A 55,728-nucleotide genomic window follows, 5' to 3' on the forward strand; every position below is an offset into this window, starting at 1 on the left:
GCGATGTCTCGCTGCAGACGAAAAGCCTTGGCGGCTATGTCGCCCAAGCCGATCTCTGGGGAGCCTATCCGCACGAGCGGGTGGAGTAACGTCTCTCGAAATGCCGCAGCCCATGAGACGATCGGCGACGGCATCCGGCGTTCAATGCACGTATTGACCATCCGAGTTGGAGATTTGCAAAGCGCGTTTCGGCGGCTATAGAAATCTCTCAATCGAATGGGGTAAGTTCTTTTGTTTTCTCAATTTTTGAGTTCTTCCAAACTATCGATACTGACGCTCGCGCTCTCTATTTCGGCCGCACCTTTCAATCACTCCCGGGCGCAGGATGCCGCTCCCGCAGCCGAGGCCGGCAAGACCTCGGACAGGCAAAGCCTCGCTGAGGTTCAAAAGATCATCCTGGGATCCATCGCGCGCCGCTGGAAAAGACCTGACCAATCTCCGTTGATCGGCCCCCGGATGCGTTTCGACCTCGACCGAGACGGTGCGCTGATCGGCGAGCCGAAGGTCGACAATCCCTCCGACGATCCGCTGTTCAAGGCCTATGTCGCGAGCGCGCGGGAGGCGATCGTGAGGGCAAGCCCGTTCAAGCTGTCGCAGCACGGCGCCACGTACGAAGCCTGGAAGACAGTGCGCATGCCGTTCATGAGCGAGGCGGAGACCCTGGAAGCGCAAAAAGCAAAGGCAGAGACAGCCAGATCCGACGCGAAGGCGGAAGCCGACTGGACGAAGCAAGGCGGCGAGACGTCTGCCAACATCATGCCGAACTACAAGGCCAACGGCAACGAGATCCACGGCCTCACCCTCTACAGGGAGCTCAAGGACGGGACACCGACGCTCGCCATGGCTTTTTGCGGCGTGGGCAGCACCGAGGGCAGTTTTGCCTTCGGCGTCGACTTCGGCAAGGGCATGACATGGAAGGGGCCGGAAGAGGTCGAAGTCCGCTTCGGCGACTACCGCCAGGTCCATACCATGCAGGTGATGCGGGAATATCTCGGCTTCGAAGGGCCCACGGCCAAGGCCGCGATCGAGCAGCTCGTGGCGTCAAAGGGACGGCTTGCCTTCTTCGGTCCGCGCAACATCTCGGTCTCGTTTGACCTCGACGGCGCCGGCGAGGTCATGTCCGAGCTGAAACGGCTCTGCAAGATATAGGCGACTAGCGCACGACGAAGCAGTCGATCGAGCGCGCCTTCAGCACGGAGCAGGCGCGCGTCGCCTCCTCCCGGCCGGCAAAGCCGACGAGGCGGGCGCGAAACACTTCCTGGCGGCCCGAATAGGACCCTTCGACGCTCGGCGCGAGCTGGCCGAAATCCGTCAGCAGCGGCATTGCCTTCTCGAGCACGGCCGAAGCACTGGAGCGGCTGCCGGCCGCAGAAATCTGGATCCGCCAGAGATCTGCACCCCCGGCCTGCGTGTTCGCGCTGGCGATTTCCGCCAGCGGCGAGACCGGAGTGCTGGCATAGGGCGTGACGGTTGCCGCAGCCTTTGCCGGCACGCCGACCGTGATTTCCCGGCGCTCGCTCGGGATAGGCATTTCTGTCGCCAGCGCTACCGCGCCCTCGGCCGAACGCTTCTGGGCGCGCGAGGCGACGGCGACACCCGGCAGACCGCCACCACCCGGCACGGTCTGGTCGAGCAGCTCCGCCATGCGATTGTCGCGCTGGCGCGCGGTCTTGCCGCCGAGCACGACGCCGATCAACCGCCGGCCGTTGACGGTTACGGCACTGGCAAGGTTATAGCCGGACGCATTGACGAAGCCGGTCTTGATCCCGTCCATGCCGGGATAGCGGTACATGAGATTGTTGTGACCCTTGATCGTGCGCCCGCGGAAGGTGAAGGAGCGCTGCGAGAAGATCTGGTATTCCTTCGGGTAGTCGCGGATCAGCGCAATCGCCAGCACCGCCATGTCCCGCGCCGTGGTGACCTGCGCCTCGTCCGGCAGGCCGGATGCGTTTCGGAACACCGTGCTGCGCATGCCGAGCTGGCGGGCTTTCGCCGTCATGATCGCGCCGAAGCGCTCTTCCGAGCCTCCGAGATGATCGCCCATGGCCGCGGCTGCATCGTTGGCCGAGCGGATCGCCATGCCGTAGACCGCCTCGCGGACGGTGATCGTCTGGCCGGCCTTCACGCCGAGCTTGAAGGGGATCTTGGACGCCGCATTGGGCGTCATGACGATCTCGTCGTCCCAGCGGATCTTCCTCGCCTTCAACGCCTCGAACGTGATGTAAAGCGTCATCATCTTGGTGAGCGAAGCGGGATGATTGAGGGTCTCGGCATTCTCCGACGCGAGCACCTTGCCGCTCGAAGCATCGTAGATGTAATGCGCATAGCCCGCCTCGGCCGCGCGGCTCGTCAACAGCAAGGCGAACGCAAGCGACGCGAGCGCCATGAACCGCTGGATTGAAAGCATAAGCTCCCCTTTCGAAACCGCCGACGGGACCGCCCACCATCACCAAGTCACGACGGGCATATCCCGCAATAAACCAACCCTGCCCCCAAGGTCAAATTGCGTATTTCGATCGGGAAACCAAGTTGTGGACTGGCGGGCGAAAGAACCTCAGGCGAGCGTCCGCTTTACGGCATCCTTCCAGCCCGCGATCTTCTGCTTGCGCAGCTTGGGTTTCATCTCGGGTTCGAAGCGCCTTTCACGGGCCCAGGCCTTGGCGAATTCTTCCCGGCCGGGCCATACGCCCGCCTTAGAACCGGCAAGCCAGGCGGCCCCGAGGGCTGTCGTCTCGAGGATATGCGGCCGATCCACCGGTGCATCGAGTAGGTCGGCGAGCCGCTGCATCGTCCAGTCGGAAGCAACCATGCCGCCATCGACCCTCAGCACCCGGCGTCCATCATGGCCGCGCCAGTCCTTGGTCATGGCGTCGAGCAGGTCGCCGGTCTGGTAGCAGACCGATTCGAGCGTCGCGCGGGCAAATTCCGCAGGTCCGGTCGCCCGGGTCAGGCCGTAGATCGCGCCGCGCGCCTCCGCATCCCAATAAGGCGCGCCAAGGCCGGTAAAGGCCGGCACCAGATAGACGTCCTGGTTGGGATCGGCATTCGCTGCCAGCTCGCCGCTCTGCTTCGCGTTCTCGATGACGCCCAAGCCGTCGCGCAGCCATTGCACGGCGGCACCGGCGATGAAGATCGAGCCTTCCAGCGCATAGGTCGTCTTGCCGTTCAGACGATAGGCAATGGTCGAAAGCAGCCGGTTCTTCGACCGGACGAGATCCTTGCCGGTGTTGAGCACGGCAAAGCAGCCCGTGCCATAAGTGGATTTCACCATGCCCGGCTCGAAGCAGGCCTGGCCGATCGTCGCCGCCTGCTGGTCGCCCGCGACACCGAGGATCGGGATTTCCGCGCCGAGAATCGACTTGTCGGTGATGCCGAAATCGTCGGCGCAATCCTTGACCTCCGGAAGCATGGCTGCCGGAATGCCGAGGATGTCGAGCAGCTCTTCGTCCCAGCGGTTACGGGAGATGTCATAGATCAGCGTGCGGGACGCATTGGTGGCGTCGGTGACAAAGCTCCGGCCGCCGGTCAGCCGCCAGATGAGATAGGTATCGACCGTACCGAAGCAGAGGCGGCCGGCGTTGGCCTGCTTGCGGGCGCCCTTCACATTGGACAGGAGCCAGGAAACCTTCGTGCCGGAAAAATAGGGGTCGAGCAGCAGGCCGGTGCGGCGGGTGAAGAGTTTTTCGAGCCCTCGGCTTTTAAGCTTCTCGCATTGTTGCGCGGTGCGACGGTCCTGCCAGACGATGGCGTTGTAGATCGGCTTTCCGCTCTCCCGGTCCCAGACGATGGCGGTTTCGCGCTGGTTGGTGATGCCGATCGCGGCAATCGACTTTGCGGCGATCTTCGCCTCGGATAGCGCCCGCTTGATCGTCCACAACACGCTGTCCCAGATCTCTTCCGGATCGTGCTCCACCCAGCCCGATTTCGGAAAGATCTGGTTGAATTCCTTCTGCCCGACACCGGCGATCTGCATCTTGCCGTCGAACACGATCGCGCGCGTCGATGTCGTGCCCTGGTCGATCGCCAGAATATACCCCGCCATGCTGGCCTCCTCACCATTCAGCGTGTCACGCATGGTTTTGAGCAGATGCCGCAGGACGGGTCAACCGGCGCCTTTACGCCCCTTGCCCGCACCATCATGGCGCAATGCCGTTTGGCCTCGCCAACTGACATCTGATTGCGGCAGCGAATATTCAAAACAACTAACTTACCGGGAAATAAGCACAATCTCCGACCGATCCACAGAAGCGTGATTAGAACCGCAAGAATCTGCGGACGATGCATCATGGTTGATAACCTATGAACACACGATCCTCGACGCCCAATCTGTTGTGACAGTGCGAGATCTGGCACTCGCCAAATGCCTGTCCACCAGACCATAAAACTAACTGCTAATTTGCATCAAACTGATTGAACTCGACGAAAGCACACCAAGGACGCAACCGGGGGTATGGCTCGGCGTGTATTTCAGGCCTATAAAAGATCGCATTTGAATAACTTGATTAACGGCTTCTTCGGCGCCGACTTTCTAGCGTTAGCGCTGCATCATATGTTGATAGGAGAAAATTCGGAATGATTCCGATGACTTCGAGGCTCACCAAGGCGGTGCAGTCCTCACTGACCATCAAGGTCTTCACGATCTGCTTTCTGTCCGTGCACGTTCCGCTTCTGGTCTTCATCGTCTACCTGGCCAGCGGCTTTGCCACGCAACCTGAACCTGTGCTTGTGCTGCTGCTTGCCGCGACGCTGGCCGGCACGGCCATTTGCCTGATGACGCTGTGGTGGCTGATCCGCCCTCTTCGCCTGCTCGCCCAGGCCGTCAAGAGCTACCAGGAGAACGGCACGCCAGTCCGCATGCAGCTCGACAGCCGCGACGAGATCGGGCTTCTGGCCACGACCGTGACCTCCATGGTGGCGGAGACCGAAAACCTCATGGCAAAGCTTCGTCACCAGGCCATGACCGATCCACTGACCGGCCTCGGAAACCGCCGCTGGCTGGCCGAGCGCTTGGGCGAGGAGATGTCGCGCGCCGAACGCCAGTGCCAGCCGCTCTCCGTCGTCGTCTTCGACCTCGATCGCTTCAAGGCGATCAACGACAGCCACGGCCACGAGACCGGCGACCGCGTGCTGATTGCCGTGGCCGAGATCGTCAAGACCTCGCTGCGCCGCTACGACCTTGCAGCCCGCATCGGCGGCGAGGAATTCTGTATCATCCTGCCGCAGACCTCGATCGACGATGCGGAAGTGATCAGCGAGCGCCTGCGTGCCACGCTGGCCGCCACCGTCGTGCCGCCGCTGCGCCGCGGCCGCATGACCGCCAGCTTCGGCATCTGCGAGGCCGGTGCGGAGACGAGGCTCTCCATCCTCCTGCAGCGGGCGGATGCCGCGCTTTACGAAGCCAAGCATGATGGCCGCAACTGCATCCGCCGAGCAGCGCCGGAGACGACGAACGAGCTGGCTGCAGCCGCCGCCGGGCGCATCCCGGCGGAAGATGCTGCCGAGGAGCCATCCCCCGAGGCTTCGCAGCAGAAAACCCAGTCTGCGGCTCAGGAGCATTGATCCCTGCGCCGCGGCTCCACCGCAGCACCTGACCTCCCCGAAGAGACAGCTCCCGTCAAAGCCCCGATGATCTGGCCGTTGCCAGCATCGGGGCTTTGCGCATAACGTTCCGGAAAGCGGCGGGAGGAACGTGCCGCATCAAGGGAGAGAGCGCATGAAAAGATCCGTCGTCGTCACCGGCTCCACCAGCGGCATCGGGCTCGGCATCGCCAGGGCCTTCGCGGCCGACGGCGACAACGTCGTCATCAACGGCTTCGGCGATGCCCGCGAGATCGAGGCGATCCGCGCGTCTCTCGATGCAGCCGGCAGCGGCACTGTGCTCTACCATCCGGCCGACATGACGAAGCCTGCCGAGATCGAGGACCTGATCGCGATGGCGGCGAAGAATTTCGGGACCGTCGACGTACTGGTCAACAATGCCGGCATCCAGCATGTCGCCCGCATCGAGGAATTTCCGCCGGAAAAGTGGGACCAGCTGATCGCCATCCTTCTCTCCTCGGCCTTTCACACGATGCGCCATGCGATCCCGCTGATGAAGGCGGCCGGAAAGGGACGCATCATCAACGTCGCTTCCGCCCACGGCCTTATCGCATCTCCCTTCAAGTCGGCCTATGTCGCCGCCAAGCACGGCATCATGGGCCTGACCAAGACGGCGGCGCTGGAGCTGGCGCAGGACAACATCACCGTCAACGCCATCTGCCCCGGCTTCGTGCTGACGCCGCTCGTCGAGAAACAGATCCCCGACCAGGCGCGCGAAAAGGGCATCAGCGAGGCTGAGGTGAAGGACGAGGTCATGCTGCGCCTGCAGGCGACCAAGGAATTCGTCGGCATCGACGAAGTGGCATCCGCAGCGCTTTATCTGGCAAGCGACGCGGCAAGGAGCATGACCGGCACGCATATCTCCATCGACGGCGGCTGGACGGCGCAGTAACCTATCTTCCTCATTCCTGTGCCCCTAGGGCTTCGCCCACGGTATGTCACAGGAATCCAGCGGCGCCATGTCCATGGCGCAAAAGACCTCTTCCACGGCGCAGACGCGCCGTGACTGGATTCCTGTGACAAGCACAGGAATGAGGGTAGGATATGCAACCCGCGAACCGCCTGAAACTGCGGCCGGGTGATTCTAATATGGGAGCCGGCAACGGCAGACGAAGGAGACCGATGAGTTCAGCCATCCGCTTCATCCTCAATGGCGAAGACGTGACACTCGACGATTTTGCCCCGACGGACACGCTTCTGGATTATCTGCGCTTGAGGCGCCGGCTGACGGGGACGAAGGAAGGATGCGCGGAAGGCGATTGCGGCGCCTGTACCGTGCTGGTCGGGCGGCTGACCGAACAGGGCCTGCGCTACGAGAGCGTCAATGCCTGCATCCGCCTGATAGGTTCGATGCACGGCACCCATGTGGTGACCGTCGAGCATCTGGCCGGCAAGGACGGCGCGCTGCATCCCGTCCAGCAGGCGATGGTCGACTGTCATGGCTCCCAATGCGGCTTCTGCACGCCGGGCTTCGTCATGTCGCTCTACGGCCTGTGGCTGTCCAACGAGAACCCCAGCCGGGCCGAGATCGAAAGCGCGCTGCAGGGCAATCTCTGTCGCTGCACGGGCTATGAGCCGATCGTCAAGGCGGCCGAGAAGGTGGCGGAAAGCCGACCGAGCTCGCTCTTCGACCCTCTGGAGCGCGACCGCATGGAGATCACCGGCAAACTGCTCTCGATGAAGACGTTCACCGACACGATCATGGTCGAGAAGGCCGACGAAGCCGGGGTGACGCGTTCCATCGTGCCGGCTTCGATCCAGGCCTTTGCCGAGATCCTGTCTCAGGAGCCGACCGCCACAATCGTCGCCGGCGCCACCGATGTCGGCCTGTGGGTGACCAAACAGCTGCGCCGCCTCGACCCGGTAATCTTCATCAACCATCTGACCGAGCTGCAATCGATGGTCATCGAGGATGCCGGCGTCACCATCGGCGCCGGCGTCAGCTATGCCGAGGCGCATGGGGCGCTGGAAGCCGTCATTCCCGCCTTCGGCGGCCTGATCGACCGCATAGGTGGGCAGCAGGTGCGCAACATGGGGACGATCGGCGGCAACATCGCCAACGGTTCGCCGATCGGCGACATGCCGCCTCCCCTCATCGCATTGGGGGCGGAACTGACGCTGCGCTCCCATTCCGGCCGCCGCACCATGCCGCTCGAAGATTATTTCATCGCCTATGGCAAACAGGACCGCATTCCCGGCGAATTCGTCGAGAAGGTTTTCGTGCCGCGCCCGGCCGATGACAGCCATTTCGCCGTCTACAAGATCTCCAAGCGCCGCGACGAGGACATTTCCGCCCTCTGCGGTGCCTTCCACCTGGCACTCGACGATGACGGTCTGGTCGAGACGATCCGCATCGCCTTCGGCGGCATGGCGGCGACGCCGAAACGGGCGGCATCCGTGGAGGAAGCGCTGACCGGCCGCCCGTGGACCTGGAGCGTGATCTCCGCCGTACGCGACGCCTTCGACGACGACTACCAGCCGCTGACGGACTGGCGGGCGACCAGCGAGTATCGCAGACTGACGGCGAAGAACCTGCTGACGCGGTTCTTCCTGGAGACGGCGGGGGCACCAACGGAGCTGCGGCGGTTCGAAGAGATGGAGGAGGCGTGAGGATGGTTGCCACAAACTCCCTCATTCCTGTGCTTGTCACAGGAATCCAGCGCGCCCAAGTCCTTGGGCGCAGAGAACTCTCTCCACGACATGAATTCATTCACGGCGCAGACGCGCCGTGGCTGGATTCCTGTGACAAGCACAGGAATGAGGGGAGAAATACGGTCGGCCTCTGCGCTCCAGGCGATGGATGGAGAACCTGATTATGGACAAGGCCACCTTCGAGATGAAACCTTCGATCGACGCTCCCATGCACGCATCACTGAGGCATGATTCAGCGCATAAGCATGTCACCGGAAGCGCCGAATATATCGACGATATTCCAGAACCTGCAGGCACGTTGCATGGAGCGCTCGGCCTCTCCGATCGCGCCCATGCCGAGATCGTTTCCATCGATCTCGACGCGGTGCGCACCGCCCCCGGTGTCATCTGGGTGATGACCGCCGACGACATTCCCGGCGAAAACGATGTCGCGTCCACCGGCAAGCATGACGAGCCGCTGCTGGCGGCGACCAGGGTCGAGTTCCACGGCCAGCCGATCTTCGCCGTCTTCGCCGAGACCCGCGACCAGGCGCGCCGGGCGGCGAGGCTGGCGAAGATCGAATACCGCGACCTGCCCCACTGGACCGATATCGATGGCGCGCGGGAGAACGGCGCCCCTCTGGTCACCGAGCCGATGACGCTCAGGCGTGGCGAGCCGGAGACCGAGATCGAGAAGCCGCCGCTGCGCATCCAGGCATCGATGACGATCGGCGGCCAGGAGCATTTCTATCTCGAAGGTCATATCGCGATGGCCATTCCCGGCGAAGACGAGGATGTCGTCGTCTGGTCCTCCACCCAGCATCCGAGCGAGGTGCAGCACATGGTCGCCCATGTTCTCGGCTGCGCTAACCATGCGGTCGAAGTGAAGACGCGGCGCATGGGCGGCGGCTTCGGCGGCAAGGAAACCCAGGGCAACCAATTCGCAGCCCTCGCCGCCGTTGCGGCAAAGAAGCTGAAGCGGGCGGTGAAGTTCCGGCCGGATCGCGACGAGGATATGGTTGCCACCGGCAAGCGCCATGATTTTCGCGTCGACTACGACGTCGCTTTCGACGAGGACGGCCTGATCCACGCAGTCGATACGATCTACGCGGCGCGCTGCGGTTTTTCCGCAGACCTCTCCGGCCCGGTTACCGACCGCGCGCTGTTCCATGCGGATTCGAGCTATTACTACCCGCATGTGCGCCTCAAATCGCAGCCGCTTAAGACACACACCGTCTCCAACACCGCCTTTCGCGGTTTCGGCGGCCCTCAGGGGATGTTGGGCGCCGAACGAATGATCGAGGATATCGCCTATGCGGTCGGCAAGGACCCGCTCGAAATCCGCAAGCTGAACTTTTATGGCCAGCGCGGTTCGGACCGCACGGTGACGCCCTATCACCAGGACATCCACGACAACATCCTCGCCCGCATCGTCGACGAACTGGAAGCCTCGTCGGACTATCAGGCGCGGCGGCAGGCGATCATCGAATTCAACGAGAACAGTCCGGTGATCCGCAAGGGCATCGCTCTGACGCCGGTGAAATTCGGCATCTCCTTCACGCTCACCGCCTATAACCAGGCGGGGGCGCTGGTGCATGTCTACAACGACGGCTCGATCCACCTGAACCATGGTGGCACCGAAATGGGCCAGGGGCTCTACACCAAGGTGGCGCAGGTCGTGGCCGACGCCTTCCAGGTCGATATCGACCGGGTGAAGATCACCGCGACGACCACCGGCAAGGTGCCGAACACCTCGGCCACCGCCGCCTCCTCCGGCTCCGACCTCAACGGCATGGCGGCCTACGATGCCTGCCGCCAGATCAAGGAACGGCTGATCGATTTCGCCGTCCGGCAATGGAAGGTCACCCGCGACAAGGTCGAGTTCCTGCCCAACCGGGTGAAGATCGGCGGCGAGACGGTGCCCTTCGACACGTTCGTCAAGGCCGCCTATTTCGACCGCGTGCAACTATCCGCCGCCGGCTTCTACAAGACGCCGAAGATCCATTGGGACCGCGCTGCGGGCCGCGGCCATCCCTTCTATTACTTCGCCTATGGCGCGGCAGTCTCGGAAGTCTCGATCGACACGCTGACCGGCGAATACATGGTCGACCGCACCGATATCCTTCACGATGTCGGCCGCTCGCTGAACCCCGTGCTCGACATCGGCCAGATCGAGGGTGCCTTCGTACAGGGCATGGGCTGGCTGACGACCGAGGAACTGTGGTGGGACGACAAGGGGCGGCTTCGCACCCACGCACCCTCCACCTACAAGATCCCGCTCGCCTCCGACCGGCCAAAAATCTTCAACGTCAAGCTGGCGGAATGGTCGGAAAACGCCGAGCCGACCATCGGCCGCTCCAAGGCCGTCGGCGAACCGCCCTTCATGCTGGCGATCTCTGTTCTGGAGGCTATCTCCATGGCGGTAGCGAGCGTCGCAGACTATGCCATCTGCCCGAGGCTCGACGCGCCCGCTACACCTGAACGGGTGCTGATGGCGGTGGAGCGACTGAAGGCGATGTGAGGCCACGGTTCTCCTCCCTTCGCGGGGTCTCGCGCCAAAATTGGTCGCCTCGGTCGCAGCTCTGTCCTTTTGTCGGATGGATCGTCCGCTCGGGCGAGCGATACCTTGCCGTTGCCCCGGACTTGCTGCTACCGGGCGGGCGGGATAACCTAGCTGCAAGGTTCGCTTCGCAAGCCAAAACCTGCGCAAGCCTTCCTTGGGCTGGATGCCGCGTCCTGAGCCAGCGTCCAGGACATTTGTTCGTGGAGGGTTCATGGACGCGCCGCTGATCATCAACGAATATGCCGCGATCATCCAGACGTCGCTGGCACCCGTCTTCCTTCTTGCCGGCACGGCGGCTTTCGTCAGCATCTACAGCTTGCGGCTTGGCAGGGTGGCTGACCGCCTCAATGAGGTTGGCGAGAGGGAAGTGACCGGCGAAGACGGACGGAGATGGCTGCATTACCTGAGATGCCGGACCCTTATCCTGGAAGTTGCCGTTGTCCTGGGTGTCCTTGCAGGCTTGTCCACCTGCTCTGCGATCCTCAACCTTCTCGGCGGCTCCCTTGCGATCCGCCTCCGACCGGAGAACCTGCCGTGGTTCTTCGGCGGTGCCATCGTGTGCCTGATGCTTTCGCTGATCGCGTTCCTGATGGAGTTGATGATCGCCGGCAGAAGCATGCTTGTTCAGATGAAACGGCGACCTTAGCGTTTGGCAAGGGTCTTTCTCTCACACGCAATTCGCCTGCCCTGTGTGGGGAGAAGGTTAGGGAGAGAGGCCGAAACGGAGTATAATGGGTGTCGCGGCCAACGAGGAGGAGGTAGGCACATGAGCATCACCATCCGTCCGGAACGTCCCGGCGACGAGGGCGTCATCCACGACCTGACCCAGATGGCCTTTGCGCCGACGCCATATAGCCAAGGCAACGAGGGCGCGATCATCAAGGCGCTGAGGGCCGATGGCGACCTGACGCTTTCGCTAGTGGCGGAACAGGATGGCGAGATCGTCGGCCATGTCGCCTTCTCGCCGGTCGCGATCGATGGCCACCACTCCGACTGGTTCGGGCTCGGCCCGATTTCGGTGCGCAGCGACCGGCAGAAACAGGGCATCGGCCGCGCCATGATACGCGAGGGGCTTCACAGGCTGAAGGCCGAAGGCGCCATGGGCTGCGCCCTGATCGGCGATCCGGCCGTCTATGCCGGATCAGGCTTCGAGAACGATGGGCGGCTGTCCTATGAAGGCGTACCGGAAATCTATGTCCAGCGCGTCGTCTTTTCCGGGCCGCCCCCGCATGGCGTCGTGACCTTCTCGCCGGCCTTCGCCGCGACGGAATGAACCTCATCGGGTGCCTAGCGTTGTCGATGCGACATCGACATGCCGAAAGCTCGAAAATGCTGGAAACCAAGGGAGGAGACCATGGATTTCGCCAGCCTCAAGCCCGCAGCCGACCTTGCCCGGCTGCGGCACATGCCGTTTCCCGGCGAGAGCCCAGAATACAGCCGCGCCCGAGAACAGTTGCTGAAAGCCGAGATAGAGTTCCGCCGGCAGATGACCAAGCTGACCGAGCAGCGCATGGCGCTGCCGCCCGGCCCTGTCATCGAGAAGGACTACCGCTTCCAGGACGGCACCGGCCGTGATCTGGCACTGATCGACCTGTTCGGCGATCACGACACACTCGTCACCTATTTCTGGATGTACGGGCCGGAGCGAGAACGCCCCTGCCCGATGTGCACCAACTGGCTGGGCTCGGTGAACGGCAATGCGATGGATATCAGGCAGCGCGTGGCACTGAAGATCCTCGGCCGCAGTCCCGTCGAGCGGCAGAAGGCCTTTGCCGCAGAGCGCGGCTGGTCCCATCTCGATTTCCTGCAGACCGTCGACGACAGCTTCGCGCAGGATCTTGGTCTTCTGAACGACGACGGCTCGGAGAACCCGGCGCTCACCGTCTATCGGCGCGACGGCGACAAGGTGCGGCTGTTCTGGGCGGGTGAAATGCCGGCCGCGGCGGCCGATCCCGGCCAGGACCCGCGCACGGCTCCCGACATCGCCTCGCTCTGGTCTGTCCTCGATCTCACGCCGGAAGGTCGCGGCGACGACTGGTATCCGAAGCTGGATTATTGAGAGGCGATAGGTCTTCGCCCCGCATCAGGACGCAAGTGCCCGTTTCCGGCAGGTCTGCGCGGACCAGTCTGTTGCGCCCACCGCGTTTTGCCTCGTAAAGCGCCTTGTCCGTATGGGCGATCATCTCGTCGAAGGAAGCGGTGCCCGGTGCGGCGGCGGCAATACGAGAGAAGCGGCGGGCGGCTCGCGCAAAGGTCGACCATCGATCCCCAGTGCATGCCCGTTCCGGGGATGATATGATCTCGCAATGTCCGACATTTCGCTCGCTGCCTTCCTGGCCGTTCACTCACAGACCATCCTCGTCGAACTCGTCGAGGTCAGGGGCTCGACGCCGCGCGAGGCGGGCACGTTCATGCTGGTGGCAAAAAATGCGATCTGGGGAACGATCGGCGGAGGACAGTTCGAATACATGGCGATCGACAATGCCCGGGCCATGCTTGCCGGTGGCGGCGAAGCGGTGATGACGATCCCGCTCGGCCCTGAGATCGGCCAATGCTGCGGCGGTCGCACCAGGCTGTCGTTTGCCATTGTCACGCCTGCTGTCGCCGACACGCTGGAACGGCGCCTGCAGGATGACGACGACAGCCGGCCATCCGTCTTCCTGTTCGGTTCCGGCCATGTGGGTCTGGCGCTTGCACGAGCGCTTGCCCCCCTTCCCTTTGCGGTGACGGTGATCGAAACCCGTGCGGAAGCGCTTGAGGGCTTGCCATCAGAGGCGGCACGCCGGCTGACCGCCATGCCCGAAGCCTGCGTCGCCGACATTCCTCCCGGAGGGGCGGCAATCATTCTTACCCACGACCATGCGCTGGATTTCCTGATCGCGCAGCAGGCGCTGGCGAGATCCGATCTCGCCTATGTCGGCATGATCGGATCGGCCACCAAACGTGCAACTTTCGCCCACTGGCTGGATCGACAGCCTGGCGAAGACGCAGAGGAGATGATGGCAAGGCTGGTCCTGCCCGTCGGCGGCTCGGCCGTCAGGGACAAGCGCCCGGCGGTCATCGCGGCACTCATTGCCGCCGAGCTGCTGCACAAGCTGGCCGCGATGCCCCGCGAGCGCTTGTCAGAACGGCAGATATTGGCCGACTGAGTTACGCCGCGCCTCCCAGAACGCGTCTTCCCGCTCGTATAACGGCGCCTCGAAGCCGACATCGGCCCGCAAATCGTCCGGAAGCTCCGGCGCCTGCGGATATCCACCAAGCAGAAGCCGCTTGAGAAACCGGCCGAGCCCCTCGACCACCCGCCTTGCAAGGCCGCCCGGCCATTGGCGGGGCTTTGAACCTGCAGATGACAAAACCGGCATAGGAGAAGTGTCTTCGGAAAGCATGACCCGCTCCAAATTGAGTGTTGAGACCGTCGATAGCGTCGCTTGCAAGCCCAACCCGAGAGACAGACCTGGCGTGCACGAGACGCTGTCGGACCTCACTGTCGGCGAAGAAGACATCCCCCAGATTGCAGAGGAACTCCAATTCAATTACAACCGACACCGATAAAGAGAGGTTATGGTGAAACTGTCCCGCCGCTTCCCGCTCAATGCCCTGAGGGTCTTCGAGGCCGTGGCGCGGCTTGAAAACTTCACCCGCGCCGCCGAAGAACTCGGCATGACGCAGACCGCCGTCAGCTACCAGATCAAGCTGCTGGAGGAGTTTCTCGGCGATGCCGTGTTCATCCGCAAACCGCGGGCGCTGCGGCTGACGGAGACAGGCGCGCGGCTTCTGCCCAAAGTGTCGGACGCCTTCGCCCTTCTCTCGGATGCGGTGAGCGATGCCCGACAGGCCGTGGGCGAAACGCTGGAGATCAGGTCTCCGCCGACATTCGCCTCACACTGGCTGTCGCCGCGCCTCGGCACGTTCAGGGCCGCATATCCCGGCATCACCGTCCGTCTCGTCCGCCTCATCGATGCGGCGGACCAGTCAAACAGCACGCCGGACGTCGTCATCCGCATCTCGGCCGAGCCGCCGGAAGGGATGGTGAGCCATCCCCTCATGCGGCTTCGCTATTCGCCGATGATCTCGCCCGATCTGGCGGCCGGGATCGGCGGCGTGCGCGAACCTGCCGATCTGCTCAAGCTGCCGTGGATTTCGGAAATCGACGGGACCTGGCTGGATTGGTTCGAACAGGCCAGGATCGACCCTGCCTTGATCAGGCCGACCAACCTCAATGCACTGGGCGCGCAGGATCTGGAAGCAAGGGCGGCAATCTCGGGCCACGGCGTGGCGATGCTGAGCCCGTTCTTTTTCCGCGACGAGCTGGCATCGGGCCGCCTCGTCCAGCCTTTCGACCTCTCGATCGGCGACGGCAAGACCTATTGGCTGGCCTACCCGCCGGCCCGGCGCAATGCACGCAAGGTGATCGCGTTCAGGCGCTGGATCGAGGACGCCATCGCAACCGACCTTGCGGGTCAGGACATGGGCGCCGTCGTCCATGCCGATCTTGGCACGACGGCCTGAGACGACGATATCCTTCTCACAGCCAGCGCGGCGGGTGTTCGATGATATCCCAGGCATCCGGGCGCACGACGCGTTCGACGGTGCTCGGCGACACACGTCCGTCCAGCATCCCGAGGTCGCGCAGATCGTGCTCGTTCAGCTCCTCGGCATCAACGGCGTCCTGCCCGCGGCCGAAGCCGAACAGCATTGCGGAAAGATGTTCACTACCAACTTTCAGGCGCAGAAGGCCCGTGCGCATACCATGGGTCATGGCCGCATCTCCTCTTTTCATCGTCGGCCGCCACTCTGGCAGGCCTACATCGACTGAATTGATCTCTATGATTGGAGGATGCGCTCGTTTATGCTGCTTTTCCAACGAAACATCCGTCTGTATGGATCAAGAGAGCTTATCCATGAAGAGATCTAGACAGGTCCCGCTGAATGCCCTCAAGGCATTCGATGCGGCAGCACGGCACATGAGTTTCACCAAGGCCGGCGAAGAACTGGGCATGACCCAGACGGCGGTCAGCTATCAGATCAAGCTCCTGGAGGACGTGCTGGGCGAACCTCTGTTCCTGCGCCGTCCGAGGCAGGTGACGCTGACCGACGCGGGTGAGAAACTGGCGCCCAGAATTTCAGAAGCCTTCGGCATCATGGATGAGGCCCTTGCTGCTGTCGGCGTCGAGACGAGCGAGATGCTGACCATCCATTCGACAGCAACCTTCGCCCAGCAATGGCTGTCGCGCCATATCGGCGCCTTTCAGCTGAAGCATCCGAAGATTGCCGTCAGGATCGAGACGTCATCCAACGTCATCGACTTCACCAGAGAACAGGCCGACGTTGCGATCCGCTGGGGCAAGGGCGACTGGCCCGGCCTGGGCGCTCACAAGATCATGCGGATGGATTTCACTCCGATGTTGAGCCCGAAACTCGCCGAGCAGTTCGAGCCGCTCGAAGAGCCCGCCGACCTGCTCAAACTACCGATCGTCAGCGCCGGCGACACATGGTGGCGGCAATGGTTTTCGGCGGCGGGCATTGATGACCCGGGGCTGGAGCGCTTTCCGCGCAACAAATTCGGCACGCAGGCAATGGACGCGCAGATTGCCATCGCCGGCCAGGGCGTCGCAATTTTGAACCCGGGCCATTTTGCCGACGAGATCGCCGCCGGTCGCCTCTATCAGCCCTTCCCGCTCACCTTGAACGACGGGCGCGATTATTGGCTCGCCTATCCCGAAAACCGGCGCAACATTCCCAAGATAAGGGCCTTCCGAACCTGGCTAGTAGAGACACTACCGGACAAGGAAACCGGGACCGCTCAGTAGCTCATGTCGGGCGCGTAGAAACAGCGCAACGTGTCCTCGGTCGGATAGAGGCAGAGGTGATATTCCTCGTCCTTGGAGCGGCGCGCCTCGCTCTGCGGCATGGTGAAATGATGAGGCTTGGTAATCATCCGGTGGTCGCCGGGGCCGAGTGAAATCTCGTAGCCCTGGTTGGTAACCCGGACATTGCGCGTCGAGATCATCTGGCAGTCGCCGCTATGGGCGTCCCCGTTGCAGCAGTAGCCGTCATACTTCCATTTTATTCCGGTCGGGCTATGGGCTTCATGGGCATTTGCGGACATGTCCACTCCCAGTCCCCCTGGCATGCCGCTTAGCCCGGATACAAACGCAATCATCGCACCGGTCAGAATAGAACGCCTGTGTTTGGGCATCAGCCTGTTCTCCGTTGATGGATGCCATCCCCGGCAGCGTGCTGGACGCAATACTCCGGCACCGCCGGTTGAATTTGCAATGTCTACAATACGCGAGTCGCCTTAGCCGGCTAAGCCCGAAATATTGCGATGCACCAAAATATATTTTAGCAATTATTCATATTAAGACTGCGGCACGGTGAACTCCCCGGGGCGATTTCAGGTTCCATGCCGGGAACAATTTAATCGGAACGCAAGGCTTGAGCTGTCGCGGCCGGATCAACCCGCACTCTTCCATCTCCTGTGGGTAAGTACCGATTTCACAAAACCGACATGTCGCGGCAGCGGATCTGTGGCACTAGGCCCCGTCATTTCAATGCACGTCCTTCATCGGAGACCCATGATGAACAAGCTCCTTGCCTCGGCGATCTTCGCAGCCGGGCTCAGCGCCTTCGCCAGCGGCGCCCGGGCCGATTGCGGCTCTGTATCGATCGCGGAGATGAACTGGGCTTCCGCCGGCGTGGCGGCCAATGTCGACAAGATCATCCTCGAGGAGGGCTACGGCTGCTCGGTGGAGATGGTCAGCGGCGACACGCTGCCGACCTTCACCTCGATGAATGAAAAGGGACAGCCGGACATCGCACCGGAACTGTGGATCAACGCGGTGCGCACGCCGCTCGACAAGGCGGTCGGCGAAGGCCGGCTGGTGATCGCCGCCGAGATCCTGTCGGAAGGCGGCCAGGACGGCTGGTGGATCCCGAAATTCCTCGCCGACGCCCATACCGAGATCAAGACCGTGCAGCAGGCGCTGGAACGCCCGGACCTCTTCCCCTCCTCCGAAGACCCGTCCAAGGGCGCGATCTACAATTGCCCGCCCGGCTGGCAGTGCCAGGCGTCGCTCGGCAATCTCTTCCGCGCACTCGACGGCGAAGAGAAGGGCTTCGAGATCGTCGAGACCGGTTCCGGTGCGGCGCTAGACGGCACGATTGCCAGCGCCTTCGAGAAGAAGACCGGCTGGCTCGGCTATTACTGGTCGCCGACCGCGATCTTGGGCAAGTACGAGATGGTGCGCCTGTCCTTCGGCGTGCAGCATGACAAGGCCGAATGGGATGCCTGCACCTCCGTCATCGATTGCGCGGAACCGAAGGTCAATTCCTATCCGGTTTCGGAAGTCTACAGCGTCGTGACGAAGCGTTTTGCCGACGAGGCGGGCGTGGCAATGGAGTACCTGAAGAAACGCAAATGGGCCAATGCGACGGTCAACAGCGTCCTCGCCTGGCAGACGGACAACCAGGGCACCTACGAGGATGCCGCGCGGCATTTCCTCGAAACCATGCCCGAGACCTGGACCCAATGGGTAAGCCCCGAGGTCGCGGAGAAGGTCAAGGCCGCGCTCTGAGAAGGCTCCCGGGCGAAAGCCCTTGAACAAAGCTCTTGAACTTGGCGATACGCGCAACATCTCCTGCGCGTATCCCATCAACCACGGCAGCGCCGCATGTACCTGCTATCATCGCCCGAGGGACTGCGGCACCACATCAACGGGACGCTGCTGACCCGCAATGCCGCATCCGCATGGGGCAGCATCTCGGTGCAGATCCTGTCGCATGAGGCGTCGGAAAGCTCGCTGATGGTGCCGGCCGTCGCCGAGCCGTTGCTCGTCTGGATCGTGTCCGGCGCGGTGCGTATCGAGGAGCGGGAATTCGAAGGCGACTGGACCGCCAGCGACGTATCGGCCGGCAGTTTCTACCTCACCCACAGCCCGACACCCTACGAGATGCGCTGGCGGGCCATGCCCGGCGAGCGCTTCGTCGTTATGCATCTCTATCTCGGGCTGAGCATCTACCAGCGTGCCGTGGCCGAGGTCTGGGGCAGGCAGGCCGAGGATGGCTTTCATCTGCGGGACGTCTCGGGCGCGCGGGACGAGACGGTGTCACGCCTGATGGAAATGATCAGGACGGAGATTGAAAGGGCGGCCGACAAAAGCGAGATGTATCTCGACGGGCTGGCGCAGTCTCTCGCCATCCATATCGTCCGGCACTATGGCGATATCGGAAACACGCCCGCCCTCAAACGCGGCGCGTTACCGGCTTTCAAGCTGCAGCGGGTGACGCAGGTCATGGAGGCAAATCTTGACCGACCGTTCAGCCTGGAAGGCCTCGCCGAAGAGGCCGGCCTCAGCCCCTATCATTTTTCGCGTATGTTCAAGCAATCGACCGGCTCATCGCCATCGGAATATTTCATCCAGCTCAAGATCGCCAAGGCCCGCCGCCTGCTGCGGGAGACCGAGATGAACATCGTCTCGATCGCGCTCGACCTCGGTTATGCGAGCCCCAGCCATTTCGCCCGCGTGTTCAAGCGCCAGATCGGCGTAACCCCGCGCGAATACCGCAGCTGATCGCTGCCTCGATGCGGTTCACCGCAAGATCGCGATAGTATCCGCAAGCTGCCGCGCGAAGCCTCTCCTCAGATTTCGTAATCACCACTCACCTTCCAGACGGCGATCGCGCTGTCTGGGAGCAAGAGCACAATATTCATTGCTTTTCTAAAGGAGGCCATCATGGCTGACAATGAAATGGTGAACGAAATCAGGGGTAAGGTGGCAATCGTAACCGGTGCCGCCAGTGGCATTGGCCGTGGCATCGCCGAACTCTTCGTCGAGCGTGGTGCCAAGGTCATAGCAGTCGACAAGAACGATGCGGTCTACGGGATGGCATCCGACAATCTGGTGCCGCTGACGGCGGACGTGACTGACGACGGCAGCGCCGAGCAGGCCGTCACCACGGCACTCGACCGCTTCGGCACGCTCGACATCCTCGTCAACAATGCTGGTTACATCAACTACCGCAATGTCGTCGATACGACGCGCGAGGAATGGGAAAAGGTGATGGCGATCAACGCCACCGGTTATTTCCTCTTCTCCCGCGAGGCGGCAAAGGCGATGATCCCCAACGGCAAGGGCGCGATCGTCAATATAGCCTCCTATGCCTCGTTCTTCGCCTTTCCGGGCATTGCGCCCTATGCCGCCTCAAAGGGCGCGGTGGCGCAGTTAACCCGGGCGCTGGCACTGGAAGTCGCACCGCATGGCATCCGCGTCAACGCCGTCGGCTCCGGCGACGTCGTGACCAACCTGCTCGACACGTTCCGTGACGATGGCCGGGAATTCCTGACCGAGCACGGCAAGTCGGCGCCGATCGGCCGCTCGGCCGAGCCGCGCGAGATTGCCGAGGCTGTCGCTTTCCTGGCCTCGGACCGGGCAAGCTTCGTGATCGGCTCGATCTTCATGGTCGACGGCGGCTTCAGCGTCCAGATTGCCTGAGCCACCGGGAGGCCCGACCGATGGACGGCCGGACCTCCCTCCCCGTATGTAACTGGCGAAAGCACGCCGCAACGGCCGGTCAGGCCGCAAGATCATCGACAAAGCGGGACAGCAGCAGATTGAATTCGCCCGGCGTCTGCCAGAACGGCGCATGGGTCGCCTTGGCGATACGGTAGCATCGGCCGGACCACAGATTGCCGTAGGGCACGGATTCCTCATAGTCGAGGTTGACGATCGGGTCGTCGGCACCGTTGACGACGGCGATCGGCACCTGGGACACCATGACCGTGTCGCGCTGGTTCGCGTCGCCGCTTCGGGACGCCGGATCGAAAAGCGTCGGGCGAAACCGCTTGTCGGTGCGCTGGACCGCCTCGACCATGAAGGCTTCCGCATTTTCACCGAATATGCCCGTCACGAACCGCGCCGCCTGCTCGTGGGTCAGCGAAGCCTGGCTGGCGAGGCTGCCGGACGGGTTGCCGCGAAAACCTTCGCGCATGTCGTCGCCGATCGCCGGCGTGCCAACGATCATGACACCCGAAAATGCTTTCGAATGGGCAAGCATCTCGATCGCGACATGGCCGCCCAGCGACCAGCCGACAACAAGCGGCCGGTCGACACGGAGTGCCTCCAGCACTTCAAGACACGCAAGCGCCAGACCACGCTTGGTGTAGCCGGTCCATGGATTGGTGGCATCGTCCGATGCTCCGTGGCCGGGCAGATCGAGGGCGATGAAGCGATGGGAACGCGCGCTCAGATCGTCGAACTGTTTCTGGAAGACACGGCTGTCGCTCGAATTGCCGTGAATGAAGAGGACATCGGCACCGTCGCCGGAGCTTTCGGATACCGACACAAGTCCCTGGGATGTCTCGATTTTCCTGTTCAATGTTTGGCGCATTTGCCAGGTCCTTTCCGACAACCGACATGCTTCTGGGGTAACCGTTCGAAGGGTGCATGAGCTGTTATCCGGAGAAGTCGCAGCACCCCGCCCCGCCGCATGGTGCAGCGGCGCACAATGGCGAGCTGGTCGCAGATGAAAGCCTCCCGCCGCACCTCCGTCCGAGCGATGCGGGAAACTCTGCGCCGGAAATTGCCGGTTGATGTCAGGCCACGGACACGAGGATTGCAGATGAAACCATGGCGGAGCGGCGCAAGGCGGGCGCTGCGCAGGCGCATTTTTCCCCTGTCCTTGCGTCTCTCCCTTCCCACGTCCGGATTTTTTGCTCACATTAGCGAGTCGGCAGGGGAACTGGGGAAGACCGAATGTATGAATATGCCATCGCCTGGGAGTGGCTGAGCTTCGCGGCCCGCTGGTTCCATGTCATTACCGCGATCGCCTGGATCGGGTCATCCTTCTATTTCATCGCGCTCGATCTGGGGCTGGTGAAACGGCCGCATCTGCCCGTGGGCGCCCATGGCGAGGAATGGCAGGTCCATGGCGGCGGCTTCTACCACATCCAGAAATATCTGGTCGCACCGGCGCAGATGCCGGAGCACCTGACGTGGTTCAAATACGAGAGCTATTTTACCTGGCTCTCCGGCTTCCTGATGCTGTGCATCGTCTATTATGGCGGCGCCGATCTCTTCCTTATCGACCGCAGCGTGATGGATCTGGAACCCTGGCAGGCGATCTGTCTGTCGCTCGCCTCGCTGGCGGTCGGCTGGATCGTCTATGACCAGCTCTGCAAGTCGCCGCTCGGCAACAATACCTGGGGCCTGATGATCCTGCTCTATATCGTGCTTGTCGCGATGGCCTGGGGCTATACGCAGGTTTTCACCGGCCGCGCCGCTTTCCTGCATCTCGGTGCCTTCACTGCAACGATCATGTCGGCCAACGTTTTCATGATCATCATCCCGAACCAGAAGATCGTCGTTGCCGACCTGATCGCGGGGCGCACCCCGGACGCCAAATACGGCAAGATCGCCAAGCAGCGTTCGCTGCATAACAACTACCTGACGCTGCCCGTCATCTTCTTCATGCTGTCGAACCATTATCCGCTGGCCATTGCGACCCAGTTCAACTGGGTGATCGCCGCGCTCGTCTTCCTGATGGGCGTGACGATCCGGCACTGGTTCAACACGACCCATGCCAGGAAGGGCAAGCCGACCTGGACATGGCTGGTGACGGTGATCCTCTTCATCCTGATCATGTGGCTGTCCACCGTGCCGAAAGTGCTGACAGGCGAGATGGAAACATCGATGACGTCGGTGCAGCAGAAGTTCGCGGCCGACGCCCATTTCACCGCCGCCCGCGATGTCGTGCAGGCCCGCTGTTCGATGTGCCATGCCACCGAGCCGGTCTGGGAGGGTATTACCTTCACGCCGAAATCGGTAAAGCTGGAGACCGATGCGGAGATTGCCTCCCACGCCCGCGAGATCTACATCCAGGCCGGACGAAGCCACGCCATGCCACCGGGCAATGTCACCGACATCTCGCCCGAGGAGCGGCGACTGCTGACCGCGTGGTATGAAAGCGCAGTCGCGTCGAAATAGGCGCTTTGAAATAAACGCCCAGAAATACGATCTGCCGAAACAGGATTTGCAATGACCACACTCATCCGCGGACGCCTTCTCTCCTTCAAGCGCGCGCCGCAGTCGCTGACCGACAGCGAGAGCTATTCCTACGAGCATGACGGCGGCCTGCTGGTCGGTGACGACGGCCGCATCGCCGCGGTTGGCGACTACGCTGCCGTGAAGGCAGATGCGTCCGAGGATGTAACGGAGATCGATCATCGCCCGCACCTGATCTTGCCCGGCTTCATCGACACGCATGTGCATTTCCCGCAGATGCAGGTGATCGCCTCTTATGCCGCGAACCTGCTCGAATGGCTGAACACCTATACGTTCCCCGAGGAATGCCGCTTCGTCGAAAGCGACCATGCCGCCCGTATCGCCACGCATTTCTACGACGAGTTCCTGCGTCACGGCACGACGACCGCCGTCGCCTATTGCTCGGTCCACAAGACCTCCGCCGACGCCTTCTTTGCAGAAGCCATGAAGCGCAACATGTGCATGGTCGGTGGCAAGGTGATGATGGACCGCAACGCGCCGCAGGGCCTGCTCGACACCCCGGAAATGGGCTATGACGAGACCCGCGCCGTGATCGAACAATGGCACGGCAAGGGCCGCAACCACGTCGCCATCACGCCGCGCTTCGCCATCACCTCGACGCCGGGCCAGATGAAGGCCGCGCAGGCGCTGGTGGAGGAATTTCCGGACCTGTTCATCCAGACGCATCTGTCGGAAAACCACGACGAGATCCGCTATACCTGCGAACTCTACCCCGAAGCGACCGACTATACCGACATCTATGCCCGCCACGGGCTGCTCGGCAAGAAGACGCTGCTCGGCCACGCGATCCACCTGTCGGAGCGGGAGACGGATGCGCTGGCGGAAGCCGGCTCGATCGCGGTCCACTGCCCGACCTCCAATCTCTTCCTCGGCTCCGGTCTGTTTCCGCTGAAGGCGCTGATGCGGCGGGAAAAGCCTGTGCGCGTCTCTGTCGCCACCGATATCGGCGGCGGATCGAGCTATTCGATGCTGAAGACCATGGACGAGGCCTACAAGATCCAGCAATTGCTGGGCGAACGTTTGAACCCGCTGGAAAGCTTCTACCTGATGACCCGCGGCAATGCCGAGGCGTTGTCGATGGAGACCGAGATCGGCACGCTCGACGTGGGCACGATGGCCGATCTCGTTGTACTCGACGCAGCAACGACGCCCGCGATGAAGCTCAGGATGGAGACGGTGAAGACGCTGCCGGAAGAGCTCTTCCTCATGCAGACCATGGGAGACGATCGCGCGGTGGTCGAGACCTATGTCGCGGGCGTGGCGATGAAGCCCGTCGCCTAGCCGGGCTGTGACCGTTCTCTTCCGGACGCTATGGACCTAGGCTTCTACTGTTCCGCTTTCTGGCCGTAATAGGCGACGTAGAGCTTGGTATAGCCCTTTGTCTCGAACACGCCGACCCATCCCTTGGGAACGGTCATCCCTTCGCCGGCCCTAACCGTCGTCGTCGAGCCATCGGCAGATGTCAGGGTCGCCTCGCCGGAAATGAAGTACATGAACTCGTCGTTCCCATAGCCGCCCGGCGCAGAAGCCTCCGCACGCGTCGGCCCGGAAACGAAGATGCCGCTTTCGAACGCCTGGTCGGCCGATCTGTTTATGATGATGTCCTTGTAACCTTCGGCACTCTGATCGACTGTCTTGCGGGCATCGACCGCTGCGGCAATCTCTTCCTGTGAAAGCTTCTTCGGGAGCAGTGTCTCCCCATAGGCGAAGGCCGGCAGCACAATGAGACCGAAAGCCAGCAGCAATTTCCTGATCATGGTTCCTCTCCTTTGATCGCGCCAGATTACGGCCAGCGAGATGCTGCCGATCACCGACAGGCAGGATGTCTCCCAACCGAATTCTGCAACCGTGTTTTCGCGCGGCATCAAAAGGTTACAATTCAAATTGGTCGCCTTCGGCAAACCCATCGATTGCCATCAGCTGACCCGCCGGAACCGCTGCAGCGCGCCGGCGGACGCGTCGCATTTACCCAATATTCCTGAAAACAGGGCTTTCCAGCGCTGCCATATTGAGAAGGCGCGCGCGAATGGCTATCACGGGAACCCACAAACGGACCCGATCACCAACGAAGGCGGCCCTCGGCATGACCCCAGACTACCTCGTCACCCATTCCGGTGGCTTTCATGCCGACGAGCTTCTGTCGAGCGTCATCCTGACGAGGCTTTTCCCGAACGCGAAACTGGTGCGCAGCCGCGCGCCGGAATGGATCACGCCCGGCCCCGATCGCGTCATCTACGATGTCGGCGGCGCCTATGATGCCGAAGCCGGTGTGTTCGATCACCACCAGCGTGGCGCGCCTCTGCGTGACGACGCCCAGCCCTACAGTTCCTTCGGCTTGATCTGGAAACATTTCGGCCGTGACTATCTTGCAGCCTCGAATGTCCCCGAGGAGCATGTCGATCAGCTTCACGCGTCCTTCGACGCAGGCTTCGTCCTGCCGATCGACCTTACGGACAACGGCGCGCTCAGCCCCTCGGGGCCGCTCGCCGGCCTGACCCTTCCAGCCTTGCTGGAAACCCTGAAGCCGGTTTTCGACGAGACCGACCCGCAAGCGGAAACGCGTGGTTTTCATACCGCACTTGGCATCGCCCGCAGTTTCGTCGAGGCGAGGATCGCCGGTCAGGCAGCCAAGCTGCGCGCCGAGGCACTCGTGCTGAAGGCGATCGAGAAGGCCGGATCCGGTCATGTTCTGGAACTGCCGATGGGCATGCCCTTCCGACCCGCTGTCGTGAAGGCCGGCGCCGATCATCTCCTGTTCGTCGTGCACCCGCGCGGCGACAAGGACTGGTGCCTCACCACCATCCGCCGCGGCGACGAAGGCTTCGAGGCACGCGCCGATCTGCCGGCCGCATGGGCGGGGCTGACCAATGGCGACCTGGAGGCCGCAAGCGGCGTCAAGGGCGCCAGCTTCTGCCACAATGCCCGCTTCATCGCAGCCGCCAGGAGCCGCGAGGCCGCACTTGCCATGGCCGACATCGCCGTCGCCGAAGCGCTGGCCGCAACGACGCCAGCAGAAGCAGGCGCCTGACCGGCAGCCGGCACAACATTCCGCTGGCAGATACGCTCTGATGTGCTAGTCGTCTAACTTCATTTTTGGAGGAAGATGACCGCATGTCGAAGCCGCTTACCATTGCAGACCTCAAGACTCTTGCCCGTCGTCGCGTGCCGAAAATGTTCTTCGACTATGCCGACAGCGGCGCCTGGACCGAAGGCACCTACCGGGCAAACGAGGAGGACTTTGGCAAGGTGAAGCTGCGCCAGCGGGTGCTGGTCGACATGACGAACCGTTCGCTTGAGACCACCATGGTTGGAGAGAAGGCTGCCATGCCCGTGGCACTGGCGCCGACCGGGATGACGGGCATGCAGCATGCCGATGGCGAGATGCTGGCGGCTAAGGCAGCGGAAGAATTCGGCGTGCCCTTCACGCTGTCGACCATGAGCATCTGCTCCATCGAGGACGTGCGCTCGGTGACGTCAAAGCCCTTCTGGTTCCAGCTCTACGTGCTGAAGGACCGCGGCTTCATCGAGCGGCTGATCGACCGCGCAAAGGCTGCCAATTGCTCTGCGCTGGTTGTCACCGCCGACCTGCAGATCCTCGGCCAGCGCCACAAGGACCTGCGCAACGGCCTGTCCGCCCCGCCGAAATGGACGCTGAACACCGCCATGCAGCTTGCCACAAAGCCGCAATGGTGCCTTGAAATGCTGCAGACCAAACGTCGCGGCTTCGGCAATATCGTCGGCCACGCCACCAATGTCTCCGACCTCTCGTCGCTGTCGGCCTGGACAGCGGAACAGTTCGACCCGCAGCTTTCCTGGGACGACATCCGCTGGATCAAGGATCTGTGGGGCGGCAAGCTGATCATCAAGGGCATCCTGGACGAGGAAGACGCCCGCGCCGCGGCCGATACCGGCGCCGACGCGATCATCGTCTCCAACCACGGCGGCCGCCAGCTCGACGGCGCCCCCTCCTCGATCTCGATGCTGCCGAAGATCGTCGACGCCGTCGGCGAGCGGATCGAGGTCCATTTCGACGGCGGCATCCGCTCCGGCCAGGACGTGCTGAAAGCGGTGGCGCTTGGCGCCAAGGGTACCTATATCGGCCGCCCCTTCCTCTACGGCCTCGGCGCACTCGGCAAGCCGGGCGTGACGGCAGCACTAGAGATCATCCGCAAGGAGATGGACATCACCATGGCGCTCTGCGGCAAGCGCGATATCCGCGACTGCGGCCGCAACATCATCGCCAGCGCGCAGTTCTGACGGAAGGCGGTTGCCGGCGAATGCTGTTTCAAGCGGGAAAGCTGACGGTCGGGATCGTGCTGCCCATCCAGCCGCGGGACGGCGGGCGGGACATCGATTTCGGCCTGCAGCGGGAACTGGCAGCACGCGCCGACGAGCTTGGCTTTTCGGCGCTGTGGGTGCGTGACGTGCCGCTGAACAGCGCCTCCTATCCCGATCCCGTCGGTCATTCCGACCCATGGGTTCTGCTTGGTGCACTCGCGGCCTCCACCCGATCGATCACCCTGGCGACCGGCGCAATCGTCCTGCCGCTGCGCCATCCGCTGCATATCGCCAAGGCTGCGCTGTCGATGGACGCTCTCTCGTCAGGACGTTTCCTGCTCGGTCTCGGCTCGGGAGACCGCCCCTCGGAATTTTCCGCCTTCGGCCGCTACGTCGATGAACGGCGCGAGCTGTTTCGCGCCAATTGGGCGGAACTCGCCTCGGCACTGGACGGACAGGTGGATGGCGGGACCGAGTTCGAGCTGAGACCACGCAGCGGACGGCCCATGCCGCTTGTCGCCGTAGGGTCGTCCTCCCAATCGCTGGAATGGATCGCCAGGAACGCCTTCGCCTGGATGACCTATCACCGGCCGCTTGCCGCACAGAAGGATCGCATCGCCCTGTGGCACAATGCCGTTTCCCGGTCGACCCGGGAGTTTCGCGGGCTCGGCCAGGCCATGGCGCTCGATCTCGTAGACATGACCGGCGACAAAGCCGAAGAAATCAATCTCGGATATCGGACCGGTCCAGACGGGCTATACCGGGCGCTGACCGATCTGCGCGATCTCGGCGTGCATCATGTAGCGCTCAATCTTGCGGTCAACCGCGACAAGGCGCTGGCCGATCTGCGGATCATCGCCCGTGATGTACTGCCTCGGCTGTCCGTGGGCTAACGAACCTCAGCCGCACCAGCCGCCCTTGCCCTGACCGGGACGTTTTGCCAGCCCCTCGTTGACCAGAACATCCGCCAGCGAACGGCCGTTGCGGGTCACGTCGCGCAGCTTGTGGCCTTCGACCTCCGCGTCATTGCCCTGCCAGGAGACGAGATCGAACGGGCCGGAATCGAGGAAGGCGCGCACGCGCAGCTTCGCGTCGCTCGCCTTGATGCGCTCGGCCTCGCAATGGGGTTTCTTGATATCCGGCACCTCGACGCCGACGAGCCTGATCTTCTCGCCGTGGAAGACGAAACGATCGGCCGAGACGACGCAATCGTCCTGCTTGGCGGTGCCGCAGAGGAAGAATTTCGCATTGTAGGATCCGGCGAGCGTATCGCCGCTGCGCGCTGCCGGCTCGGAGCGGGCGACATCCAGACCGGGCTTGCCGACCGGCGCCGGCGGAATGATCGCCGCCGTCTGCGTGCGGTCGGGCGCGCCGACCGGGCGTGGCGGAACGGGACCGGAATTGCGCTGCGGAGTGACCGAATGCGGACGCGACGGCGCCAATTTTTCCCGCGTCTCTTCGCGTGTGGCGGTACGGACCGGCTTGTCCGCCGTCAGGCTGGCGACGAAGCGCCTCGCCGGCGCAAAGTTGTCATAGACCGCGATACCACCACCGATCACGACAAGCGCCGTCATCCAGGGCCAGAAGGACGATCCCGACCGGGCCGGCGAACGCTTTGTGCTCTTGCGTCTCGATCCTGATTTTGCGCGGGACTGGGCCATGGAATCATCTCCTGTCGAATCGGACTGGAGTATCGCGGCGAAGCCTTGCCGAATGGTTTCCGTGACAGACCGGCAACTTGCTATTGTGTATGAATGTGCATAATATTCAATCCATGAAAAGCGCCGAGATGATTGCGCTGCTGCGCAGGGAGGGCTGGATTGAAGTGGCTCAGAAGGGCAGCCATGTCCAATTCAAGCATCCGACCAAGCCCGGGCGCGTGACGGTCCCACATCCCAAGCGCGATATTCCGATCGGGACGTTGCGGAGCATCGAAAAGCAGGCGGGGCTGAAACTGAGGTGAGCATGACCAACTACATAGGCCTGATCCACAAGGAAGCCGACAGCGATTACGGTGTCTCCTTTCCTGATTTCCCCGGGGCCGTGACCGCCGGCAGGACGCTGGACGAAGCACGCGAGATGGCCGAGGAGGCGCTTGCCTTTCACGTCGATGGAATGACCGATGACGGAGAGGCCATCCCCGAACCGTCAAGCCTCGAAAGAGTCATGACCGACGAGAGCAACCGGGATGGCGTTGCGATACTTGTTAGCTTGAAGACACAGGCGACCAAGGCGGTTCGCGTGAACATCACGCTGCCCGAAGACGTGCTGCATACGATCGACGCTTTTGCGGAAGCCAATGGCCTCTCACGCTCCGGCTTTCTTGCACGTGCTGCTCGACATGAGATCGAGCGGAGCAGCGCGGCTTAATCAGGAGACCCGCCCTGTCGCTAGCGCGCTGGCCCATTCGGCGCGGCCGTTGTCGGCGGCGAGGCGTGACATGGCCATGTGGTCGTAGCGCACGGTCTGGAATGTCGGCGACCAGCCGGCCTCGGTCTTCTCGATGATTGCGTAAGACGCCATGGCGTGGCCGGTCTCGACCTTATGGTAGTAGGGCGCGTCGTCGTCATAGGCGGGCTGGCCGACGCTGCCGGGGTTGACGATCAGCCGTCCGTCGGCAAGCGCGACCATGCGCGGGATATGGCTATGGCCGCAGAGGATCAGCGGCTGGTCGATGCCTTCGGCGAGCGCCTCGATCTCGTCCTGCGGGCGAAGCGTGACATGGCCATCGGGCGATACGGTCTCGAGCCAGTAGAGATTGTCGTCCTTCGGCGTCGCGTGGCAGAGAAAGATCTCGTCGCGCCAGACCAGGCTGAAGGGCAGTTTGCGCAGCCAGTCGAAATGCCGGGATGCCATCTGGCGATGGGCATGCGCGTCCGACAAAGCGCCCAGCGACTGCAATTGGTCGGCGGTCTTTTCGAGGAGGTAGCGATCGTGGTTGCCGCGCACGGTCATCGTACCGGCCATGTCGAGCAGCAGCAGGAGGTCGCCGGTGCGATCAGCCTCCAACGGGCCGCTGAAACAGTCGCCGAGATTGACGATGTCGCGAATGCCGAGTGCTGCGACATCGTCCAGCACGGCCTGCAGCGCCGCGCAATTTCCGTGAATGTCGGCGATCGCGGCAAAACGCATCAGCTGCCCCGATAGGTCGAATAGCCATAGGGCGAGATGAGCAACGGCACGTGGTAATGCGCCGTCGTGTCGGAGATGCCGAAGCGGATCGGGATGACGTCGAGGAAGGCCGGATCGGTCAGCGGGACACCACGACCACGCAGGTAATCGCCCGCGTGAAAGACGAGCTCGTAGGTTCCGACGACGAAGCTGGCATCGATCAGGATCGGGCCGCCATCAACGCGACCGTCGGCATTGGTCGTTACCGACTTGAGCTTCTTCCGGCCCTCGCCTTCGATGCGGTAGAGATCGATCACCATCCCCTGGGCTGGCGCGCCGCTCGCCGTATCAAGCACATGGGTCGTGAGGCCGGTCATAGGGAAGGCTCCGCAATCAGATAGGGCGTATCGAAGACGAATTCCTGCAGGTTGGCGCCGGTATTGTCGCGGTCGACGACGAGGAAGTCGCTGACCTCACTCAGCACCATCAGCGGATGGTGCCAGGTATTGGCGAAATAGTTCACGCCCTGATCGGTCCGCGCCAGGAATATCTGCGGTTTTCCCGGGCGGCCGCCTTCATCCGCCGAGACGCCGACAAGAAACGGCCGGCCCGAAAGCGGCATGAAACTCTGGCTGCCATAGGGGTGGCGTTCCATCATGCCGAGCGAATAGGGAAACTGCCGCGGCTGGCCGCGGAAGATGTTGAAGATCAGCCTGTCCCCGACGCCGACCGGTGCGGCCACCGCATGATAGCGCTCGGTCGTGCCATTGTTGATCAGCCGCATCGTCGCCGGATCGGCTTCGATCACCTCGCCGTAGGGCGCGAAAGCTTGGCTGGTGAGGGGCAGGATTTCGAGGGATTCGGTCACGGTGGGCCCTTGGTTAATTAGATTATCATTCGCCTTGCGCATGCCAGTTGCGCAGGGAATCAAGATCGGAAATCAGACTGGGAAGAGATGTTTTCACGGTGTGCCAGACGACCGGAAGCTCGACCTCGTAATAATCGTGAGTCACCAGATTTCGCATGCCGCGGATCTTCGACCACGGAATGTCCGGATGCTCGACAGGAAAATTCGGATGATGGGTCATGATGCGGCCGGCGGCTTCGCCGATCAGCACAAGCGCCATGCCCACTGCCATCTGGGTACGCTCGTCGGCCAGGAACCGGTCTTCGGGCATATCCGCGAGAAAGGCGCAGGCCTTTTCGGCGGCCTCGTGCATGCGATCGAGATATTCACGAAGCCTATCCGTCGTCATATAGGCGCGGCCTCGGAGAGGATGCGATCACGCATCGACTTGCGGATGCCGCCCGACGTAACCAGATCGACCCTGACCTTGAGCAGGGTTTCAAGCGTATCCTGCAAGCCTCCAAGGTCGAAAAGCGTCGTACCCGGCAGCGCATCCACCAGAATGTCGATATCGCTATCGGCCCGATCCTCGCCACGCGCGACGGAGCCGAAGACACGCGGGTTTGCCGCATTGAAGCGCTTTGTCGCTTCGCGGATCGCCTCGCGGTTCTTCTCCAGCACTTCCGACGGTCTCATGGCAACATCACTCCCCGGAAAAACAATATAGGTGAATGATTGAGCTTGGAAAAGCGGCGGCTCTGCCGCTCTTCATCGCTCCGGTAAAAGCGTCAGCAGCCGCAGAAGCGCGATCCGCTCCACCTGGGTGCAGGCGGTGGCGAACTCGGCCTCGACGCCATTGGCAACGCGGGTCTCGAAGGCGGCAAGAATGTCGTCCTTGCCGAGACCCTTGACGGCGATGATGAAGGGAAACCCGAATTTTTCCGTATAGGCCGCGTTGAGTTCGGTGAAGCGTGCATGTTCGGCGGCGCTCAGCCGGTCGAGCCCGGCGCCGGCCTGTTCCAGCCTGCTGTCTTCCGTCAGCTCGCCGGCGATCGCGAGCTTGCCGGCGAGATCGGGATGGGCGCGCAGCACGCCGAGCCGCTCCTCTGCGCTTGCCTTGCGGAATTCGCCGACCATGGCCGAATGTACGCCCTTCGCCGTCAGCGGCACGAAGATCAGCCCGCCATCATAGGCCCGCTCGGCGATGAAGGGAGAATGTTCGAACACTCCACCGAAAGCGGAGACAAAATCCGCGCGCGCCGTCATGGCTTGCCCCGCAATCCGTTATGCGAAGCATGATGTTCATGCCAATGGCGCGCGATCTCGATGCGCTGCGGCACCCAGACCTTGTCGTGGGAGAGCACATATTCCATGAAGCGGCGCAGCGCCGCGATGCGGCCGGGGCGGCCGACGAGGCGGCAATGCAGGCCGACCGACATCATCTTCGGGCTGCCTTCCTGACCTTCCCGATAGAGCGTGTCGAAGGCGTCCTTCAGATAGGTGAAGAACTGATCGCCGGCATTGAAGCCCTGCGGGGTGGCGAACCGCATGTCGTTGGTTTCGAGCGTGTAGGGAATGATCAGGAAGGGCTTGCCGTCGAGACCCGGCACCCAGTAGGGCAGATCGTCGGCATAACTGTCGGAGGAATAGAGGAAACCGCCCTCCTCCATCACCAGCTTCAGCGTGTTGTCGGAAGGCTTTCCCTGGTACATCCCATAGGGCCGCTCGCCGACGAGTTCGGTGTGGAGACGGACAGCTTCGAGAATATGCTCGCGTTCCTTGGCTTCCGGGAAATCCTTGTATTCGAGCCAGCGATAGCCGTGGCTCGCGATCTCCCAGCCCGCTTCCTTCATCGCCGCGACGGCTTCCGGGTTGCGCGCCATGGCGAGCGTCACGCCATAGACGGTGCACTGCATCTTCAATTCGGTGAACAGCCGCCAGAGCCGCCAGAAGCCGGCGCGCGAGCCGTATTCGTAGATCGATTCCATGTTGAGGTTGCGCTGCCCCGGCCAGGGCGCGGCGCCGACGATTTCCGACAGGAGGTTTTCCGAGGCTGCATCGCCATCGAGGATAGAGCTTTCGCCGCCCTCCTCGTAATTGATGACGAACTGCACGGCGACATTGGCACCACCCGGCCATCTTGGATCGGGAATGTTGCGGCCGTAGCCGACGAGATCGCGCGGATAGTCCCTTATGGTTATCGGCATTCTTCCACCTCTGGCATCTGCGGCGACGGTAGCGCACCGCTTCCGCAGATGTCGAGATGCAAACTTGCGTGTGGCGATCAGTCGAAGCGATCGTCGCGGGGGCGGCGATAGACCCCGTCGCTCAGTCCTATGTCGCTCAACATGTAGTCGTCGAGTTCCCGGGCCGAGGAGAATGTCACCCATCCATTGGGCAGGATCGGCGCATGGTCTTCGGCGTGCCGATTTCGGTGCACGATCGCAAATACCGAAAGCGCTGCCGAGCGGGCGGATGAAAGCAGAAACATGGTCATGGCCTCCTCCCTATTCAGCCGCGGCGCGCGGCGCGCATGCCTCGCAGATGGCGGCGACATGGCGGTGGTCGGTGCCGCAGCAGCCACCGAGCACCCGCATTGAAGGATAGCGCGCCGTCAGCCTCGCATAGCGCCGTCCGAGGTCCTGCGGATCGCCGATATCGAGTTCGGTGGATTCGTCGAGCTCCGCATGGCTTTTCGCCGAAGCGTTGGCGCGGATGCCGCCGATGCGCCGCAGCCATTCGGCGTCGCCGCCGAGCACGTGATCGAAATGGCTCGGATGGGCGCAGTTGATCATGTAATAGGCAGCGGTCGAACCGGTCATGGCGTCCGTGGTTTCGATCGCCTCCTCAAGCGACATGCCGTTGGCGAGCCTGCCGTCCGTCTCGACCGTGAACGAGATCACGACGGGCAGACCCACCGCCTTTGCCGCGCGGATGATGCCTATAGCCTCTTCGGTCGTGTTGAGGGTCAGGGCCGTCACCATGTCGACCTCTGTCTCGGCGAAGGCACCGATTTGGTGGGCGTGATATTTCTCGGCCTCGGCAGTGCTCATCTGACCCTGCTGGTAGGCGTCGCCGCGCGGACCGATCGCGCCGTTCAACAGGATGCGCGTGCCGGGCTTCTGCCAGGCGCGACGCAGGTCAGCGATATACTCGACAGAGCGGATGTTGAGTGCCCGCAGGGCAGCAAGATCATAGCCGAGCTTTTCGGCCCAGTCCGGATTGGCACGCCAGGTCGGCGTGTCGAGAATGAAACCTCGGCCGTGGTCGCGCGCAATCGCGAGATAGGGCTCGTAATAGGCGGTCAGCTCGGCCCGACCCTTCGCGTCGTCCAGCAGCGGAAAGCAAGCAAAATGCGGCAATTCGAGGCCGTGGTGGAAGATCAGCGTGGTCTCCAGCCCGCCATCGGTCAGAAATATCTCCTCCCCGAGATGCGGCAGGCTCTGGCGATCGTTTTTCATCGTCATCTCCTGTGATATGATAGTGCAGGCGCAATGCGGGCACTTCCGCAGGCTGCGATCTGCCTCAGTGTTTTGCGCCTGGAAGCTGCTTCGATCTACGCGGCCTGCGGTACAGCCCGGATCGTTTCCGAAAAGGCGAAATCATTCAGGGGGATGGCATGTCCCAGAAGACAGACGTTCTGATCAGCGATGGCGCGGGCGACGACAAAATCGTACCGCCGGTACAGTTTTTCCATGCGCAGACTGAGGCCCGCGCATCGAGCAAGGGCGAAGCGACCCGCGAGCGGATCCTCGAAGTCGCGCAGATCTCCGTGCTTTCCAAGGGTTTCGGCGCCACCTCGATCGAAGAGGTGATTGCCGAGGCAGGCATCACCAAGAGCGGGTTCTTCTACCATTTCCGCGACAAGAACGAGCTCGCGCATGAAATGCTGCGCCGCTACGTCGCCGAGAACGACCGTATCTTCGACGACATTTTCGGCCGCGGACGTGAACTGGCGGACGATCCGCTGCAGGCCTTTCTCATCAGCCTGAAACTTTTGTCCGAACTGGCGCGTGACCTGCCGGGCATCCATCCCGGCTGCGTCATCGCCTCGATCTGCTATCAGGAGAGACTGTTCGACCGCGAGGTTCATGCGCTCAACGCCAGCTCGGTCTCGTCGTGGAACGAGCGCTTCCTCGGCTATCTGGAGGAAATCTCCGCCACTTACCCGCCGCAGGAGCCGGTCAACCTCCGGGATCTCGCCACCATGCTGTCATGCACATTCGACGGTGCCATCATCATGTCCAAGGTGCTGAACGACTCGACGCAACTGGAGCGGCAGGTCCTGACCTACCGCTCCTATATCAAGCTTCTCTTTGGTCAGCCGACACACGACCGCGCGGCATGAATGCTGCCTATTGGCACGAGCAGAAATCGCCCCGCTAAAGGCCGACGGCCCGGAGGAGTGCCACGCAGGTCACCCCGAGGCCGACGGCGGCCAGCATCGGCAGCCGGAAGGCGGCCAGCGCGGTAACGAGGCATGCGATCGTCTCGGCAATGCCGGTAGCCAATGCCGTGGGCGCGACGACCGCCATCAGCACGGCTGGCGGAATGGCCTCGATTGCCGCACGGAGCGGACCTTCAAGCGAGACGTGACGAAGCAGGAACAGCCCGCTCAGCCGGGTGAGCATGGTCGCGGCTGCCATTGCCAGGATGGCGAGAAAGCTTGAGAGTTCGACGGTCATTGTTCGACGCACCCCTCTTTGCGCCCGGCGGCAACGAGAGCGGTGACGAGCCCGGCAAGCGCTCCGGCGGCGATATACCAGACGCCCGGAACGAAATGCTGCACGAAGACCGCGGCCGCAGCACTAGCGATCAGGATTGCACCGGTATCAGCCCCTTTCCAGAATCCCATGACCAGCACGATGAAGACGGCCGGAAAGGCGAAGTCCAGGCCGATCACCGCCGGATCGCCAAGCAAGGCGCCGAGCATCGCCCCGGCCAGGCTGGACAGCACCCAGGCGAGATAGAACGGTGCCGCAAGCCCGAAGAACCAGAAGGGTGTCAGCCTTGCGACACGGGCCCGAAATTCGGCCATCGCCCAGATCTCGTCTGCCAGAAAGAGCATCGAGACGGCACGGGCGCGAGGCGAGAATGCCTGCATCCGTGCAGCCAGTGACGCACTCATCAGCACGTGACGTATATTGACCAGCAGCGCCGCCAGGCCGAGGCTCGCCCAGGCGGCGGGATGGGTCCAGATATCCATCGCCACGAATTGCGAGCCGCCGGCAAAGACCAGCGCGCTCATCAATCCGGCCTCAGTGGTCGAAAGTCCCTTGGTGGCCGCGACCGTCCCGAAGACGAGACCGATCGGGATGACGGCGGCGATAAGCGGCGCGATGGATCGCATGCCGCCAAGCATTTCCTGAAGACGATTGGTTTCGGTCACGTAGAACAAGGCTCCCATTGCGCCGGCCGTGATAGCTGCGCCGGCCAGCTAGGTCTTGAACGAAAGTGATCGGTAGCAGGAAAGAAGAAACGCGCCTAACGCCCGAGGGGGCCGTCAGCGGGCGCGGTATTGGCCCGGGGTCAGGCCGGTACGCGCCTTGAAATGGCGGGTGAAATGCGCCTGGTCGGCAAAGCCGCATTCGAATGCGATCGCCGCCGGCTGACCGCCCTCGCGCAGACTGCGACGCGCCTGGCGGATGCGCAGATCCGTCAGGAAGGAATGGGGCGTTATATGGAATTCACGTCGGAAGGCGCGGATGAGATGGGCTCGGCTGAGACCGGCAACCGCCGCCAGTTCTTCCAGCCCGATATCCGAGGCATAATGCTCGACCAGATAGTCGCGGGCGCGGGAAACGGCGCTCTTCTCGGCCGTATCCGTCGGCACGATGATCGCGCTGCCGTGGCGGTAGAACAGCGCACCGAGCACCTGGAACATCGCCTGGCTGGTTTCCAGGGCGCCTACACCGGCCTCCAGCGTCAGATGCGCCTGGTGAAAGGCCGCAGAAAGCGTTTCGTCGCGCAGCACCTGCCGACCGAAGGCAGGCGTGCCATGGACCGGCTTGCCGGTCGCATCCTCGAGGATTTCGCGAAGCAGTGACAGGTCCGGATAGATCATCCGGTAGCGGTATCCGCCATTGCGGGGTGCGCCATCGTGGATCACGCCGGGGTTCATCAGGTAGATGTCGCCGGGTCCGGCAGCTCCCCGCTCACCGCGGATCGTCACGAGTTGCGTGCCCTTCTCGATCGTCCCGATGCCGAACGTGTCGTGCGCGTGAGGCGCGAACTCGTGAGTTAGGAATGTTGCGGCAAGGCATTCCATTCCGCCGAAACGGCTATCGCGCCAGAAGCGGGTGTTTTCCGCTTCCGCCAGAGGCATGTACTCCGTCGCCCGTTCCTGCGAGATATTGTCCATCGCGATTGCCTAGCATTTTTCGCCGGGCGGTTCTTGAATAAAAGTGACGGCCTGTAGCGGGCCGGTCAGGCGATCCTGCGGGCTGCGACGCGTCCCATCGGATGCAGCGAATGGACCTGGAAAGGCGCGCCCGGCTCTTCCTCGACGAACAGTGCGAGATTGGCGATATCCACCGGCTTCATCAGATAGGGCGCGAAATATTCCTTCAGGGCCAGTTCAAAGTGCCGGATGTCGCTCGGCGCCAGCGGGCCTGTGAGCGACATATGGAAGCGGAACTCGTCCATCACGTAAGGATGGCCCCAGCGATAAAGATTGGTGAACTGCGACGCCGAAAGATCATTGGTGTCGCTGCGCTCGATCTCGGCCTCCGAGATCGGTGCACGGAAGGCGTCGAACTCCTGCACGACGGCGCAGGCGAAGTGCCGCATGTGCTCGCATGGCCTTTCCGGCATGAGGCCGAAAAAACTGCCGAGACGGCCGATTTCCAGCAATGGAAGCTGGAAGGGTTCGTGGGCACCGGCAAAACGCATCAGGTGGCGCAGCAGCATCGACTCGCTGATTTCAGGCGCGAGACGAAAAGGCGCCTTCAGCGTTGCGTGGAAGCCGCTGCGGCGCGGGATTGCGGTGTTGAAGGCGATATCGTGAAGGCCGATGCCGCGCACGGCGGGCGGCTCGATCATGTCGCCGGAGAATGCATTGCGTCCGAGCCATTGCGACGCGGCAAGCGTCAACGGATCATGAGCCGGCGGCGTGAAATAGATTGCATAGCGCATGCGTCACCTTCTCGTGCATCCCTGTCAACGCCCTGTTTGATTACGCATTTGCTTAATCAGCCCCTGATGAGCCAACTAAGTGATTTGCGTGACAGATTAACGACGGAAGCGGTGGCAAATTCGCGTTTAACGAGCAGTCAGGGAAAGATGGCTTTCGAGCGTAAATGACGGAGGAATCCGCATCTCGCGGCCCAGAATGCCGGCAAGCGCCGCATCCGCAAGTTGATGAGCCACGCCGAAACTCACCTTGAAGCCGCCCGTGAGCGCGATCACTTGGCGGTGATCCGGATGGGGGCCGACCATCGGGTCGCGGCCGATCGCCTTCGGGCGCAGTCCCGCCCAGCGCTCGACCAGTCGCGCGTTCCTCAAGGAGGGCACGAGCACCCGTGCCCGGTCGAGGAGATCATCGAGCTTTGCATCTGTGGAGAAAGGCCCATCAAAGCTCTCCTCGCTGGTGCTGCCGATGGCCACATGGCCGTCCTCGTGGGGAACGACATAGAGGCCGTTGAGGAAGACCAGCGGCCATTCGGCATCGATATCCGCCTTCAAAAGCGCCGCCTGCCCCTTCACCGGCTGGCCGATCGGCTGAGACAGGAGCGGTGAAACGGCCTCGAGAAGCGGGAACGAGTGATGGCCGGCCGCGACGATGCAGTGGCCGAAGGCGATGGATGAGCCGTCTGCGAAAAGCACACGGCGAGCCTCAGCGTCGATGCGCGCCGCTTCGAGCCCCTCCACGACGGTGACGTGCCGGGCGTTTGCAAGGTTAGCGGCGAGCGCCGCGATCAGCCTGCGCGGCGAGACCCTGGCGGCGAATGTGTCATGCACGATGCCCGCCTCGGCGAAGGCAGCGTCAGGCCAGCCCTTCTGCGGCACCTCGTCCAGGACCTGCCAGCGGAACCGGCCATCGCCGCCCTGCCAGTTGGCTTCGGCATCCTGCGAATGGCGCAGCGCGATATCTCTCAGATGCGGCTTTGGCAGCGGGATCAGTCGGCCGGAGCGGCGGTAGCCGCAGGACAGCCCCGTCTCCGCCTCGATCCACCGCACCTCGTCTTCGAGAGCAAGAAGCGCATCGAACTGGAATTGCTTCTTCTCGTTCCATTTGTCCGGCGTGTGAGACATCAATGCGCCGAGCAGGCCGCCGCTTGCCCCCTGCCCCAGCCGACCGGCATCGACGAGCAAGGTGCGGATGCCGAGGCGTCCCGCCTTTACAGCCGCCCAGAGCCCCATGATGCCGCCGCCGAGGATGACGAGATCGGCAGAGGCCGGCAGATCGCGCGGGCTGCCAGATTGACCATCGTGGCCGGCCGGATTATCCGCTTGTCCCATGAGCACGCACGATCCCGAATTTGATACACGACAAGGCCATCAGCCCGAGACGCAGACGCTGGACTGGCATGACGGCGATATGCCGTATTCGCACGAATTTGGCGATCACTTTTATTGCCGCACCGACGGCCGGCTGGAATGCGGCCATGTGTTTCTCGCCGGCAACGGGCTGCCGGAGCGCTGGCAGACAATGTCTCCGGATGGAGACGGCCTTCGCATCGGCGAACTCGGTTTCGGCACGGGTCTCAATTTTTGCGAGACCTGGCGGCAATGGACGCTTGCCCGCAAGCCGGGGACGCACCTGCATTTCACCTCCTTCGAACTCTACCCGATGAAGAGCGACGAGATCGATCGGGCGCTTGCCCGCTGGCCGGAGATCGATGCCGAGCGCAAGGCGCTGGTCGCGGCCTGGCCGGAAAGCCCGGAAGGGCATGTGACAATCAACGTGGATGAGCAGACACGACTGACCGTTGTCTGTGGCCCAGCGCTCGAAGGCGTCACGGCGGCGGAAGCGGATTTCGATGCCTGGTTCCTCGACGGCTTCGCCCCGTCCCGCAATCCCGGCATGTGGTCGCCCGAACTGATGCAGGCACTGTTCGACAGGACGAAACCCGGCGGCACCTTCGGCACCTATGCAGCGGCAGGCTTCGTGCGCCGTAATCTTGCCGGCGCAGGCTTTGCCGTCGAGCGCCGGCCGGGCTTCGCCGGCAAGCGCGAAATGCTGTGCGGTGTGAAAGCGGAACGGTCGACGTCTGCGTAACTACCTGAAGCGCGCGGGCATCACCGACCGGTGACGCCCGTCGGTCGATTATCGCGACTTCGAGGTCATGCGGGCGCCGCCGATCCACGTCCTGACCTTGTCCTCCAGCGCCTCCGGGCTGATCGGCTTGGACAGGTAATCGTCCATGCCGGCCTGGAAGCAGAGTTCGCGGTCACTTTCCAGCGCATGCGCGGTGACGCCGATGATCGGCGTATGGGTGCCGGTCTTCTGCTCCAGCTCGCGGATGCGCCGTGTTGCCTGATGGCCGTTCATGATCGGCATGGAGACGTCCATGATGATGACCGCCGGATCGTTGGCCTGCCAGGCCTCGACCGCCTCGGCACCATTCCTGACGATCTGGAACAGCCAGCCGGTGGTCTGCAGGATCTGGGTGAAGACGATCTGGTTGACCTCGTTGTCTTCCGCGACAAGCACGTCGAGCGATGGCGTGGCCTGCACCGGAGCGGTAGACGGCGCCGATGTCACCGGGGCGGGACCCGATACTGCCGACCCCGGATCACTGGCGATTGCGGCCTCCATCCGCCGCTTGCTGCGGACCGCGCGAACCACGTCGATCACCGTGCTGCGCAACAGGTTTGCGCGTGCCGGCTTCATCAGATGCGCATGGATCTGCAGCTCGGCGAACATGCTTTCGTCGCTCGCCATGTCCATCGAGGTGAGGAAGATGACACCGGTTCCGTCGAAGCGCTGGTCGCGGCGAAGCGCCTTGGCGAAGTCGAGACCGTTCATCTGCGGCATGTGATAGTCGAGCACGATGGCGTCGACGGTAATGCCGATCCGCACCGCCTCGCTCAGAACCGCAAGCCCCTCGTGGCCGCTTTCCGCTGCAACCGTATCGAAGCCCCACATGCTCAGCTGTTCGGTGAGGATGCGTCGGTTGACGACGTTGTCGTCGACGATCAGCACCCGCGCACCGCAGGTATTGATCGGCAGCGTCGTTTCCTGCTTGCGCTCGGCGACGATCGGGAACGGCAGGCTGACGGTGAAGACCGAGCCGCGGCCGACTTCGCTCGTCACGCCGACCGAACCGCCGAACAGATCGACGAGGCCGGACGTGATCGCAAGACCGAGACCTGTACCCTCATGACGGCGGGTCGAGGACGTGTCGACCTGTGAAAATTTCTCGAACACGGTCTTCAGCTTCTCGTCGGGAATGCCGAGCCCGGTATCCTCGATGCGGATGGTCAGCGTCAGATCGCTGGCGCCGACCGGCTCCGATTTCAGGTCGATGAAGACATGCCCCTTTTCGGTGAACTTGACCGCATTGCCGACGAGGTTGGTGACGATCTGGCGGAAGCGGCCGGCATCGCCGAGCACGGTTTCGCGGACGGCCGCATCGCCGCGCACGATCAGTTCGATATCCTTGTCGGCGGCAGCCGATGACAGCAGCGTCGCAACGTCCTCGATCGCCTCGACCGGATCGAAGGGCGCACGGCGCAGCTTCATCTGGCCCGCATCGATCTTGGAGAAGTCGAGGATGTCGTTGATGATCGTCAGAAGCGCGTTGCCGGATTTGACGATGATGTCGATGAAAGTCTTCTGGCGGGTATCGAGATTGGACTTCGCCAACAGTTCCGCCATCCCGAGGACGCCGTTCATCGGCGTGCGGATCTCGTGGCTCATATTGGCGAGGAATTCCGACTTCGCCCGGTCGGCGGCCTCGGCGCGCTGCAAAAGACGCGTCAGCTCCTCCTCGCGGGTCTTCGCCTCGGTGACGTCGGTGAAGACCGCAAGCCAGTGGTCGCTGCTCGTCTGCCGCGCCTCGACCTGAACCCACTTGCGATTCTCGATCTTGAACGATGCGTAGAACGGTATGCCGCTGTCGAAATTGGCTTCCAGCGACCGGAGCGTCGCCATCGCCTCCTGATGCGAGCCGAAATCACCGCGACGGACGGCGTGGCGGAAGATCTCGCTCCACTGGGCGCCGGGCGCGGTCATCTCGGCCGGAATTTCCAGCATGGCCGGCAGCGCATCGTTGGAAAGCTCGACCTCGCCCTCGTGCAGGATGAGAAGGCCCTGCGACATGGCGCTCGTCGCGTCTCGCATGAGCGCGCCGTGACGTTCCAGCGCTGCCCGCGCTTCCTGGATTTCCGCGTCGCGACGGCGCATGGCGGTCACGTCTGTATGGCTCAAGAGAAGCTTGCCGTCGGTCAGGCGCGTGCCGGAGATCAGCAGCTGCCGGCCGAGCCGGGTGCGCACCTCAATCGGAATGCCGCCGGTGTCGTCGGCGAGTGCGGCGATGCGCGCCTCGTAGACCGCGTCCAGGCCCCGTGCGGTACCTTCATAGATGCCGTCTTCATAGTTGACTTCAAGGAATTCGCGATAGGATCGGCCCGGCAATTCGAAGGGCCGGTCGGTATCCCAGAACTCGTAGAAGGACGGGCTCGCATATTCGAAGATGAACTGCTCGTTGAGGATGCCGATGCCGACGGGAACGGAATCGAGGATGGTCTGCAGGTCCTTGCTGACCTTCTCCGCCTTGGCCTGCGCCTCCTTGATCAGCGACACGTCGGTGCGCGAGCAGACGAGATAGCTGCTGCCGTCCTCGGTCTGGATCGACCGCAGCCGCGTCAGGACCGGAATGACCGATCCATCCGGAAAGGTCATGTCCTCCGACTTGTCGATATTCTCGCCGGCCAGAACACGGGCGTTCTCGTCCCAGAACCGCTCGGCGGCCCAGGGGAACATTTCCGCTTCCGTCTTGCCGAGATAACGCTCGCGCACATCGCCCAGCATCTGCTCGTAGGCGTGGTTGGCATAGGTCAGTTCGTGCCGGTCATTGCGCACGAAGACCGGCGCCGGCAGGTCTTCCAAAATGGCGCGGAACAATTCCGTCTCGGCCACCTGGCCGCGAAGCACCGTTTCCTGTTCCTTGAAGTCGGTCACGTCCTGGCGGATAGCGATGAGGACGCCATTTTCCAGCCGCTTGTTGACGGTCCGCATCCAGCGGCCGTCGGCCAGCTGATTGATGTTCTCCCAATAGGGCTGGCGGAACGGCTGCATCCGATGCGCGATCCAGTCCTCCCTGCCTTCATCGACCTCAGTCACGTCACGCGGCACGATCTGCCGGCGGCGGTCGAAGGCGTATCCGAGGATTTCCGTCAGCGTGATGCCGGGCGCGATGTCGATATCCAGCGAGCTGAAATAGTTGACGAGCTGCGAATTGCAGTAGAGCAGCGTATCGTCGCGGTCATAGATGCCGATGCCCATTTCGAGCATGTCGAGCGCATCGTCGAGCAGACTGTTGTTGAGGATCGAGCCTCTGGCTGTCGGAAGCGGTATGATCTGCGCGGCAGCGGCGGGAGCCGGCTGTGCAGCCAGCATTTCCTCGATCGTCCCGAACAGGTAGGTATGGTCGTTCTCGGTCAGGAAGCGCTCGACATGGACCTCATAGCGCAGCGTGCCCTCGCCGTCATGCAGATGGGCGACCTCGTCGCTGCCGAAGACGATGGCGCGGCTTTCCTTTTCCTTGCGTTCGCCGGTATCGATCATGCCGGGCAGATCGCGGCTCGCACCATCGACGAAATCTGCGTCCGGCAGGCCGAAAAGTGCCGTGTAGGCAGCGTTTACCGCCACGTAGCGCAGCGCGCTGTCCTTGATGTAGGCCGGTTGCGGCAGATCCTGGATCCGCGCACAGGCTTTGTCGAGCAAGTCGCTGTGCATATCCACGCGCTGCCGTCCCTTTTTATGTTCCCGGGAAATTGGCCGATTCTTGTGGCCCTGTGAGCGACGATAACACCATAGCGAGTGTTAACAACGCCTTTTTACCGGCGCTGGTTGCTCGCATTTTTACTTAGTGCGCAAGCTTTTTGTCCGCATCGCAAGCTCGCATCTCCAGTCGATGTTCTGGAAGAGCCGGTCGGTGGTCGCAAATGACGTGGGCGGGCCGCCGGAGAATTTGCCACATTTGGCCAAACGCGGCGCGGACGGGACAGCCATGAGCGAGATTACGACACAGGCGGCAGGTGACAGCGAAACTTCTTCTGCCGGCGGCGAAAGGCGCAGACGCAGTGGCGGCCGCGGCGCAGAGCGTGTTCGCACCGGATCGGCGACCGCCAAATACCGCAACCTCGTCAACGGGATTGCCAAGACGGAGATCCTCTCGCCGGAAGCGCTGGAAGACATCCACAATGCGTCGCTGACCGTGCTCGAGGAAGTCGGCATGGACGTCATCCTGCCGGAGGCGCGCGAGCGGATGAAGGCCGCAGGCGCCGACGTGACGCCGGGCTCCGAGCGAGTGCGCTTCGACCGCGCCATGATCGAGGACCTGATCGCGTCGGCCCCGTCCACCTTCACCATGCATGCCCGCAATCCGGCCCGCAACGTCAAGATCGGCGGCAGCAACCTCGTCTTCGCACAGGTTGCGAGCGCGCCCTTCGTCGCCGATCGCGAAGGCGGCCGTCGCGCGGGCAACCAGGATGATTTCCGCAAGCTGATCAAGCTCGCCCAGCATTACGACATCATCCACACGACCGGCGGCTATCCGGTCGAGCCGGTCGACATCCACGCCTCGGTACGCCACCTCGATTGTCTCTCCGATCTGGTGAAGCTGACCGACAAGGTGTTCCACTGCTATTCGCTGGGGCGCGAGCGCAATCTTGACGCTCTGGAGATCGCCCGCATCGGCCGCGGCATCTCGGCCGAGCAGATGGAGCTGGAGCCGTCGCTCTTCACGGTGATCAACTCTTCCTCCCCGCTTCGCCTCGACGGGCCGATGCTGCAGGGCATCATAGAGATGTCGTCGCGCAACCAGGTCGTGATCATGACGCCGTTCACGCTGGCGGGCGCCATGGCGCCGGTGACGATTGCCGGCGCGCTGGTGCAGCAGAATGCCGAGGCGCTGTGTGGCATCGCCTTTACCCAGATGGTGCGCAAGGGCGCGCCGGTCATGTATGGCGGCTTCACCTCCAACGTCGACATGAAGACCGGAGCACCCGCTTTCGGCACGCCGGAATATATGAAGGCGGTGATGGCCGGCGGCCAGCTCGCCCGCCGCTACGGCATTCCCTACCGCACCTCCAATACCAATGCCGCCAATACGCTCGATGCTCAGGCCGCGTATGAGAGTGCCATGTCGCTCTGGGCGCTGACGCAAGGGGGCGGCAATTTCATCCTCCATTCGGCCGGCTGGACCGAGGGCGGGCTGACGGCCTCGTTCGAAAAGTTCATCCTCGACGTCGACATGCTGCAGATGGTGGCGGAGTTCCTCACGCCGCTCGATGTCAGCACCGATGCGCTGGCGCTCGACGCAGTGCGCGACGTCGGCCCCGGCGGCCATTATTTCGGCACGGCGCACACGCTGGCGCGCTACGAAAACGCCTTCTATTCCCCGATTCTGTCCGACTGGCGCAATTTCGAGACCTGGACGGAAGCCGGCCGGCCGACGACCTACGACCACGCCAACCGGATCTACAAGGAAGCGCTCGCCGCCTACCAGCAGCCGGCACTCGACCAGGCGGTGGAAGAGGAAGTCGACGCCTTCGTGGCGAAGCGCAAGGCCGAAGGCGGCGTACCGACGGATTTCTAATCCGCCGCCGATTCGACGCCAATTTGTCGCAATCCCGCCACGAAGCGCGGCAGAAGTTGTGCCCCGTCCGCGAAAAACAACCACTAGACGATCGAGTGTGAACAGCTGTTCAGACTACTTCTGGTTTTCGTCCATCAAACCGCCGAGATTGAAAGTCAGTTTATGAGCGTACCCTTGAATAGCAGAGGGAAAGGAAAACGCTCATGTCGTTCATGAAGAAAACAGTTTCCGCAGGCCTCGTTGCCGTTTCCGTCGCAGCCGCACTCGCAGCGACCGCGCCGTCCGCCGAAGCCCGCGACCGTCACCACCATCGCGGTGACGACGTGCTTCTCGGCGCAGCAGCAGGGATCGCCGGCGGCCTCATCGGCGGCGCGATCGTTTCCGGTTCGCAGCGCCCGGTCTATGTCGAGCCGGAATACGACTATGCTCCGCCTCCGCCGCCACCGCAGGTCGTCTATCGCCGGGCCTATTACGAGCCGGCACCGCCTCCGCCGCGCTGCCACTTCGAGTGGGTCGAAAACGAGTATGGCGAAGCCTACCGCGCCCGGGTCTGCTACTAGGACCTGAGACGGGAATTGCCGAAAGCGGCGGTGGAGACACCGCCGCTTTTGTTTGTCGATCAATCGTCGTCGCCGTCGATCCAGACCTGCTCGCCGGACTGCGGGTTGAAATGGATCTCCATCTTGCGGCCGTCCTTGTTGCGGGCCGAGACTTCGTAGCAACCATCGTCGATATCGATGTCGCGGATTTCGAGATTGAGCGGCGCGATCCTGTTGCGCAGGTCCGCTTCGCTCATCCAGTCGGCAACCGGAACATTGCCGCAGCGGCGGCGATCGTCGTCATCCGCATGAGCGACGGAGGCAAAGCCGATTGCAGCGAGGGAGGCGGTAGCGAGGGTGATGCTTTTCATGACAGGTTCCTTTCGAACAATCTTTTCGGTCCGGCCGGGACACCATTGCCTGACCGATGGACAGACCTTACGAAAGTCGCGCTGAGCGATAGCTGACACGCCATGTCAGCTAAATTTCAGCTTGGCCTTGCTAGAAGGTAGGCATGCTGAACCGTCTCATTCCCCTTGCGCTCCTCTCCGCGATCCTGGCCGCCGCGCCACAGGCACACGCCGACGACGACCATCTCGACCGGCTGCGCGATGCCGTGAGCCGCGGTGAGGTCATGCCGCTTTCGAAATTGCAGGACGAAGTGCGCCGCGCCTTTCCGGGCGAGATCATCAAGGTCGAGCTGGACGAGGATGACGATCGCTTCATCTACGAGTTCAAGGTGCTGAAGGCCAATGGCCGGCTGGTCGAGATCGAGATGGATGCCAAGGACGGCCGCGTTCTCGATGTCGATACCGACGATGACGACGACTGACCGCCATGCGTATCCTTTTCATTGAAGACGACCCGCTGATTGCCCGCGACGTCAGCCGCCATCTTGAACATGCCGGTTACCTCGTCGAGCACGAGCGCGATGGCGAAAGCGGCTGGTTCCGTGGCGACAGCGAGGAATTCGCCGCCGTCATCCTCGATCTCGGCCTGCCCGAGCTCGACGGTCTCTCCGTGCTGAAACGCTGGCGGTCGGCGGAACGCGAACTGCCCGTGCTGATCCTGACCGCCCGCGGCAACTGGGAAGAGCGCGTTGAGGGCATAGATGCGGGAGCCGATGACTATCTCGCCAAGCCCTTCCAGATGCCGGAACTGCTCGCGCGCCTGCGGGCGATCATCCGCCGCTCGCAGGGCAAGGCGGCGCCTGTCATGCAGGCGGGAAGGCTGAAGCTTGATCCACGCACCAAGCACGCCAGCATCGATGGCCTGCCGGTGGAACTGACCCCGCTCGAATACCGCTGCCTGCATTACCTGATGGCCAACGGCGAGCGGCATGTCTCGCAGATGGAGCTGACCGAACAGCTCTATGCCCAGGATTTCGAACGCGAGAGCAATTCGGTGGAGGTTCTGGTCGGACGATTGCGCAAGAAATTCGGCAAGGAAATCATCGCCACCCGCCGTGGCTACGGCTACCGGATCGGTTCGGCATGAGCGAGATACGCAAGGACGGGCAGCCCGCCAAGGACGGACGATCCGCGAGACGCCCCCTCTCGATCCGCGCCCGTTTCCTCATCGTCTCTCTCGTCGCCGTGCCCTCGGCGCTGGCGCTCGCGGCCCTCTTCATGGTCTCGGTATTCTCAGCCAATCTGGAGCGACGGCTCGATGCGGAGCTTACCGGCCATATCAACAATATCGCCGCCTCACTGCGCTTTGCCGCCGACGGCAGCCCCGAACGCCCGGCGGGCTTCTTCGACAAGCGCTTCGAGGATGCCTATGGCGGCCTCTACTGGCAGATCGGCGATGACACGGCGCCTGCCCGCCTTCGTTCGCAGTCGTTGTGGGATTACACGCTCCCCTCGCCGCAAGACCTGCTGGCGGACGGCGCGGTCCATCGCTACGACATTCCCGGTCCCGACGGCGCGACACTGACGGCCCAGCAGCGGCAGATCATGGTGCCGACACCGGCGGGTCTGAAGGCGCTGCGGATCACCGTCGCCGCCGACCGCAAGCCGCTGGAAGATGCAGGCTACCGCTTCGCCGTCGACATCCTGCCCTACCTCGCAGGCCTCGCCATCTTCCTGATAGGCGCGTCGCTGATCCAGGTCGTGTTCGGCCTGAGGCCGCTTGCGGCGCTGACGAGCGGCCTCGACTGTATCCGCGAACGCCGCGGCGGCCGGCTGGACGGCGTGCTGCCCAAGGAATTCGAGCCGGTGGAACACTCGGTCAATCGGCTTCTGGACGCCCAGTCCCAGGCGATCGCCAAGGCCCGCGCCCGCGCCGGCGACCTTGCCCACGGGCTGAAGACACCGCTGACCGTGCTGTCTAACGACGCGCTGACGTTGCGCCAGCGCGGCGAGATCGACATGGCCGACGAGATCGACCGGCTGGTGGCGCTGATGCGCGGCCATGTGGAGGCGGAACTCGCCAGAAGCCGCATCGTCGCCAATGCCGAACTGCGCCAGTCCGATGCCGACATGGAAAAGATCATCGGCCAGATCATCCGCACTCTGAGACGCACGCCGGAGGGCGAAGCGCTGATCTGGCAGTTCGATCTCGGCGAACCGGCAGAAGTCCCGCTCGATCCCCACGACCTGCGCGAACTTGTCGGCAATATCGTCGAGAACGCGGTGAAATGGGCGAGGAACGAGGTCTCGATCACCTGGAAGGACCGCCGCCTGACGATCGCCGACGACGGCCCCGGCGTCGCGCCCGAGAAAATCCGCAGCATGACCGGGCGTGGCGTCAAGCTCGACGAACAGGTGCCCGGCACCGGCCTGGGCCTGTCGATCGTACAGGAAATCTGCACGGTCTACGACCTGACGCTGTCGATCGAGAACAGGCAAGGTTCAGGGCTACAGGTTTCGATCTGGTTCTGAGATCACGTTCAATGGAACGGCCGGACCTCGACCGGGGCGCGGCAGGCAATCACCGCCTTTCGCCCCCATTCGACCGCCTCGTCTTCGCTGGCAACGTCGAGCACCCAGAAGCCGCCGACATGCTCGCTGGTCTTCAGATATGGGCCTTCCGCGATGGTGACCTCGCCATCGCCCTTTCGCTGTAGCGACCTTGCTTCGCTGGCATGCTTCAATCCACCGACGAAGACCCGCACGCCGGCAGCGACCATCTCCTCGTTGAGCACGTCGATGTCGTAATGCATCGCCTCGTCCTCTTCGGCAAAAGGATCGTAGTCGTCCGGATGATGAATGGCGACGAGATATTGCATGATGATGTCTCCTCCCTTTGCGTCGATGGCCGGTCGATCGGCTTTTGACACTAGGACGTGTGAGCAGGCACGCATCCGACAAGGGCCATCTGCTATCCCGATTGCGATAATCGCAACGAAGTCGACATTGGTGCGTTTGCCGACAGCCCCGATGTTCGACAGGCCCGACTTTCGACAGGATAGGAAATTGTCCATCACGATCGACGAACGCAGCCACCGCCGGCGATCTTTCATCGCCGACACGCTGGCGTTGATCCTGTTCTTCACCACGACAGGCGCCATAAACGAGCGCTTCATCGCGGGCATGACCTGGGAAGAGGTTCTTCATGCCCGGCTCCTCGGTGCCGTGCTGATGGTGCCGGTCGCGCGTCCCTATGGTCTGTGGCGGGACTGGATCATGGGTCGCGCCGGGACCGGCCGCGTCTCGCAGATCTTCTGGGACAGCTTCGCCCTGATGACCTTCCAGGTTCCCATCTATGCCGCGATCATCGCGTTCAGCGGCGCATCAGGCAGCGGCCTCATCATCGGGATCGCCGGTGCTGCCGTGATGATGCTCGTCCTCGGCCGGCCCTACGGGGCCTTTCTCAACCTGGTGCGGCGCCTGTTCCGCCTGCCGCCGGGTGGCGAAAAGCCGATGTCGCTCAACGTCTGATGCGTAAATCGTCTGAGAACGGCTGTGGGAAACCCGTTCGACCCCGATGACAGCGCGTTCCTGCGCCAGTATCGAAGCTCTGATCGACCGGGCGAGATCGCCGTCTGACGGCGGCCGGTCACGAGAAACAGCGAAAAGCCCCTACCCTTCGATCCTTTTATCGGGAACAGTCCTCACGGTCGCCGGGTGCGGCCGGATGATATGAGGGTATCGATGAGCGAGACAGGTGGTTATTTCCCGCGTTGGCGGCTGAAGACGGAAGGGCAGATCATGCCCGACGAACGGCTGCCGATGGGGCAGACGGTCGTGCTCGGCCTGCAGCATGTCGTGGCCATGTTCGGCGCCACGGTGCTCGCCCCGATCCTGATGGGCTTCGACCCCAACGTCTCGATCCTGTTTTCCGGCCTTTCGACGCTGATCTTCTTCGTGGCCGTCGGCGGCCGCGTGCCGAGCTATCTCGGCTCTTCCTTCGCTTTCATCGGTCCGGTTCTCGTCGCCACGGCGGCAACGGCGGGCGCGCCCAATCCGAATATCGCGCTGGCACTCGGCGGCATCATTGTGGCCGGCGCGCTCTACACACTGATCGGCTTCATCGTCATGGGCGTTGGCCATCGCTGGATCGAGCGGCTGATGCCACCGGTCCTGACCGGCGCGATCGTTGCCGCCATCGGCCTCGTGCTCGCCCCTATCGCGATTTCCAGCGCCTCGGGCACCGGCCCGACAAGCCCGGACGGCGACCAGTTCTCCCGCTGGATCGCCATGCTGACCTTCGTCGCCGTCGGCGCGGTCGCCGTCTATGCGCCCGGCATGACCCGCCGCCTGCCGATCCTGATCGGCGGCGCACTCGCCTATATCGCTTACATGACCTTCGCCAACGGCTTCGCCTTCGGCCCGGCGATCGACTTTTCCGGCGTTGCCGCCGCGCCGTGGTTCGGCATGCCCAAGTTCACCGCACCGGTCTTCTCGGTCTCGGCCATCACGCTCATTGCCCCGGTCGTCGTCATCCTGGTTGCCGAGAACCTCGGACACATCAAGGCGATCGGCGCCATGACCGGCCGCAATCTCGATCCCTATCTCGGCCGCGCCTTCATCGGCGACGGTATCGCCACCATGGTCTCCGGCGCCTTCGGCGGCACCGGCATGACCACCTATGCGGAAAACATGGGCGTCATGGCGGTTACCCGCATCTTCTCGACGCTCGTCTTCCTCGTCTCGGCCGCCATCGCCATCCTGCTCGGCTTCTCGCCGAAATTCGGCGCGCTGATCCAGACCATTCCGGGTCCCGTCCTCGGCGGTCTTTCGATCGTCGTCTTCGGCCTGATCGCCGCCACCGCCGGCCGCATCTGGGTCGAGAACAAGGTGGACTTCTCCGAGCCGCGCAACCTGATCACAGTCGGCGTGGCGCTGGTGCTGGGCGCCGGCAACTTCAAACTCGAGGTGGCCGGCTTCACGCTGGACGGCATCGGCACGGCGACGATCGGCTCCATCCTGCTCTACCACGCACTCGGTTGGGGCAAACGCCCCGCGACGAAAAGCATCGACGCCTGAGACCTGACAGGCAAGCGGGCCGGATTTCCGGCCCGCTTGCCGACACGCTTTTGAAACATCCTTGACTTTTGCCCACAAATCCACCAAATGCAGGCCAGCTTTCACCTTCCGGCCGCCGCGTGAGCTGGCCCTGCGACGAAAATGTTCGCAAAGAAGGAACAAGGCGCACTGATAGATCGCCCTGACACTCAGGGTTTAAGCGCTGGGAAGCAATTTCCAACACACAAGTTCCCAAATCACGCGGGGTTCTTGACGCCAGAAACAGCCCACATGGCATGGTGCCATGCAGGCATGTAGGTTTTTGGCGCCCCGAAAGGTATTCGCTTTGACGAATTTTGAATCTCTTGGTGTTTCCAAGCAGATCGTCGCCACGCTGACCGCGCTTGGCATTGAAACGCCCACGCCGATCCAGGCGCAGGCTATCCCCCTCCTCCTCGAAGGCCGCGACCTGATCGGCCTCGCCCAGACCGGCACCGGCAAGACCGCTGCGTTCGGCCTGCCGCTGATCGAGCGCCTGCTCGCCGAAAACATCCGCCCCGACAACCGCACCACCCGTTCGCTGATCCTTGCGCCAACGCGCGAGCTGGTGAACCAGATCGCCGCCAACCTGAAGACCTTCGTCAAGGGCAAGCCGCTCAAGATCAACCTCGTCGTCGGCGGCGTGTCGATCAACAAGCAGCAGCTGCAGCTTGAAAAGGGCACCGACATCCTGGTCGCCACCCCTGGCCGCCTGCTCGATCTCGTTGCCCGTCGCGCCATCGGCCTGACGACGGTACGCTTCCTCGTTCTCGATGAAGCCGACCAGATGCTCGACCTCGGCTTCGTGCATGACCTGCGCAAGATCGCGAAAATGGTGCCGAAGAAGCGCCAGACCATGCTGTTCTCGGCCACCATGCCGAAGGCGATCGCCGATCTCGCGGCCGACTTCCTCACCGACCCGGTAAAGGTCGAGGTAACGCCTCCGGGCAAGGCTGCCGACAAGGTCGAACAGTATGTCCACTTCGTCGCCGGCAAGGGCGACAAGACGGAAATCCTGCGCAAGTCGCTGCTCGAAAATCCGGATGGCCGCTCCATCGTCTTCATGCGCACCAAGCACACTGCCGAGAAGCTGATGAAGCATCTCGACAATATCGGCTTCTCGGTCGCCTCCATCCACGGCAACAAGAGCCAGGGCCAGCGCGAACGCGCGCTCAAGGGCTTCCGTGACGGCGAGATCAAGACGCTGATCGCGACCGACGTCGCCGCCCGCGGTATCGACATCCCGGCCGTCAGCCACGTCTACAACTACGACCTGCCGGAAGTGCCGGACGCATACGTTCACCGTATCGGCCGCACCGCCCGCGCCGGCCGCGACGGTATCGCCATCGCATTCTGCGCACCCGACGAAACGCTGCTTTTGCGCGATATCGAAAAGCTGATGGGCATCGAGCTCAAGGCCGCCTCGGGCGAGCGCCCCGAAGCCCTCAACCGTCCTGTTCGTGGCAACGGCAACAACAATAGCCGCGGCGGCAACAAGGCCCGTGGCAATGGTGGCGGTCGCGGCAATGGCGGTGGCAACGGCGAAGCCCGTGGCCCGCGTCGTGAGCGTCCGGCCCGCAAGCCGTTCTTTGCAGCCGAGGGCGCCGAAGGCGTTTCTGCGGAGCGTGGCGAACGCCAGGAGCCTCGCGGCGAACGCCGTGGCGGCAACAATCGCCCGCAGCGCGATAACCGTCGCAACGACGAGTTCCGCGGCCAGCGCCGCGGCGAGGAAGCACCGCGCGCAGCAGTCGACAACGACCTGGCAGTGAAGTCCGACTTCCGCCCGGCCAGGAAGGAAGGCGGCGAAGGCCGTCCGCAGCGCAGCGACAACCGCAAGAGCGTCGCCGGACACCAGGGCAGCGGCCACCAGAACAATGGCCAGAAGCGTGATCACGCCGCCCACGGTGCCCATGAGCCGGCCAAGCAGCGCCAGACGCATCAGGGCGCAGGCAATGCCGGCGCCAACGCCCGCCCCGCCCATCAGGCCCAGGGCGAGGCCCGCGGTGAAGCCCGTGGCCAGGGCCGTGGCCCCGTTCGCTTCGGCGGCAACGACAACGGCGGCGGCGGTCATCAGGGCCGCAAGCGCCGCCCGGCATAATTGCCGCCATTCGGCATGATGAAATGCGAACGGCCGGGCTCACGCCCGGCCGTTTCTTTTTGCATTCACTGCACGGGCAGGCACACAGGCCCGGCCGGCATCAGAACCTCAAGACGCCAGCGCCAGTCCCTTGATCGCGGTTTTCGGCTGATAGATCGTATTCTTGCCATAACCGCGATGTTCAGGGCCGAGCTTGGACGCGTCCGACCCCGGTTCGCGCTGCCACTTGCGGCGGTTTAGCTTGAAGCGCTTGACGAGATGTTCGAGTTCCCCGGCACCTTCGGCCAGCGCCTCTGACGTCGCGCTCATGCTGCCGACCATGGCCGCGTTCTGCTGCGTCATCTGGTCGAGCGAACCGATTGCCGAGTTGATTTCCGAAAGGCTGGTTGCCTGTTCCGCGGAGCCAGTGGCGATGGCCTCGACATTCGTCTCGATGGACTGGACGAAGTCCTGGATCTTCTTCAGCGCATCCCCCGTCTGGCCGACTAGCCTGACACCTTCGGTGACCTCGGTGGACGAGTTCTTGATGAGACCCGAGATTTCCTTGGCCGCGGTAGCGGAACGCTGGGCGAGCTCGCGGACTTCCTGGGCGACCACGGCAAAACCCTTGCCGGCCTCACCGGCGCGAGCTGCCTCGACGCCTGCATTCAGCGCCAGGAGGTTGGTCTGGAAGGCGATCTCGTCGATGACGCCGATGATTTTGGAAATCTCGCGGGACGCATTTTCGATACGGGCCATCGCGTCGACCGTCGAACTGACGACTTCGACGGAATCGACGGCGGCGATGCGCGCCTCCTGCACCAGCTTGCGGGCCTCCGCGGTTCGTCCGGCCGATTCACGGACCGTCACGGTGATCTGTTCAAGCGCGGCCGAGGTTTCCTCGAGGGCTGCGGCCTGCTGCTCCGAGCGGCTGGCGATACCGCCCGCGCTCTCGCGCATCTCGCCGCTCTTGGTCGACAGCATCGCCGTCTCGGCGAGCACCTGTTCCAGCGTTTCCTGGAACTTGGCGAGCGACTGGTTGAAGTCATGCCGCAGATGTTCGAATTCCGGCACGAAGGGATCGTCGATCGTGATGCGGATGTTGCACTCGGCCAACCGCTCGAGACCGGCGCCGACTTCCTGCAGTGCCCGTACGCGGCCGGAGACATCGGTCGCGAATTTCACCACCTTGATGACCTTGCCCTCATCGTTGAGAATCGGGTTGTAGGTTGCCTGGATAAAGATCGCGCTGCCATCCTTGGCGATACGCTTGAACTCGTCGGCATAGAACTCGCCGCCGGCAAGACGCGGCCAGAAACCGGCATATTCCTTAGAGGCGACATAATCCGCCTCGCAGAACATGCTGTGATGGCGACCCTTGATCTCGTCGAGGCTGTAGCCGAGCGCCGCGCAGAAGTTCTCGTTGGCGGTCAGCACCGTGCCATCCGGCTCGAATTCGATGACGGCCTGCGCGCGCGACAGGGCCGAGATCTTGCCCTTGCTGTCGAGGCTTTCCAGCTTGGCAGCCGTGATGTCGGTCGCGATCTTCACAACCTTCACGACCTTCCCGCCGCGAACGACGGGGTTATAGGAAGCCTGGATCCAGATTTCTTCGCCGCTCTTGGTCAGGCGCCGGAACTGGCGCTGCTCGAACCGGCCGGATGCGAGCCCCGTCCAGAAGGACTTGTATTCGGCCGTCGCGGCATCGGCGGGATGCATGAAAATGCGGTGGTGCTTGCCGACGATCTCTTCCCGCGTGTAGCCGACGGCCGCGCAGAAATTCTCGTTGGCATCGAGCACCGTGCCG

The 55,728-nt window shown here is 62.9% G+C and carries 58 protein-coding genes (2 of these 58 only partly in view); 32 read left to right on the forward strand and 26 right to left on the reverse strand.

Annotated elements, in window-relative coordinates; genetic code table 11:
• Positions 1–89, forward strand: partial view of an SH3 domain-containing protein gene (locus BM216_RS19680; RefSeq protein ID WP_093000905.1) — the end only. It extends 505 nt beyond the left edge of the window; only the last 89 of its 594 coding nucleotides appear in the window; its start codon lies off the left edge, out of view; it ends in the stop codon at positions 87–89.
• 367 nt (positions 90–456) lie between these two features.
• Positions 457–1,149 carry a hypothetical protein gene (locus BM216_RS19685; RefSeq protein ID WP_093000906.1) on the forward strand — a complete coding sequence of 231 codons (693 nt, stop codon included), beginning with the start codon at positions 457–459 and terminating at the stop codon, positions 1,147–1,149.
• Positions 1,150–1,153: 4 nt separating this feature from the next.
• Here BM216_RS19685 and BM216_RS19690 read toward each other — a convergent pair whose 3' ends face one another.
• Positions 1,154–2,407 carry a D-alanyl-D-alanine carboxypeptidase family protein gene (locus BM216_RS19690; protein ID WP_093000907.1) on the reverse strand — a complete coding sequence of 418 codons (1,254 nt, stop codon included), beginning with the start codon at positions 2,405–2,407 and terminating at the stop codon, positions 1,154–1,156.
• Between the two features lie 147 nt (positions 2,408–2,554).
• Complete coding sequence (gene glpK / locus BM216_RS19695; protein ID WP_093000908.1) at positions 2,555–4,042, reverse strand: glycerol kinase GlpK; 1,488 nt, start codon at positions 4,040–4,042, stop codon at positions 2,555–2,557.
• Between the two features lie 539 nt (positions 4,043–4,581).
• On the opposite strand from glpK, the gene BM216_RS19700 reads away from it, so the two are divergent.
• The 8 genes from BM216_RS19700 (at position 4,582) to xdhC (ending at position 13,941) form a co-directional block, all read left to right on the forward strand.
• Positions 4,582–5,559: a GGDEF domain-containing protein gene (locus BM216_RS19700; RefSeq protein ID WP_177230843.1), complete on the forward strand. Its 978-nt coding sequence runs from the start codon at positions 4,582–4,584 to the stop codon at positions 5,557–5,559.
• A gap of 154 nt (positions 5,560–5,713) precedes the next feature.
• Positions 5,714–6,490, forward strand: a complete 777-nt coding sequence (locus tag BM216_RS19705) for a 3-hydroxybutyrate dehydrogenase (RefSeq protein ID WP_093000910.1) — start codon at positions 5,714–5,716, stop codon at positions 6,488–6,490.
• A 230-nt stretch (positions 6,491–6,720) separates the two neighbouring features.
• A complete protein-coding gene (gene xdhA, locus BM216_RS19710) occupies positions 6,721–8,208 on the forward strand; it encodes a xanthine dehydrogenase small subunit (RefSeq protein WP_093000911.1) in 1,488 nt (495 codons plus the stop codon).
• A gap of 205 nt (positions 8,209–8,413) precedes the next feature.
• Complete coding sequence (gene xdhB, locus BM216_RS19720; RefSeq protein ID WP_093000913.1) at positions 8,414–10,750, forward strand: xanthine dehydrogenase molybdopterin binding subunit; 2,337 nt, start codon at positions 8,414–8,416, stop codon at positions 10,748–10,750.
• Between the two features lie 253 nt (positions 10,751–11,003).
• Positions 11,004–11,438: a DUF2721 domain-containing protein gene (locus BM216_RS19725; RefSeq protein ID WP_093000914.1), complete on the forward strand. Its 435-nt coding sequence runs from the start codon at positions 11,004–11,006 to the stop codon at positions 11,436–11,438.
• Positions 11,439–11,558: 120 nt separating this feature from the next.
• A complete protein-coding gene (locus tag BM216_RS19730) occupies positions 11,559–12,065 on the forward strand; it encodes a GNAT family N-acetyltransferase (RefSeq protein ID WP_093000915.1) in 507 nt (168 codons plus the stop codon).
• Between the two features lie 81 nt (positions 12,066–12,146).
• Complete coding sequence (locus tag BM216_RS19735) at positions 12,147–12,851, forward strand: DUF899 family protein (RefSeq protein ID WP_093000916.1); 705 nt, start codon at positions 12,147–12,149, stop codon at positions 12,849–12,851.
• A gap of 247 nt (positions 12,852–13,098) precedes the next feature.
• A complete protein-coding gene (xdhC, locus tag BM216_RS19740; RefSeq protein WP_093000917.1) occupies positions 13,099–13,941 on the forward strand; it encodes a xanthine dehydrogenase accessory protein XdhC in 843 nt (280 codons plus the stop codon).
• Here xdhC and BM216_RS19745 read toward each other — a convergent pair.
• Entirely contained in the window at positions 13,915–14,178 is a 264-nt protein-coding gene (locus tag BM216_RS19745; protein ID WP_093000918.1) for a hypothetical protein, read from the reverse strand. The genes xdhC and BM216_RS19745 overlap by 27 nt on opposite strands.
• A 175-nt stretch (positions 14,179–14,353) precedes the next feature.
• Here BM216_RS19745 and BM216_RS19750 point away from each other — a divergent pair, with 175 nt between their 5' ends.
• On the forward strand, positions 14,354–15,301 hold the full coding sequence (locus BM216_RS19750) for a LysR substrate-binding domain-containing protein (RefSeq protein ID WP_348272007.1): 948 nt from the start codon (positions 14,354–14,356) through the stop codon (positions 15,299–15,301).
• 16 nt (positions 15,302–15,317) lie between these two features.
• Here BM216_RS19750 and BM216_RS19755 read toward each other — a convergent pair whose 3' ends face one another.
• Positions 15,318–15,551 carry a hypothetical protein gene (locus BM216_RS19755; RefSeq protein WP_093000919.1) on the reverse strand — a complete coding sequence of 78 codons (234 nt, stop codon included), beginning with the start codon at positions 15,549–15,551 and terminating at the stop codon, positions 15,318–15,320.
• A gap of 142 nt (positions 15,552–15,693) precedes the next feature.
• Here BM216_RS19755 and BM216_RS19760 point away from each other — a divergent pair, with 142 nt between their 5' ends.
• Positions 15,694–16,602 (forward strand): LysR substrate-binding domain-containing protein, encoded by a 909-nt coding sequence (locus BM216_RS19760; protein WP_093000920.1) that lies wholly within the window; start codon positions 15,694–15,696, stop codon positions 16,600–16,602.
• On the opposite strand, the gene BM216_RS19765 is transcribed toward BM216_RS19760, so the two are convergent.
• Positions 16,596–16,925: a hypothetical protein gene (locus BM216_RS19765; RefSeq protein WP_093001011.1), complete on the reverse strand. Its 330-nt coding sequence runs from the start codon at positions 16,923–16,925 to the stop codon at positions 16,596–16,598. The genes BM216_RS19760 and BM216_RS19765 overlap by 7 nt on opposite strands.
• Positions 16,926–17,373: 448 nt before the next feature.
• Here BM216_RS19765 and BM216_RS19770 point away from each other — a divergent pair, with 448 nt between their 5' ends.
• The 3 genes from BM216_RS19770 (at position 17,374) to BM216_RS19780 (ending at position 20,286) form a co-directional block, all read left to right on the forward strand.
• Positions 17,374–18,369, forward strand: coding sequence for an ABC transporter substrate-binding protein (locus BM216_RS19770; protein ID WP_093001012.1), 996 nt, complete (start codon positions 17,374–17,376; stop codon positions 18,367–18,369).
• 96 nt (positions 18,370–18,465) lie between these two features.
• On the forward strand, positions 18,466–19,365 hold the full coding sequence (locus BM216_RS19775; RefSeq protein WP_093000921.1) for a helix-turn-helix domain-containing protein: 900 nt from the start codon (positions 18,466–18,468) through the stop codon (positions 19,363–19,365).
• A gap of 162 nt (positions 19,366–19,527) precedes the next feature.
• Complete coding sequence (locus BM216_RS19780; RefSeq protein ID WP_093000922.1) at positions 19,528–20,286, forward strand: SDR family NAD(P)-dependent oxidoreductase; 759 nt, start codon at positions 19,528–19,530, stop codon at positions 20,284–20,286.
• Between the two features lie 79 nt (positions 20,287–20,365).
• On the opposite strand, the gene BM216_RS19785 is transcribed toward BM216_RS19780, so the two are convergent.
• Positions 20,366–21,181, reverse strand: coding sequence for an alpha/beta fold hydrolase (locus BM216_RS19785; protein ID WP_093000923.1), 816 nt, complete (start codon positions 21,179–21,181; stop codon positions 20,366–20,368).
• A 365-nt stretch (positions 21,182–21,546) separates the two neighbouring features.
• Between BM216_RS19785 and puuD the strand changes: the two genes are divergently transcribed.
• Both puuD and guaD read left to right on the forward strand, forming a co-directional pair.
• Positions 21,547–22,776, forward strand: coding sequence for a urate hydroxylase PuuD (puuD, locus tag BM216_RS19790; protein WP_093000924.1), 1,230 nt, complete (start codon positions 21,547–21,549; stop codon positions 22,774–22,776).
• Positions 22,777–22,827: 51 nt separating this feature from the next.
• The gene (guaD, locus tag BM216_RS19795) at positions 22,828–24,135 is read left to right on the forward strand and encodes a guanine deaminase (RefSeq protein ID WP_093000925.1); all 1,308 of its coding nucleotides are present in this window, start codon (positions 22,828–22,830) and stop codon (positions 24,133–24,135) included.
• A gap of 44 nt (positions 24,136–24,179) precedes the next feature.
• Here guaD and BM216_RS19800 read toward each other — a convergent pair whose 3' ends face one another.
• Complete coding sequence (locus BM216_RS19800; protein WP_177230844.1) at positions 24,180–24,611, reverse strand: cupin domain-containing protein; 432 nt, start codon at positions 24,609–24,611, stop codon at positions 24,180–24,182.
• 326 nt (positions 24,612–24,937) lie between these two features.
• Between BM216_RS19800 and BM216_RS19805 the strand changes: the two genes are divergently transcribed.
• The 3 genes from BM216_RS19805 to BM216_RS19815 all read left to right on the forward strand — a co-directional run bounded on the left by BM216_RS19805 (position 24,938) and on the right by BM216_RS19815 (position 28,025).
• Entirely contained in the window at positions 24,938–25,882 is a 945-nt protein-coding gene (locus BM216_RS19805) for an MYG1 family protein (RefSeq protein ID WP_093000927.1), read from the forward strand.
• A gap of 83 nt (positions 25,883–25,965) precedes the next feature.
• Positions 25,966–27,111: an alpha-hydroxy acid oxidase gene (locus BM216_RS19810; protein ID WP_093000928.1), complete on the forward strand. Its 1,146-nt coding sequence runs from the start codon at positions 25,966–25,968 to the stop codon at positions 27,109–27,111.
• A 20-nt stretch (positions 27,112–27,131) separates the two neighbouring features.
• Entirely contained in the window at positions 27,132–28,025 is an 894-nt protein-coding gene (locus tag BM216_RS19815; protein ID WP_093000929.1) for a TIGR03571 family LLM class oxidoreductase, read from the forward strand.
• Between the two features lie 6 nt (positions 28,026–28,031).
• Here BM216_RS19815 and BM216_RS19820 read toward each other — a convergent pair whose 3' ends face one another.
• A complete protein-coding gene (locus tag BM216_RS19820; protein WP_093000930.1) occupies positions 28,032–28,793 on the reverse strand; it encodes a hypothetical protein in 762 nt (253 codons plus the stop codon).
• Between the two features lie 113 nt (positions 28,794–28,906).
• On the opposite strand from BM216_RS19820, the gene BM216_RS19825 reads away from it, so the two are divergent.
• On the forward strand, positions 28,907–29,095 hold the full coding sequence (locus BM216_RS19825) for a type II toxin-antitoxin system HicA family toxin (protein ID WP_093001013.1): 189 nt from the start codon (positions 28,907–28,909) through the stop codon (positions 29,093–29,095).
• A gap of 2 nt (positions 29,096–29,097) precedes the next feature.
• On the forward strand, positions 29,098–29,502 hold the full coding sequence (locus BM216_RS19830) for a type II toxin-antitoxin system HicB family antitoxin (protein WP_093000931.1): 405 nt from the start codon (positions 29,098–29,100) through the stop codon (positions 29,500–29,502).
• Here the strand turns inward: BM216_RS19830 and BM216_RS19835 are convergent, their stop codons facing one another.
• From BM216_RS19835 to BM216_RS19875, 9 genes are all read right to left on the reverse strand, one after another.
• On the reverse strand, positions 29,503–30,264 hold the full coding sequence (locus BM216_RS19835) for a metallophosphoesterase family protein (RefSeq protein ID WP_093000932.1): 762 nt from the start codon (positions 30,262–30,264) through the stop codon (positions 29,503–29,505).
• Positions 30,264–30,620, reverse strand: coding sequence for a hydroxyisourate hydrolase (uraH, locus tag BM216_RS19840; protein WP_093000933.1), 357 nt, complete (start codon positions 30,618–30,620; stop codon positions 30,264–30,266). Before uraH ends, BM216_RS19835 begins: the two co-directional genes overlap by 1 nt.
• On the reverse strand, positions 30,617–31,111 hold the full coding sequence (locus BM216_RS19845; protein WP_093000934.1) for an ureidoglycolate lyase: 495 nt from the start codon (positions 31,109–31,111) through the stop codon (positions 30,617–30,619). Before BM216_RS19845 ends, uraH begins: the two co-directional genes overlap by 4 nt.
• Before the next feature lie 25 nt (positions 31,112–31,136).
• Positions 31,137–31,499 (reverse strand): HepT-like ribonuclease domain-containing protein, encoded by a 363-nt coding sequence (locus BM216_RS19850; protein WP_093000935.1) that lies wholly within the window; start codon positions 31,497–31,499, stop codon positions 31,137–31,139.
• Complete coding sequence (locus tag BM216_RS19855; protein WP_093000936.1) at positions 31,496–31,786, reverse strand: nucleotidyltransferase family protein; 291 nt, start codon at positions 31,784–31,786, stop codon at positions 31,496–31,498. The genes BM216_RS19850 and BM216_RS19855 overlap by 4 nt, the downstream gene beginning before the upstream one ends.
• Positions 31,787–31,858: 72 nt before the next feature.
• Complete coding sequence (gene uraD, locus BM216_RS19860) at positions 31,859–32,356, reverse strand: 2-oxo-4-hydroxy-4-carboxy-5-ureidoimidazoline decarboxylase (protein ID WP_093000937.1); 498 nt, start codon at positions 32,354–32,356, stop codon at positions 31,859–31,861.
• A complete protein-coding gene (puuE, locus tag BM216_RS19865) occupies positions 32,353–33,297 on the reverse strand; it encodes an allantoinase PuuE (protein ID WP_093000938.1) in 945 nt (314 codons plus the stop codon). Before puuE ends, uraD begins: the two co-directional genes overlap by 4 nt.
• A 77-nt stretch (positions 33,298–33,374) precedes the next feature.
• Positions 33,375–33,587, reverse strand: coding sequence for a hypothetical protein (locus tag BM216_RS19870; RefSeq protein ID WP_093000939.1), 213 nt, complete (start codon positions 33,585–33,587; stop codon positions 33,375–33,377).
• A gap of 10 nt (positions 33,588–33,597) precedes the next feature.
• Complete coding sequence (locus BM216_RS19875) at positions 33,598–34,551, reverse strand: homocysteine S-methyltransferase family protein (RefSeq protein WP_093000940.1); 954 nt, start codon at positions 34,549–34,551, stop codon at positions 33,598–33,600.
• Between the two features lie 158 nt (positions 34,552–34,709).
• On the opposite strand from BM216_RS19875, the gene BM216_RS19880 reads away from it, so the two are divergent.
• Complete coding sequence (locus BM216_RS19880; protein ID WP_093000941.1) at positions 34,710–35,438, forward strand: TetR/AcrR family transcriptional regulator; 729 nt, start codon at positions 34,710–34,712, stop codon at positions 35,436–35,438.
• 34 nt (positions 35,439–35,472) lie between these two features.
• On the opposite strand, the gene BM216_RS19885 is transcribed toward BM216_RS19880, so the two are convergent.
• The 5 genes from BM216_RS19885 to BM216_RS19905 form a co-directional block, all read right to left on the reverse strand.
• The gene (locus BM216_RS19885) at positions 35,473–35,775 is read right to left on the reverse strand and encodes an AzlD family protein (RefSeq protein ID WP_093000942.1); all 303 of its coding nucleotides are present in this window, start codon (positions 35,773–35,775) and stop codon (positions 35,473–35,475) included.
• Positions 35,772–36,452: an AzlC family ABC transporter permease gene (locus BM216_RS19890; protein WP_244530244.1), complete on the reverse strand. Its 681-nt coding sequence runs from the start codon at positions 36,450–36,452 to the stop codon at positions 35,772–35,774. The genes BM216_RS19885 and BM216_RS19890 overlap by 4 nt, the downstream gene beginning before the upstream one ends.
• Positions 36,453–36,593: 141 nt before the next feature.
• Positions 36,594–37,451 carry an AraC family transcriptional regulator gene (locus BM216_RS19895; RefSeq protein WP_093000944.1) on the reverse strand — a complete coding sequence of 286 codons (858 nt, stop codon included), beginning with the start codon at positions 37,449–37,451 and terminating at the stop codon, positions 36,594–36,596.
• Positions 37,452–37,516: 65 nt separating this feature from the next.
• The gene (locus BM216_RS19900; protein WP_093000945.1) at positions 37,517–38,224 is read right to left on the reverse strand and encodes a DUF1045 domain-containing protein; all 708 of its coding nucleotides are present in this window, start codon (positions 38,222–38,224) and stop codon (positions 37,517–37,519) included.
• A 126-nt stretch (positions 38,225–38,350) separates the two neighbouring features.
• A complete protein-coding gene (locus BM216_RS19905; protein WP_093000946.1) occupies positions 38,351–39,550 on the reverse strand; it encodes an NAD(P)/FAD-dependent oxidoreductase in 1,200 nt (399 codons plus the stop codon).
• On the opposite strand from BM216_RS19905, the gene mnmD reads away from it, so the two are divergent.
• The gene (gene mnmD / locus BM216_RS19910) at positions 39,549–40,310 is read left to right on the forward strand and encodes a tRNA (5-methylaminomethyl-2-thiouridine)(34)-methyltransferase MnmC2 (protein WP_093000947.1); all 762 of its coding nucleotides are present in this window, start codon (positions 39,549–39,551) and stop codon (positions 40,308–40,310) included. The two genes, BM216_RS19905 and mnmD, sit on opposite strands and share 2 nt — an antisense overlap.
• A gap of 48 nt (positions 40,311–40,358) precedes the next feature.
• On the opposite strand, the gene BM216_RS19915 is transcribed toward mnmD, so the two are convergent.
• The gene (locus BM216_RS19915; RefSeq protein WP_177230850.1) at positions 40,359–43,994 is read right to left on the reverse strand and encodes a response regulator; all 3,636 of its coding nucleotides are present in this window, start codon (positions 43,992–43,994) and stop codon (positions 40,359–40,361) included.
• 274 nt (positions 43,995–44,268) lie between these two features.
• Here BM216_RS19915 and BM216_RS19920 point away from each other — a divergent pair, with 274 nt between their 5' ends.
• Together BM216_RS19920 and BM216_RS19925 are read left to right on the forward strand one after the other, a co-directional pair.
• Positions 44,269–45,858: a trimethylamine methyltransferase family protein gene (locus BM216_RS19920; RefSeq protein ID WP_093001014.1), complete on the forward strand. Its 1,590-nt coding sequence runs from the start codon at positions 44,269–44,271 to the stop codon at positions 45,856–45,858.
• A gap of 203 nt (positions 45,859–46,061) precedes the next feature.
• A complete protein-coding gene (locus BM216_RS19925) occupies positions 46,062–46,418 on the forward strand; it encodes a hypothetical protein (protein WP_244530238.1) in 357 nt (118 codons plus the stop codon).
• 59 nt (positions 46,419–46,477) lie between these two features.
• Here BM216_RS19925 and BM216_RS19930 read toward each other — a convergent pair whose 3' ends face one another.
• The gene (locus BM216_RS19930; RefSeq protein ID WP_093000949.1) at positions 46,478–46,768 is read right to left on the reverse strand and encodes a PepSY domain-containing protein; all 291 of its coding nucleotides are present in this window, start codon (positions 46,766–46,768) and stop codon (positions 46,478–46,480) included.
• Between the two features lie 143 nt (positions 46,769–46,911).
• Here BM216_RS19930 and BM216_RS19935 point away from each other — a divergent pair, with 143 nt between their 5' ends.
• The 3 genes from BM216_RS19935 to BM216_RS19945 are packed head-to-tail and all read left to right on the forward strand — an operon-like array spanning position 46,912 to position 49,279.
• Positions 46,912–47,229: a PepSY domain-containing protein gene (locus BM216_RS19935; RefSeq protein ID WP_093000950.1), complete on the forward strand. Its 318-nt coding sequence runs from the start codon at positions 46,912–46,914 to the stop codon at positions 47,227–47,229.
• 5 nt (positions 47,230–47,234) lie between these two features.
• A complete protein-coding gene (locus BM216_RS19940; protein ID WP_093000951.1) occupies positions 47,235–47,894 on the forward strand; it encodes a response regulator transcription factor in 660 nt (219 codons plus the stop codon).
• Entirely contained in the window at positions 47,891–49,279 is a 1,389-nt protein-coding gene (locus BM216_RS19945; protein ID WP_093000952.1) for a sensor histidine kinase, read from the forward strand. Before BM216_RS19940 ends, BM216_RS19945 begins: the two co-directional genes overlap by 4 nt.
• 8 nt (positions 49,280–49,287) lie before the next feature.
• On the opposite strand, the gene BM216_RS19950 is transcribed toward BM216_RS19945, so the two are convergent.
• The gene (locus BM216_RS19950; protein ID WP_244530239.1) at positions 49,288–49,626 is read right to left on the reverse strand and encodes a YciI family protein; all 339 of its coding nucleotides are present in this window, start codon (positions 49,624–49,626) and stop codon (positions 49,288–49,290) included.
• 187 nt (positions 49,627–49,813) lie between these two features.
• On the opposite strand from BM216_RS19950, the gene alaE reads away from it, so the two are divergent.
• The 3 genes from alaE (at position 49,814) to BM216_RS19965 (ending at position 53,942) form a co-directional block, all read left to right on the forward strand.
• Positions 49,814–50,278, forward strand: a complete 465-nt coding sequence (gene alaE, locus BM216_RS19955; RefSeq protein WP_244530240.1) for an L-alanine exporter AlaE — start codon at positions 49,814–49,816, stop codon at positions 50,276–50,278.
• A gap of 213 nt (positions 50,279–50,491) precedes the next feature.
• Positions 50,492–51,826, forward strand: a complete 1,335-nt coding sequence (locus tag BM216_RS19960) for a solute carrier family 23 protein (RefSeq protein WP_093000954.1) — start codon at positions 50,492–50,494, stop codon at positions 51,824–51,826.
• A gap of 325 nt (positions 51,827–52,151) precedes the next feature.
• On the forward strand, positions 52,152–53,942 hold the full coding sequence (locus tag BM216_RS19965; protein ID WP_177230845.1) for a DEAD/DEAH box helicase: 1,791 nt from the start codon (positions 52,152–52,154) through the stop codon (positions 53,940–53,942).
• A 108-nt stretch (positions 53,943–54,050) separates the two neighbouring features.
• Here the strand turns inward: BM216_RS19965 and BM216_RS19970 are convergent, their stop codons facing one another.
• Positions 54,051–55,728: the 3' portion of a methyl-accepting chemotaxis protein gene (locus tag BM216_RS19970; RefSeq protein ID WP_093000956.1), read on the reverse strand. The gene runs 89 nt beyond the window's last position; 1,678 of the gene's 1,767 nt are visible here — the last part of the coding sequence; the start codon falls outside the window, past its right edge; it ends in the stop codon at positions 54,051–54,053.

It is taken from the genome of Rhizobium sp. NFR07 (assembly GCF_900111905.1).
GTDB lineage: Bacteria > Pseudomonadota > Alphaproteobacteria > Rhizobiales > Rhizobiaceae > Neorhizobium.

Coding starts and splice junctions, on each gene's coding strand:
- BM216_RS19685 (WP_093000906.1), top strand. CDS start 457: ATGCGTTTCGACCTCGACCGAGACGGTGCGCTGATCGGCGAGCCGAAG.
- BM216_RS19690 (WP_093000907.1), bottom strand. CDS start 2,407: ATGCTTTCAATCCAGCGGTTCATGGCGCTCGCGTCGCTTGCGTTCGCC.
- glpK (WP_093000908.1), bottom strand. CDS start 4,042: ATGGCGGGGTATATTCTGGCGATCGACCAGGGCACGACATCGACGCGC.
- BM216_RS19700 (WP_177230843.1), top strand. CDS start 4,582: ATGACTTCGAGGCTCACCAAGGCGGTGCAGTCCTCACTGACCATCAAG.
- BM216_RS19705 (WP_093000910.1), top strand. CDS start 5,714: ATGAAAAGATCCGTCGTCGTCACCGGCTCCACCAGCGGCATCGGGCTC.
- xdhA (WP_093000911.1), top strand. CDS start 6,721: ATGAGTTCAGCCATCCGCTTCATCCTCAATGGCGAAGACGTGACACTC.
- xdhB (WP_093000913.1), top strand. CDS start 8,414: ATGGACAAGGCCACCTTCGAGATGAAACCTTCGATCGACGCTCCCATG.
- BM216_RS19725 (WP_093000914.1), top strand. CDS start 11,004: ATGGACGCGCCGCTGATCATCAACGAATATGCCGCGATCATCCAGACG.
- BM216_RS19730 (WP_093000915.1), top strand. CDS start 11,559: ATGAGCATCACCATCCGTCCGGAACGTCCCGGCGACGAGGGCGTCATC.
- BM216_RS19735 (WP_093000916.1), top strand. CDS start 12,147: ATGGATTTCGCCAGCCTCAAGCCCGCAGCCGACCTTGCCCGGCTGCGG.
- xdhC (WP_093000917.1), top strand. CDS start 13,099: ATGTCCGACATTTCGCTCGCTGCCTTCCTGGCCGTTCACTCACAGACC.
- BM216_RS19745 (WP_093000918.1), bottom strand. CDS start 14,178: ATGCTTTCCGAAGACACTTCTCCTATGCCGGTTTTGTCATCTGCAGGT.
- BM216_RS19750 (WP_348272007.1), top strand. CDS start 14,354: ATGGTGAAACTGTCCCGCCGCTTCCCGCTCAATGCCCTGAGGGTCTTC.
- BM216_RS19755 (WP_093000919.1), bottom strand. CDS start 15,551: ATGACCCATGGTATGCGCACGGGCCTTCTGCGCCTGAAAGTTGGTAGT.
- BM216_RS19760 (WP_093000920.1), top strand. CDS start 15,694: ATGAAGAGATCTAGACAGGTCCCGCTGAATGCCCTCAAGGCATTCGAT.
- BM216_RS19765 (WP_093001011.1), bottom strand. CDS start 16,925: ATGCCAGGGGGACTGGGAGTGGACATGTCCGCAAATGCCCATGAAGCC.
- BM216_RS19770 (WP_093001012.1), top strand. CDS start 17,374: ATGAACAAGCTCCTTGCCTCGGCGATCTTCGCAGCCGGGCTCAGCGCC.
- BM216_RS19775 (WP_093000921.1), top strand. CDS start 18,466: ATGTACCTGCTATCATCGCCCGAGGGACTGCGGCACCACATCAACGGG.
- BM216_RS19780 (WP_093000922.1), top strand. CDS start 19,528: ATGGCTGACAATGAAATGGTGAACGAAATCAGGGGTAAGGTGGCAATC.
- BM216_RS19785 (WP_093000923.1), bottom strand. CDS start 21,181: ATGCGCCAAACATTGAACAGGAAAATCGAGACATCCCAGGGACTTGTG.
- puuD (WP_093000924.1), top strand. CDS start 21,547: ATGTATGAATATGCCATCGCCTGGGAGTGGCTGAGCTTCGCGGCCCGC.
- guaD (WP_093000925.1), top strand. CDS start 22,828: ATGACCACACTCATCCGCGGACGCCTTCTCTCCTTCAAGCGCGCGCCG.
- BM216_RS19800 (WP_177230844.1), bottom strand. CDS start 24,611: ATGATCAGGAAATTGCTGCTGGCTTTCGGTCTCATTGTGCTGCCGGCC.
- BM216_RS19805 (WP_093000927.1), top strand. CDS start 24,938: ATGACCCCAGACTACCTCGTCACCCATTCCGGTGGCTTTCATGCCGAC.
- BM216_RS19810 (WP_093000928.1), top strand. CDS start 25,966: ATGTCGAAGCCGCTTACCATTGCAGACCTCAAGACTCTTGCCCGTCGT.
- BM216_RS19815 (WP_093000929.1), top strand. CDS start 27,132: ATGCTGTTTCAAGCGGGAAAGCTGACGGTCGGGATCGTGCTGCCCATC.
- BM216_RS19820 (WP_093000930.1), bottom strand. CDS start 28,793: ATGGCCCAGTCCCGCGCAAAATCAGGATCGAGACGCAAGAGCACAAAG.
- BM216_RS19825 (WP_093001013.1), top strand. CDS start 28,907: ATGAAAAGCGCCGAGATGATTGCGCTGCTGCGCAGGGAGGGCTGGATT.
- BM216_RS19830 (WP_093000931.1), top strand. CDS start 29,098: ATGACCAACTACATAGGCCTGATCCACAAGGAAGCCGACAGCGATTAC.
- BM216_RS19835 (WP_093000932.1), bottom strand. CDS start 30,264: ATGCGTTTTGCCGCGATCGCCGACATTCACGGAAATTGCGCGGCGCTG.
- uraH (WP_093000933.1), bottom strand. CDS start 30,620: ATGACCGGCCTCACGACCCATGTGCTTGATACGGCGAGCGGCGCGCCA.
- BM216_RS19850 (WP_093000935.1), bottom strand. CDS start 31,499: ATGACGACGGATAGGCTTCGTGAATATCTCGATCGCATGCACGAGGCC.
- BM216_RS19855 (WP_093000936.1), bottom strand. CDS start 31,786: ATGAGACCGTCGGAAGTGCTGGAGAAGAACCGCGAGGCGATCCGCGAA.
- uraD (WP_093000937.1), bottom strand. CDS start 32,356: ATGACGGCGCGCGCGGATTTTGTCTCCGCTTTCGGTGGAGTGTTCGAA.
- puuE (WP_093000938.1), bottom strand. CDS start 33,297: ATGCCGATAACCATAAGGGACTATCCGCGCGATCTCGTCGGCTACGGC.
- BM216_RS19870 (WP_093000939.1), bottom strand. CDS start 33,587: ATGACCATGTTTCTGCTTTCATCCGCCCGCTCGGCAGCGCTTTCGGTA.
- BM216_RS19875 (WP_093000940.1), bottom strand. CDS start 34,551: ATGAAAAACGATCGCCAGAGCCTGCCGCATCTCGGGGAGGAGATATTT.
- BM216_RS19880 (WP_093000941.1), top strand. CDS start 34,710: ATGTCCCAGAAGACAGACGTTCTGATCAGCGATGGCGCGGGCGACGAC.
- BM216_RS19885 (WP_093000942.1), bottom strand. CDS start 35,775: ATGACCGTCGAACTCTCAAGCTTTCTCGCCATCCTGGCAATGGCAGCC.
- BM216_RS19890 (WP_244530244.1), bottom strand. CDS start 36,452: ATGCTTGGCGGCATGCGATCCATCGCGCCGCTTATCGCCGCCGTCATC.
- BM216_RS19895 (WP_093000944.1), bottom strand. CDS start 37,451: ATGGACAATATCTCGCAGGAACGGGCGACGGAGTACATGCCTCTGGCG.
- BM216_RS19900 (WP_093000945.1), bottom strand. CDS start 38,224: ATGCGCTATGCAATCTATTTCACGCCGCCGGCTCATGATCCGTTGACG.
- mnmD (WP_093000947.1), top strand. CDS start 39,549: ATGAGCACGCACGATCCCGAATTTGATACACGACAAGGCCATCAGCCC.
- BM216_RS19905 (WP_093000946.1), bottom strand. CDS start 39,550: ATGGGACAAGCGGATAATCCGGCCGGCCACGATGGTCAATCTGGCAGC.
- BM216_RS19915 (WP_177230850.1), bottom strand. CDS start 43,994: ATGCACAGCGACTTGCTCGACAAAGCCTGTGCGCGGATCCAGGATCTG.
- BM216_RS19920 (WP_093001014.1), top strand. CDS start 44,269: ATGAGCGAGATTACGACACAGGCGGCAGGTGACAGCGAAACTTCTTCT.
- BM216_RS19925 (WP_244530238.1), top strand. CDS start 46,062: ATGTCGTTCATGAAGAAAACAGTTTCCGCAGGCCTCGTTGCCGTTTCC.
- BM216_RS19930 (WP_093000949.1), bottom strand. CDS start 46,768: ATGAAAAGCATCACCCTCGCTACCGCCTCCCTCGCTGCAATCGGCTTT.
- BM216_RS19935 (WP_093000950.1), top strand. CDS start 46,912: ATGCTGAACCGTCTCATTCCCCTTGCGCTCCTCTCCGCGATCCTGGCC.
- BM216_RS19940 (WP_093000951.1), top strand. CDS start 47,235: ATGCGTATCCTTTTCATTGAAGACGACCCGCTGATTGCCCGCGACGTC.
- BM216_RS19945 (WP_093000952.1), top strand. CDS start 47,891: ATGAGCGAGATACGCAAGGACGGGCAGCCCGCCAAGGACGGACGATCC.
- BM216_RS19950 (WP_244530239.1), bottom strand. CDS start 49,626: ATGCAATATCTCGTCGCCATTCATCATCCGGACGACTACGATCCTTTT.
- BM216_RS19960 (WP_093000954.1), top strand. CDS start 50,492: ATGAGCGAGACAGGTGGTTATTTCCCGCGTTGGCGGCTGAAGACGGAA.